Below are 53,452 nucleotides of genomic sequence, written 5' to 3'. Positions count from 1 at the left end.
TGAAACCTATATACACTATTATAACAACATTCGTATTCAAACGAAACTAAACAACCAGCCGCCGGTCACATACCGACAGCTGGCTGCTTAAAGGTGTTTTGATCCCTGTCTCAAAAACGGGGGTCAGTCCCAGAAGAGGAGCTTTTTTATTGATAATTTCTCAGGCCGCGATCATAAATAAAATTACCGAACGGAATAAAGGCCGCGATAAAACCGGCGGCTGACCATTTCACATGCCATTTGACAGTAAACGCCGCATACGCCAGCACCGCCAGATAAATGATAAACAAACCGCCGTGAATGGAACCGGCAATGGTGACGGCGAGCGGATGATGAGCCCAATACTTCAGCGGCATCGCGATAAACAGCAGCACCAAAAGCGACATTCCTTCAATAAACCCCATCGTGCGAAGTCTGCCGATCGGCGTGTGTAACATACAGCTCCCTCCTGTCGGACATCTTTTTTCCTCTATACTATAAGCAAAGGGCAGTCCTAATATGACCATTTCGCGTCAGTTCCTAAAAAACCTTTATTAATTCAGCCTGTTGTTCTTGTCATTTTTCGGATTTCTCTTGATAATATAGCCAAAAGGGTAAGGAAGGACTACAGTCATGAAACTAGATAATGTTGATCTGAGCATCATTAAAGAGCTGCAGCGGGACAGCCGCCTGTCCATGCGGGAACTGGGCAGAAAAATCAAATTGTCAGCTCCGTCCGTCACAGAGCGTGTCAGACAGCTTGAATCCTTCGGCGTCATTAAGCGCTATACATTGGACATTGATCAAAAAAAGATCGGGCTTCCTGTTTCCTGCATTGTCGAAGCGACGGTGAAAAACGGAAAATACGATCAATTTAAAACCTACATTCAATCCATTCCCAACATTGAATTTTGTTTTCGGGTCGCCGGGGCGGCGTGTTATATGCTGAAGATGAACGCGGACAGCCTGGAAACGATCGAACACTTCATTAACCGCACCTCTCCGTATGCCCAAACCGTGACCCATGTCATTTTCTCAGAAATTGACACAAAAAACGTCCTCGATTAGAGAGAGCGTGAGGAAGTCTGTTATAATAACAGGATGATTGTGAAAGAAAGAGAAGTGAAAAGCATGTCAAAAACAGTTGTATTAGCTGAAAAACCTTCAGTCGGCCGGGACTTGGCCCGCGTGCTGAAGTGTCATAAAAAAGGAAACGGATATCTTGAAGGCGACCGCTACATCGTCACATGGGCGCTCGGACATCTGGTAACGCTCGCTGACCCTGAAGGATACGGCAAAGAATTTCAATCATGGCGGCTTGAGGATCTGCCGATTATTCCGGAGCCTTTGAAGCTCGTCGTCATTAAAAAAACAGGAAAACAGTTCAATGCGGTCAAAGCTCAGCTTGTCCGGAAAGACGTCACCCAGATCGTAATCGCTACAGACGCAGGACGGGAAGGGGAGCTTGTGGCCCGCTGGATTATCGAAAAGGCAAACGTCCGCAAACCGATTAAGCGGCTGTGGATTTCCTCTGTGACGGATAAGGCGATTAAAGAAGGATTTCAAAAGCTCCGCAGCGGCAAAGAGTACGAAAACCTGTATCATTCCGCCGTTGCCAGAGCGGAAGCGGATTGGATCGTCGGCATCAACGCGACCCGCGCGCTGACCACAAAATTTAACGCGCAGCTGTCATGCGGACGCGTCCAGACTCCGACATTGGCGATGATCGCCAAGCGTGAAGCGGATATTCAGGCGTTCAAACCCGTTCCTTATTACGGTCTCCGCGCGGCGGCTGATCAGATGACGCTGACATGGCAGGATAAAAAAACAAAGCAGACAAGAACATTCGATCAGACGGTGACCGGCCGTTTGGCAAAAGACCTGCAAGGAAAGCCGGCAGTCATTTCAGAATTGAAAAAAACGGCGAAGAAAAGCTTCGCTCCCGGTCTTTACGACTTGACGGAATTGCAGCGGGACGCTCATAAGCGCTTCGGTTTCTCCGCAAAAGAGACGCTGTCCGTGCTTCAAAAGCTGTATGAACAGCATAAGCTTGTCACTTACCCGCGGACGGATTCCAGATTCCTTTCCGCAGACATCGTGCCGACTTTAAAAGACCGTTTAAACGGCATGGAAGTTAAGCCGTACGCGCAGTACGTCAATCAAATACTGAAGCGGGGCGTCAAAGCGCATAAAGGATTCGTCAATGATGCGAAAGTATCGGATCACCATGCCATTATTCCGACAGAGGAGCCGCTGATCCTTTCAAGCCTCAGCGACAAAGAACGAAAGCTTTACGACCTGATTGCCAAACGTTTTCTCGCCGTGTTAATGCCGGCGTTCGAATACGAAGAAACAAAGGTCACAGCCGATATCGGCGGCGAAACATTTACCGCAAAAGGGAAAACGGTTCAATCGCCTGGCTGGAAAGCCGTGTATGATATGTACGAGGATGACGACGATCATGAGGAAGACAAAGACCAGACGCTCCCGGATCTTCAGCAGGGTCAGCGCCTCACTGTCTCATCATTGAAAGAAACGAGCGGACAGACGAAACCGCCGGCGCGCTTTAATGAAGGCACGCTGTTATCCGCGATGGAGAACCCAAGCGCCTTTATGCAGGGAGAAGAGAAGAACCTTGTGAAAACATTGGGTGAAACCGGCGGACTCGGAACAGTCGCCACCCGCGCTGATATCATTGAAAAACTGTTCAACAGTTTCTTGATCGAGAAAAAAGAAAAAGATATTTTCATTACGTCAAAAGGGAAGCAGCTCTTACAGCTCGTCCCGGAAGATTTAAAATCACCGGCATTAACCGCTGAGTGGGAGCAAAAGCTCTCCGCCATCGCAGCGGGCAAACTGAAATCCGCCGTCTTCATTAAAGACATGAAAACATATGCGGGCAAAACGGTGAAGGAAATAAAAAACAGCAGCCAGACTTTCAGACATGACAACATTTCAGGCACCGCCTGCCCTGATTGCGGCAAAATGATGCTTAAAGTCAACGGCAAACGCGGCACGATGCTCGTATGTCAGGATCGTGAGTGCGGCAGCCGGAAAACGCTGGCAAGAAAAACAAACGCCCGCTGTCCGAACTGTCATAAGAAAATGGAGCTTCGCGGCCAGGGCGAAGGCCAAACCTTCGCATGTGTATGCGGCCACCGGGAGAAACTGTCCGTCTTTGAAAAGCGCAAGGCGAAAGATAAATCCGGACGCGCATCCAAGCGGGACATCAACTCTTATATGAAAAGCCAAAACAAAGAGGAGCCGATGAACAACGCGCTGGCAGAACAGCTGAAAAAACTCGGCCTGGATAAATAGATCAGAGAAAGGCAGCATTTGTAAAGAAATGCTGCCTTTTGTTGTGTTTTTAACTGTAATGGGAATACGATCCAGACGAAGAGGGAAAAGGTGAGCAGACGGCGCTCCCATTTAAAATTTCCCAATGTGAAAAAATGCTAGTATTCTTTTATCGTTTCCTATATAGTAAAAATACTTTGTGAAAAAATAAGATACGGGTCTAAAAAAGGATTTATAAAATAGGAGGATGGACTGTGAAGCAATTCGTTTTTCGTCTGATGATCCTTTTGATTTCGATCGTTCTGACGGCGGGGTGCGCGGAGGCCGGCACTGAAAAACAGGCGGCGGCCGAACCGTCCGGGCCGCTTCAGCCCGCAGAGCATTTTATTTATCATAAATTGATGAACGGGCGGGGGATGATCCGGACGAACATAACCGGTGAGCCGGAATATTTATCAGAGTCTCTCGGACTATGGATGGCATTTTTGCTGAACAGGAAAGATGAACGGCAGTTTCAAGCGCAATATCAGCTTCTCACCGATTCGTTTCTGACGAAAAATGAGCTCGTGTCGTGGAAGATTGACGGGAATAAAGCGAGCGGCACCAATGCCTTAATTGACGATTTCAGAATCATGAACTGTCTGAATGAGGCCGGAACCCTATGGGGAAACAGTGAATACGGGAAAACAGCGGTGCAGATCGGGAAGGCGCTGGAAAAATACAATACGAATGACGGGTATTTTACGGATTATTATGATGCCGCTTCAAATGCCGCGTCAAAGACCGTGACGTTGTCCTATGTCGATCCCGGCGCCTTACAGATGCTCAGAGAAAAGGGGATTATCGAGGAGAAAACGGAAAACCGGAACCTCGATGTTCTCAATCTTGCGCCCCTGAAAAATGGTTTTTTGCCGAAATCGTTCAATACCGAAACTAAGGAATACAAATATGACAGCGAAGTCAATGTCATCGACCAGCTGTACGCCGCCGTGAATCTGAAGCGGGGCGATGGCAAAGCCGCTGTGCTGTCGAAATGGATGATAAAGGAATTTAAGACGCGCGGACAGCTGTACGGACGATACAGCGCAGACACGAAGGAGCCGGCGGTTCAATACGAATCACCGTCCGTTTACGCCCTGGCCGTTCTTTTTTTAGCAGAACAAAAAGCTGATCCGGCTGTCATCAAGCCGCTTTATGAAAGAATGACTTCATTTGAAACACTGGACACGCTGAAACCTGATTACGGCGGCTATATGAGCGGGGGCGATACACATTCTTTCGATAACCTGCTGCCGCTTCTGGCTGAAAGGAAATTGTTTAATGAAAATATCATTCAATGAATCACAAAAACTGTGCAGCTACACAGCAGTTATGCTGGTGCTGCTGTCTTTTTTTATTTACTATGCGTCTCAGCAATCCGCAGGGCTTTTGATAACCTGCATCACATTGCTTGTCACGGGAGCCGGCATATGGTTCGGGGCAATCTACGCGCTCGTCATCACCTTACTCGTCTTATTTGTTCTCGGCAGCCTGCTCCTGTGGTTTCAGACCGGGAGCTTTATGGCGTCTGCCGTTGCCGAAAGTCTGCAGGTGCTGGTCATTTGGGGGATTGCGCTGCTGCTCTTTTCTTACATAGCGGGAAGGATTCACGAGTTGGCGAAGGGGCTTGAGCGCTCAGTGAAACAGCTGCGTGAAGAGATTACGAGCTTTGTCGCCGTCGACAGGGTGACCGGCTTTGACAACCATCTGCGGATGAAGCTGGAGCTTTCTGAGGAGATCAAGCGGGCGGAACGCTACGGCAATTCCTTCGTCTTTTTGCTGCTGCACATGCATTATTTCAAGGAATTCAAATCCCTCTACGGAGAAAAAGAGACCGACCGCCTGCTGGCATTTATCAGCCGCCAAATCCGGTCAAGCGTTCGGGAAACAGACAAAAAATTCAGGCCGTCCGCCGAACGGTTCGGCATCGTGCTGACCCATACGCCAGAAGAACACATGCCGGCCGTTCTGGCGAAGCTGAAAAAGGAATTGGATACGTACCGGCTGCAAAACGGTAAATACGTCTCCATCACCTTCCGTGTATGTTACTTGGCGTACCGAAAGGATTTACAAACGGCCGAGCAATTTTTAAATGAACTGGAAAACGAGATGATGATGAATGAACTCTAAATGGATACGTCTCTTACTCTCGGCGCTCTTCATGATTTCGTCGGTTTATGTTCCCCTTACGGCGGAAGCAAAAGACAAAAAGGACGGCATTCTCATTATTTATACAAGCACGGACGGCAAAGAAACCGCTGAGGTCAAAATGCTTGATCTGACCGCGGGCCATTTCTCATCCGCCGTCACCGTGAAAAGCGACGGAGACATCACAGCCGCGGACCTCAAAAAGAATCAGCGGGTCATCTATTACGGCGTCACGAAAAAAAAGCTCAGCACATCATTCGTGTCTCTGATCAGCAGCATGCCGCAGCAGCTTATCAGCATCGGCTATAACGCCGGACAGTTCCGCCAATTTGCGGGTTTGTCCCTGACAGAGAAAGAAACGGTATACCGCATTTACGGCAAAGAAGAAAAAACAGACATGCCGCTTGAAAAAGGGATGTCCGTGCTCGGCGTATCGGGAGTAAAAGGAAAGTCCCTTTATACATACCGGTCCGGTGACGGCAGCACCCGCCCTTTTATGTGGAAAACGGCGCGCTCTGACTATTATTTCGGTGTGACGAGCCTGTTAAATGATTCGTTTCTGACGGCGAAAGCGCTGCGCAACGCATTCGGAGAATCAGCGGGCGGCACCCTCCTTTATTTACGGCTTGAAGACATCAGTCCGATGTCAGATGAAACATTGCTTTACGAAGCGGGCGCTTACCTGCATAAAAGACACATTCCGTTTATTCTGGCGGTCATTCCGGTCTATCTCAATCCGGAAAACGGAGAAAAAGTATACTTGGCGGACAAGCCGAAAATGGTCAGCGTCCTGAAAAAACTTCAGCAAATGGGCGGCAGCATCATTATTCACGGCTACACGCACGCATACCGATACAGCGAAACGGGAGAAGGCTTTGAATTTTGGGATGCCAAAGCGGATCAGCCGATTACGTCAGAAAATGCGGATGATACTCCGGTCAAGCTTGAAAAGGAACAGGATTTTCCGAATGAAAAAGCGTACCGGGCGTATGTGAAGCCTTTCCGTGAAAAAGAAAACATCTACACGAGAACGAAGCTGGAGCAGGCGATTGACGATCTGACAGAGCTCGGCCTTTACCCGCTGTCATTCGAAGCGCCGCACTATACGATGTCTGAAGAAGGCTACAAAATCGCATCTTCTTATTTCTCCAGCATTTTCGGACAAGTACAGCTCAGCGGCACGACGTGGAAAACCTCGGGCGCCCCTCCGTTCGTCTCAAAGCCGGCTATGCTGGACGGGATGACGCTGTACCCGGAAACAATCGGTTATGCCGATAACTCAAAGGAAAATCCGCTCGGAGATATGGAGAATCATATTTCGCAGATGATTGATTTCGGCGGCGGAGTGGCGGGCGGTTTCTACCATCCGTATCTCGGCATGAAGTACCTCCCCGAGCTCGTCAATCAGATGGAGCGGATTCCCGGCGGCGAGTGGCTCGATCTGAAGAAAACGAAGCAAACGGTAACGTCGGACAGCGTCAGAATCAAAACGGACGGAGACGGAACCATTCATGTGGAAAACAAGATTCATCCGATAACGGCCTTTTTCAATCACCATCAGCAGACGCCTCTGGAAAAAGCGCTTTGGATTCTCTCCGGCGTGGTGTTATTGTTTATCATCATGTTCGCCTGCTACGTTCTTTATTTGCGCGCCACATTAAAAAAACGAATCTTTAAGGAGAGAAGAAGCCTTGAGTAACATTCTGTTTTTTATCTCATTAAGTTTAATATGGGTGATGCTTCTCTATCACATGTTTCTGATGCAGGGCGGATTCAGGCATTATATGACCTACGAACGGAACATTCCGAAATGGCGCGCAAAGATGGGGGAGCTCCCGAAGGTCAGCGTGCTCATTCCCGCGCATAATGAGGAGGTCGTCATCAGGCAGACGCTGAAGGCGATGGTGAACCTGTATTATCCGAAAGACAGGCTTGAGATCATCGTCGTTAATGATAATTCCTCCGACCGGACGGGAGACATCGTCAATGAATTTTCCCGTCAGTATGACTTCATTAAAATGGTCATCACAAAGCCCCCGAACGCCGGAAAAGGAAAATCTTCGGCGCTGAACTCAGGGTTCGCGGAATCGAACGGAGACGTGATCTGCGTGTATGATGCGGACAACACGCCGGAAAAAATGGCGGTGTACTACCTGGTTCTCGGTCTGATGAATGATGAGAAAGCGGGAGCGGTTGTCGGGAAATTCCGTGTCATCAACGCGGCCAAAACGATCCTGACGAAGTTTATCAATATTGAAACCATCTGCTTTCAGTGGATGGCGCAGGGCGGCAGATGGAAATGGTTCAAAATCGCCACCATCCCGGGGACGAACTTCGCGATCAGGCGGAGCATTATCGAACAGCTCGGCGGCTGGGATGATAAGGCGCTGGCGGAGGATACCGAGCTGACCATCCGCGTCTATAATCTCGGCTATCATATCCGCTTTTTCCCGGCGGCTGTGACATGGGAGCAGGAGCCTGAGACATGGAAGGTGTGGTGGCGTCAGCGGACAAGATGGGCGCGCGGCAACCAATACGTTGTTCTCAAGTTTTTATCCCAATTTTTCAAGCTGAAACGCAAGCGGATCATCTTCGATCTGTTTTATTTCTTTTTTACGTATTTTTTGTTTTTCTTCGGTGTGATCATGTCAAACACGATTTTTATCATCAATCTTTTTTACGACCTGCATCTGGCTGTCGGGTTTTTGGCGATGATTTTGTGGATACTGGCCTTTTTCCTGTTTATGACTGAGGTCATGATTACTTTAAGCATTGAAAAAACAGAAATGAACAAACAAAACTTCTTTATCGTATTTCTGATGTACTTTACATACTCCCAGGCTTGGATCGTGCTCGTCATCTGGTCATTATTCACAGAGATCAAGCACCGCTTGTTCAAGCAGGAAGTCAAGTGGTACAAAACGGAGCGATACAATCAAAATAAAAGCGGGTGACCTTTTTGAAAAAAGCGATCATATTGATAACTGGCCTTTTGCTATTGATGTATAACGGGCAGGCGGCCGCGGCCCGGGAACTGAAAACGGACGGTTCCGCCCTCGGAACAAGCGCCGGCGCAAAAGAGCAGCAGGCGCTGACTGGCGATCTGATGACACTGTACGGGGCGAAAGACAGCGCAGAGCTGACCTATCAGATTCCTGCGGGAGCTTCGAATGCCGATCAGTCGCTTCTGATTGATTACGAGGCGTCAAACTTATTAATTGCCCCGTCTTCTTTAACCATCGCCATTGATGATGAACCCATCAAATCCATAAAGCTTGACGGCAGTTCCAAGCGGAAAACGGTGAAGCTCAACCTCAGCAAAAGCCAATCCGCCCAAGGCTATCACAATGTATCATTACGATTTTACGGCGTATTAAAAGAGGGCGTCTGCGTCAGGCAGGATACGTCAGGCAACTGGATAAAAATTTACCCGGACAGCCGCCTTGTGCTTTCAGAAGCAAGCAAGTCAAAGGGAGCGGATCTCGGCCATTTCCCGTATCCGTTTGCCCAATCAGGCAATACGGGTGAAGAAACCGATATTATCCTTCCTGACAAACCGACCTCGGCGGAAGCTGAAGCCGCAGTCAAAACAGAAGCATTTCTGAAAACGGCAGACAGCAGGCTTAAGGTATCCTATGTAAAAGAATCCGACGCCGGCAAAATCAGCAATCCGTCAATTGTCATCGGCGCTGATCAGCATTGGAACGGGAAAATAAAAGAGCTTTTCGAACGCGGGAACATCAAAGCGGAGGACAACAAACTTCTTCTCGCTGAACGGGTTCTGACATCAGGGGACAAACGGCAGCCCGTCCTGTTTGTCACGGCGCACTCAGACAAAACGCTGGCGGATAAAATCCGCGTCATCACAGACAGCGCTTATTCAAGCCAGCTGGGCGGAGATACTTTGACAATCGGCCGCCTTCAGCCTGCTGCGGAAAAGACAGGCAATAAACTGACACTAGAGGACTTCGGCGCGGGAAATGTAACGGTCGGATCAAACAAAACGGCGTCAGAGCACTTCTTTTACCCTGCGGCGGCCGCTGTTGATAAAGACGGTAAGGTCAAGCTTTCACTTACATTAAAAACGTCGGAATCGATCCGGACGAAGGCGGATTCAGCAAATGACGCCGAGAGAGCGGAGCTGAACGTCATGGTCAACGGACAGCCGAATGCGGTGCGTCTTGATGATCTCGGTAATAAAGATAAAGACGGCTTTTACCACGTCTCAATCCCGATTGATCCGAAGCTTTTGCGAAGCAGCAGGTACATTGACCTGCAATTTGTCACATCAGGTTTGAAACATAACAATCCGTGTATCGACCGTGACGAAAACAAATGGGTCTATATTGATAAAAGCAGCACGCTGACGTATCCGGTAAGCGATGCGGCGCAGAAAGCTGATTTCGGGCAATGGCCGCTCCCGTTTGCGGGCGGCGGGAAAGAGAAAACAGTGATCGTCATCCCGGATGGCGTAAACATACAGACACTGAAAGAACTTTCTCTGGTGGCGGATTCATTCGGAAACGGCTTTACCGTAAAGACGGCATCAGACATGAAGGAAGCGGATGCCAAAGGCCGGAATGTTGTGTTTATCGGAGGCCTGCCGCAAATTCCGCTTTTGAAATCAAACGCCTCTAAGCTTCTCGTGCCGTCAGACCGCAGCGGAGCTTACGATGTTTCTTCGTTTCAGATGCTGAATGAGACGACGAAACAAGTCGCGTTTACCCAGGAATCACCTTGGGACGCCGGCCGGAGCATCGCTGTTTTTGCTCCGTTATCAGGAAGCGGCGCGTCTGTCACAAAAGAGCTGATCAGCTTTTTAGACAGCACAAGCGATGCCGCAACCGTCATTAACGAAACAGCCGGCCGGCAGCTGTTTTCGAATCATCAGCAAATCAAGTCCGATGACAGCAGTCCGGCGGCTGATACGAAGAGCCGGTCCGCAGCACTGAACGTTACGTATATTGCTGTTTTCGCGGCGCTTATGATCATTGCAGCCGGTCTGATCTGGCTGACGGCAAGAAGGAAAAAAAGAAAAACGGATCATGAAAAAAGCGAAGAGTAATGAAGGAAAAAGAGGCCGTTAACAGGCCTCTTTTTTTGTATTTTTATTTCCATTTTTGGCGGTGATTTTTTTATTTTTGAAACAGCATAAAAGCCCCTTTACAACTGAACGGGACGGGAGTATGATCTCTTTTATAATCTATATCGCTTAATCTGTAATCAGAGCGGGGGAACCAATTTGCGGCGCGTGATGCCGCTTGGGGTGAATCCTTTTTCAGGTAGGGCCAACTCTCATCAGCCCGAATCCGACAGCTAACCTCGTAAGCGTTCATGAGAGGAGATGAATGAAACCTGTGCACGATTATGGCGCAGGGGCATCCGTTTGCCTCTGTGTCTTTTTGCTGTGCTGAAATAAGGCATGCAATCAGCATTCGGAGACATCATAGCAGTAAGGGTTTGTAAATCAAACGGAAAATGAAAAAAAGGGGAAGACAACAAATGTACCATTCAATCAAAAGATTTTTGATTGGGAAACCGCTGAAATCACAGGCGGCCGGAGAGCAAAAACTCACGAAACTCAAGGCGCTCGCCATGCTTTCTTCAGACGCGCTGTCATCAGTTGCTTACGGAACGGAACAGATTCTGATCATTTTGGCTGCGGTAAGCGCGGCCGCGTTTTGGTATTCCATTCCGATCGCAGCGGGTGTTCTCATTTTGCTGCTTGCTTTGATTCTGTCCTACAGACAGATTATTTACGCTTATCCGCAAGGCGGAGGCGCTTATATGGTTTCTAAAGAAAATCTTGGTGAGAAGCCCGGCCTGATTGCGGGCGGCTCATTGCTTGTTGATTATATTCTGACGGTGGCGGTAAGCATTTCTGCCGGAACTGACGCGATTACATCGGCATTTCCGGCTTTGCACCCGCATCATTTGCTCATTGCTGTTTTGCTTGTGATTCTGATTATGATTTTAAATTTGAGAGGGCTGTCAGAGTCGGCGTCCATTTTGGCGTATCCCGTCTATCTGTTTGTGGCGGCGCTTGTCCTTTTGATCGTCGTCGGGCTGTTTAAGCTCATGACGGGCCAGGTTCATCCGGCCGAGCATACACCAATCGGCACGCCCGTGGCGGGCATCACGCTGTTTTTGCTGCTGAAGGCCTTTTCTTCAGGGTGTTCGGCGCTGACCGGTGTGGAAGCCATTTCAAACGCGATCCCGGCCTTTAAAAATCCTCCGGCAAAAAACGCGGCCCGCACTTTGGCCATGATGGGGATTCTGCTGGCGATCTTATTTACGGGGATTACGGTGCTGGCGTACGGCTACGGCACGGGTCCGAAGCCTAACGAGACCGTTATTTCACAAATCGCCGCGGAAACCTTCGGACGGCATACGGTGTATTATTTCATTCAAGGCGTTACATCATTGATTCTCGTGCTTGCGGCGAATACGGGCTTTTCTGCATTTCCGCAGCTGGCGTTTAATTTAGCGCGCGATCAGTATATGCCGAGAATGTTTACGGTCCGAGGCGACCGATTAGGCTTTTCAAACGGAATCATCTTTCTCGGTATCGCGTCCATCTTGCTCATTCTTTTATTCGGCGGCCGCACGGAACATTTAATTCCGCTTTATGCCGTCGGCGTGTTCATCCCGTTTACGCTGTCGCAGACGGGAATGTGCATCAAGTGGATCAGGCAGAAGCCGAAGGGCTGGGCGGTAAAAATGCTGATTAACTCATGCGGCGCCGCCATTTCATTTATGGTGCTGTGTATTTTATTCGCGACGAAGTTCAATCTTGTCTGGCCGGTGCTGTTATTCATGCCTGCTGTCGTCATGCTGTTTTTCGTCATTAAAAATCACTACACCGCGGTCAGCGAACAGCTGCGGGTCGTTGATCAGCAGCCTGAGGAAATCAAGGGAACCGTCGTCATCGTGCCTGTCGCCGGTGTCACCACCGTCGTCCAAAAATCGATTCAGTATGCGAAATCATTATCAGATCAGGTCATTGCGGTTCATGTTTCCTTTGACAGAGAAAACGAAAAAAAGGTGGAAAAGCGCTGGGAAGAACTTCATAACGGCGTCCGCCTCGTCACCCTGCATTCCTCATACCGCAGTCTGGTTCATCCGTTTGATAAGTTTTTAGAAACGGTCGAACAGAAAGCGAAAAAAGAACAGTTCTCCGTGATGGTGCTGTTTCCGCAATTTATTACGAAAAAACGCTGGCAGACCATCCTTCACAACCAATCAGCCTTCTTGCTCCGCGTCCGGCTGTTTTGGAAGAAGGACATCATCGTCGCCACCCTGCCGTATCATTTTAAAAAGTAACGGAAAGACCGCAGGCTAAAATGCCGCGGTCTTTTTTGTAAAGGAGGACGATATGGCACAAGGCGCTTTTGTCATCATACAAAATGACGGGCGGGAGGTATTGCTCGTAAAACGAAAAGACATTCCCTTATGGGATTTGCCCGGGGGCAGGATCGCTGAAGATGAAACACCTGAAGCCGCAGCCGTCAGAGAGGCCTTCGAAGAAACCGGTTATAACGTGACCATCCTGCAAAAAGCCGGTGAGTATGAAAGGCCGGCATTTGAAGATACACAGCATGTATTCATCGGAGCCATTACCGGAGGAACACCGCTGATGAACGGCCCGGAAACCGCCGCTTTACGCTGGTTTTCCCCAAACCGGCTGCCGCTGTTCATGGTGCCGAACAGAAAACGGCAAATAAAAGACGGACTCAATGGGGCGGCAAATCATAAGGCAGTCCTTAAAGACCGGAATCTGTTATCCATCCTTGATCTGCTAAGAAAAAAGCTGAGAGTATAGCCCGTGTTTCAACCCGTTTGAAAAAGGGCATGAATACAGGTAAAAGGAGGATGCAGTATGCCAAGTAAAACAGCAGGACACGTAATGACGGAGCTGCTTGAACAATGGGGAGTCGGTCATATATACGGCATTCCCGGAGACAGCATTAATGAATTTATCGAAGAACTGAGACATGAACGGAATAACCTGACATTCATCCAAACCCGGCACGAAGAAGTCGCAGCCCTGGCTGCCGCGGCTGAGGCAAAACTGACCGGGCAGATCGGTGTCTGCCTTTCAATCGCAGGACCGGGGGCCGTTCATCTGCTGAACGGTTTATATGACGCCAAAGCGGACGGCGTTCCGGTGCTGGCGATTGCGGGACAGGTGGCTTCCGATGAAATCGGCCGTGACAGCTTTCAGGAAATCAAATTAGAGCAAATGTTTGAGGACGTGGCGGTATTCAACCAGCAAGTACATACGGCAGAAGCGCTGCCCGATCTTCTGAATCAGGCGATCCGCACAGCTTACAGCAAAAAAGGCGTTGCCGTTTTAACTGTTTCTGATGATTTATTCGCGCAAAAAATCAAACGGGAGCCGGTTTACACATCGCCGATATACCTCAAAGCTGATATAGAGCCGAAAAAAGAACATCTCGTGACATGCGCGCAATATATTAACAACGCAAAAAAACCGGTCATTCTCGCCGGCCAAGGGTTAAAATCAGCAAAAGAGGAGCTGCTCGCATTCGCCGATAAAGCGGCCGCTCCGATTGTCATTACCCTTCCGGCAAAAGGCGTCGTGCCTGACAGCCATCCCCACTTTCTCGGGAATCTCGGGCAAATCGGCACAAAGCCCGCCTACGAAGCAATGGAGGAATGCGATCTGCTGATCATGCTCGGCACATCGTTCCCATACAGGGATTATCTCCCGGATGATACGCCCGCCATTCAGCTTGATTCGGATCCGGCGAAAATCGGGAAGCGCTATCCCGTCAATGCGGGAATCGTCAGTGATGCGGCTCTGGGGCTGAAAGAGCTGACGGAATACATTGAATATAAAGAAGACAGAAGATTTTTAGACGCCTGCACCGAGCACATGAAGCATTGGTGGAAGGAAATCGAAAAGGATGAAACCGAAGCGACTCATCCGCTCAAGCCGCAGCAGGTCATTGCCCGGCTTCAGGATGCGGCCGCAGAGGACGCCGTCCTGTCAGTGGATGTCGGAACGGTTACGGTGTGGATGGCCCGCCATTTTAAAATGAAAAAGCAGGACTTTATCGTCTCAAGCTGGCTCGCCACGATGGGATGCGGGCTTCCCGGAGCGATTGCTGCAAGCCTTGCCGAACCTGAGCGGCAGTCCATCGCCATTTGCGGAGACGGCGGATTTTCAATGGTGATGCAGGACCTGCCGACGGCTGTTAAATATAAACTGCCGATTACGGTTGTCATATTAAATAACGAAAATTTAGGCATGATTGAATATGAACAGCGGGTCAAAGGCAACATTGACTACGTCACCCAGCTGCAAAATATGGATTACGCCGCTTTTGCAGAAAGCTGCGGAGCAAAAGGGATCAAAGTGACGAAACACGAGGAATTGGCTCCCGCTTTTCATGAAGCGCTCAACTCAAATGAGCCGGTCGTCATCGACGCCGTTATCGGCGACGAGCCGCCGCTTCCGGGAAAAATCACTTACGGCCAAGCGAAGGGCTTCAGCAAATACATGCTGAAAAACTTCTTTGAAAACCAAAAAATCGAAATGCCGTCACTCAAGAAAAGCTTAAAACGGCTGTTTTAAAAAATAAAAATAAACAGGCAGTATGCCTGTTTATTTTTTAGTTATTTACCCAGATAAGCCATAGTAAAAGCCCGGCTTTTTATTTTAGTTTTTACTTCAATAAGGTCATCCCGGGTTATATGGAATAGGTCAGCCAATTTCCAAGGGAGCCACCCATCTTTTCATAGAATTTTTGTGCATGGTAATTATCAGATGCAATTATCCACGACATATGCGCATACCCGTTTTCTTTTGTAAATGTTTCGCATCTTTTAAACAGTTCTTTGGCTGCTTCTGTACCTCTTGCTTTTTCTATCACGAATAAATCATTCATTACTGTTATTTTATCTGCTTTCGTCGTACTAAAACTAAAATATAATGTTGCAAAGCCAATAAGTTTCCCATCTTGTTCAGCAACGAATTGAATACCCCTGTTCTTCTCAAATAACATTTCAATCAAATGATGTATCTTTTCAATCGGTGGCTTAGGTCTTTTATAAAAATCCACGATATATAAATACATTAAATCGGTCAATTGTTTTACATCATAGGGTTCCGCGCTTCTGATTATCATATGTTTCCCTCCTCACTCTTTTTAAATTTTTGTTATACAAAACTTACGCAAACACTCCAAATAATGCAATTTTTTAAAATGGTTGAGCCGGTTTGTTTTTTAAGAAAAATCAAGAAGGCGGAATCATTCTCATGAAGCGCTTAACTCAAATGAGCCGGCCGTCTATCGGCGACGAGCCGCCGCTTCCGGCATTCAGCATGAGGCTATGTATTTAATGCCCGCTCTATTACTTTAAGGAGGAAACAGAATGCAAGCAGTCAAACAATTTTCATTCATTCCGGAAGTATCGGGCTGTTTTTTATCCGTTAAATTAAATTCATCTTTTAGAGTCTCAGCTGTGCGAGAAGGCTTTTTTCACTGGTGTACTTATTTGTCGCACGATAAAATTGCAATAACTGAAAGGAGGGGTGCAAGTGATAAAGAGAAAAAGGACTCAGAGGAGTTTAGATAATGGATGAAAAAAAGAAAGAAGTTCAAAGAAAATATAGAGAAGAGATTAAGAGAAAGAAACAGCAAAAAGAAGATGATAAAAACTTCACAAGAGAGGCCTTTATTGTTGTGACGATAATCGTGCTGTTTATTTTTTTGAATTTCATGTTCAAAAGTTTTTAACAAAAAATCCCTGATCAAACAGTAAAACGGCTGGCCCGAGATTTTCAGATTCCCACTGGGTCCATCGTAAAAAACAGCATATACTTAAATCATTGGTTTTTAAAGACGATACCAGCCTTCATGACATGATATTAAAGGCATTGAAGCAAACAAAAAAAACAGACCGGTCATAATTATCAGTTATATGCTTCAAAGGGTAAGCTTTGTCTCAGGGCTTGGCCTGACCCGTCGGAAGTTTGGGTATTAGAGACGGGCGTAAACATCACAGGATTTCAGTATAGCACCTCAATTAATGAGACAGCTACGAAGGTCAAACTCCGGCGCCAGAAAGACAATAAGACGTACACTGCCACTGCAAAAGATAATTCAGGAATTAATAAATACGGGGTTCTGCAGTATGTGGAAACTGTCTCGGATAATATTAATCAGGCGCAGCTTCAGCAGCGAGCGAACGTACTCCAATCACAGAAAGAAGGTGTGAAAAAGGAATTAAAGAGTATTCAAGCAATTGGTATTCCTGATTTGCAGAGCGGGCTTCCGGTGTATATTTCTATTCCGGAAGTGGGCGTAAAGAAAACATATTGGATTGATTCCGACAAGCACGAATTCAAAGGCAGCTCCACACGATGACAATTGATGTGGTTGAGAAAAACACAATTCCGGACGGGGCTTCATCATGAGGTTAAGCGAAGCAATTAAACATCTGGCTGTCGGTGCTGTTGGCTCTGAGTCGCCGGTGGATATTATGCCGGCTGAAGTGGTTTCCGTTTCACCTATTGAAATAAGGTTTAATGAAAAAGACAAATTAATAATACCCTCTGATTTGATTATTGTTCCAAAGCGTCTGCGGGTCGGTGAAGAAGAAGCGTTGAATACTGGTGAACGTGTGATGGTTGTCTCCTTAAAAGGCGGGCAATCATTTTTTATTCTCGATAAAATTTAATGATAGTAATCCTGAAAAAATAAATAATTGTAAAGGCCTAATCTATGCCTTAAAATAACTATAATATTTTGAAAATTTTATCCGAGGTGGGTTATGAAAACTATTGGTCTTATTGGCGGAATGAGTTGGGAATCTTCAGCTGAGTATTATCGAATTATCAATGAAGAAATAAAAAAGAAGTTAGGAGGGCTTCACTCGGCAAAATGCCTTTTATACAGTGTTGATTTTAAGGAAATTGAACATTATCAATCCATAGGAGCTTGGGATAAAGCAGGTGAAGCTTTAGGTCAAGTTGCAAGATCATTAGAAAAAGCAGGTGCAGATTTTATTGTAATATGTACAAATACTATGCATAAAGTTCTTGGATATATCCAAGAAATGATCACTATACCTATTTTGCATATTGCCGATGCAACTGCAGAACAAATTATTAGACAAGACATTCGCTCAGTAGGATTGCTAGGTACTAAATATACGATGGAACAAGATTTTTATAAATCACGTATTGCGTCTCATGATATTAATGTCATTGTTCCTGATGATGATGAAAGAGAATTGATAAATAATATTATTTATCAAGAACTGTGTCTGGGTGAAATTAAACAGTCTTCCAAAAACATTTATAAGAAGATCATAAATAATTTGGTGGATAGAGGAGCAGAAGGAATCATTCTTGGATGCACTGAAATTGGACTATTAGTAAAGGCAGAGGATTCAAAAGTGCCATTATTTGATACGACTTTAATCCATGCTCAAAAAGCAGTAAATAAATCCCTTTCGATTTCTTCTTAGAATGATTATTTCTTATATTTTAAAACCGCTCTTTAGGAGCGGTTTTTATTATGGTTCATTCAATCAATAAATGGAGGAACGTTATAAGAGTGATTTTTTCTTGAACCTTTCCCCAGAAATTGAATTTGATGATATTGAAGATGACAGTGAAGTAATAGAGACATCGCGCACATATAGAATTGACTTTGAAAATGGGCGAATTACTAACGAGCTGATCGCAGGGCTTGAGGAATTAAGCAATTTGTTTATATGGCCCTGTATACAGAGCGGTATTCCTATTCTATTTTCAGTCATGACATTGGAAATGAGCTTCAAGAGGTTTTTTCTGACAACGAGACAACAGACGCATATAAAAAAATGGAGATCCCGAGACTGATCGAAGAAGCTTTAATTTATGATGATCGAATTTCTTCAGTCACTGATTTTGAGATTGATAAATCAGGTAATAGGTTCATAGTTTCTTTTATCGTAGAGACAGACGAGGGCACTGTGGAGATCAAGGAGATGCTTGGCGAGGATGTTTGAAGATCAAACGTTTGAGGAGATTATGGATCGTATGCTGTCCCGTATTTCTGCGGATATTGATACAAGAGAAGGCAGCGTCATTTACAATGCGCTCGCGCCTGCGGCCGCTGAGCTCGCAAAGTCATATATTTGGCTTGATACAGTGCTGGAGCTCGTGTGATCCGGAATCATTTCAAAACGAAAGAGAAGCCCGAGGATTATTAAAAAACAGTCCCTAATTTGTCCGCTTATTTTTGAACATTTGATCCAAGATGAACATAAAGAGGGTGAATAAGAAGGACACCGTAATCATATCTATCAGAAATATATTAGAGGTTCTTTTTATTAATAGCAGCCATACCACCTGCAAAACTAAAGAAATAGAAAAATAGGATATATATGTCATTATTCTCATATTTGTTACCCCCTTAGCCTAATTTCTCTTTTGTGATCTTATCCAAATTAGTGAAAAGGATATCCAATCCCGAAAATAAGAAAGTGATGAACAATGAAAGAAGAATTTCTCCACCTTGAAATATAGATATGTTCTCAATGATATGATTGGAAACGTATTGGATTGAGAAGTAAACAGCAGCCCATGCAAAAATGAATTCAAGGATATAGGCTGACCAAGCAGGCAATGTCAAAACATGAGTCATTCCTTTTACAATTGCTGTAAGGATAAGCATATAAACTAAAGCTAAGATACTTACGACGACAGAAAATATGTATAAGTCTGAAAGTGAACCATAGATGATATATTCTCCGAAAAAATGATTTACAGTTATAGCTGCAAAATACATAACTAGGCTGGGTACAGTTATAGCCAAGAACAGGGAGAATCCAATAAGTACGATGAATGCTGCATGAGCTAAGCGGTTGGGCGGTGTATCCACGATCTCTTTTTTTAATAGAATCATAAAAATAAGAGATGAAATCACAAGGCAGCATAAGAAAGTGAGCAGAACAGTAAAAAAGACAGTCATGTGACATCTCCAATGAAAAAGTGCTATTAGAGTGAATCTAACAGCACTTTGCATTACTTCATACGTATTTTCCTGACGATCATTTATGAATGATTTTAAAATGCTTTCATTGCTAAAGTTGTCAATTGAGCGAGGTTTTTAGCCTGGCTGTCAGAAAGTCCGGACTTTTTAAGTGAAAGATAAAGATTCTTTTCCACGTCAGCCCAGCTTAAGGCGACATACTCGTTCAGCATTTTCTTTAAAACCGGTTCGATGTGTTCATTGAAAACGGATTCGAGTTCATTTCTTATTTTCTTTCCTGCTAATTTTTCAACAAGATTGAATAATTTTGTTTTATTTTTCAGCACTTCTCTGATTACATCTTTGACTGGTTTTGACACAGATGCATCGCTTTGTGCTTTAAGTCCGTAGGAAAATTGCGTATCAGTCTGATAAAAAAATGATTTGGTCGTTCCAGTGGCATTGGCAGTATTATTATGATTTTCTTTAGCTAAGGATGCGGGGACAAAAGCAGTAGTTACAAGGGCTAAAGATGCGGCAAACAGAATGCCTTTAGCTGCGTGTCTAATGGGAAATCCTCCTTTAGAAATGTAGTGTAGAGAGAAATGAAAGACTATGTATTTAGGCGGGACCGATATGATCCGCTTTGAACATTTTCCCCTCTCAGATACCATTCTATCAATAGGTATTTTTGGGGTAAATAGGATTTTAATACAGTATTTTTCTTATAATTCAAAATCTTCTTTAGTAGGATTCATTTTGGCTGCAGTTTCGATGAGATGGGACATGGGCTGGAGCCTATATAACACATGTACAGGCTGATTGAGGCGGAATCACATTATCGGAGCGGTTTATAATTTAGGGTTAATGAATAAAAATAAACAGGCGGCATGCCTGTTTATTTTCGTTTGCGTGAAAGAGCGAAGAAAAACGGGAAGGCGGAGCCGGCCAATAACGTACCGAATAAAAACATGCCCCCGATGAACACATGATAGTTCACCCCGCCGATCCAAAGCCCCGTGATTAAGGAAACGATGCTTAATGCGATCATCAAAAAGCCGGGAATCAGACGTTTCTTACCCGTTGTCCGATAAGCGATAAGAGAACAGAAGATGCCGATGACAATCGGCACAATCCACAGATAAAAAAGGATAAATACTGACATAAGCAAAACTCCGATTTTTCTTCTATCATACCAAAAACGCCCGGAAAAAGATACGAACGGCACCCGGCGTCAAAAGAAAAACCGGCCGCAATGGCCGGTTTTTTTCTAACGGAATGAATCGTAGATCACAAACAGATTAAGCGCGATCACCAAAACCGCAATCAGCCAGGCGAGAGCCGTCACCCATTTTCGGTTCGTCAGGGCGCCCATCAGGCGTTTGTTGCTTGTAAACATAATCAGCGGCACGAGCGCAAAGGAGATGCCGAATGAAAGAACGACCTGGCTCCATACGAGCGCTTCTGTGGCGTTGACCCCCGAGATAATGATGATCATCGGCGGAATGATGGTAATGAAACGCCGCAAATAAAGCGGGATACGGTAACGGATGAAGCCCTGCATGATAATATCGCCTGACAATGTGCCGACAGAAGAGCTTGAAAGCCCTGCGGCCAGCAGCCCGATCCCGAAGAGAATGGCTGAAGCCGGTCCGATATAGTGGCCGAATTGCTGATAAGCCACGTCTAAATCTTCTACATACAGCCCGTTCTTGAAGAAAAGCGCGGCAGCGACGATGAGCATGCTTGCGTTAATCGCCCCGGCGATCACCATCGCGATGAGAATGTCAATCGTCTCGAATCTAAAAATCTTTTTCCGCTCACTATCCGTTTTTCCGACGACACGGCGCTGTGTCAGTGCGGAATGTAAGTAAATGGCATGCGGCATCACGGTTGCGCCGAGTATCCCGGTTGCCAAGAGCACACTGTCCATTCCGTCAATTTTCGGGATAAACAGCCCCTCGAGAACGGAGGCGGCGTCAGGTTTGGCAAAGAAGGTTTGCAGAGCGAAGGCGATCACCACGACGAACAGAAGTCCGGCAATGCCCGCTTCCAGCGCCCGGTAACCCCGGCGCTGCAACTCTAAAATCGCGAATGATCCGATCGCCGCGATAATGGCCGCTTCAACCATCGGTATGCCGAACAGCAGGTTGAGTCCGAGCGCCGCCCCGATAAATTCTGCCAGATCAGTTGCCATAATCACCAGTTCACCCTGTATCCACAGCCCGGCTGATACCCATTTCGGATACCGGTCTCTGGCGATTTCCGGAAGGTTTTTACCCGTGGCAATGCCGAGCTTCGCGGAAAGAACTTGAATTAAAAAAGCCATCAAGTTTGAAAAGAGGATGACCCACAGCAGCATATACCCATACTTCGAACCAGCTGAGATATTCGTAGCGAAGTTTCCCGGATCAATGTAGGCAATCGCCGCGATAAAGGCGGGGCCTAAAAAAGGCAGAAGCCGCTTGAATCCCTTGCTTTTGCCGTCAAGTGCATCCTGCACGGCTTTTGCTTGCAGTGATTGTGCTGAGATGTCTTTGCTCATTATGTCTCACCTAAATTCCGATAGATTTTTAGCTAAATAACAAAAAGTTTCCTAGATGCAAATTATTTTATCTACATCATAAATCCGCTATTATAAGATGTCAAGTTCTTTATGTTCAATAAACCGGCACATTGATGCCCTGTTTTATCTATGATATGTATCCCGCCGAAGAAAGGTCCGAAAATGAAAACGGCATCGTTCCGGGAAAGAAGCGATGCCGTTCGCAAAGCGTGTTTCCGCGTCGGATCATGCGCGGATGCGTGGAGCGTTCTTTTAAAAAGGTGAAAAGAGGACACTTGCCTATATAACTTCACAACTTTCTGTCCGCCCAACTGATTTGAGAAAAAGACGCTGTATTTCCTCCGTTTTCCCGGGTAAATAGAATAATAATGTTTCTTTCCATTGGAAGATAAAACCTTTCTGTACCATTCAAATGACCTCCGGAAAAACTCCGGCCGCTCTGAATAAACGTTTGAATCAACGATATTTCAGTGATTCCAGTCTAATAAACCGCTGTTATCTATCAAAAAAAGAATCGGCATGGTCACTTGCGAAGAAAAGAAGTTGGAGCATTAGACTTATTTCAGTCTCCCGGGCGAAAAAGTATAATAACGTCAGGAAAGCTTTCCGGCCATATGATAAAAGAGGGGGAATTTTCTTGGTACGTCGTTTGTCGATCATTTCTTTAGCCATGATTTTTGCTGTTTCTTTATTCGCTTTTGGCGGCTCTGCATCAGCAGCAGCTTTCAAACCTAAAGCTGAACCGGACGTTTCCATTTTAGCCAGCGGGGGCACAGTCGGTATTTACGGTGCTAATATGCGCTCATGCTCTAAGGTCAGCTGTTCAACGATCACAACATTCTCAAGCGGTAAAAAAATTACTGGTTCTTGGGTAACCGGAGAATATGTTCAAGGCCACTACACCAATTCTAATAAATGGCTGAAAGTCACGTATGCAGGAGCGACAGGCTACGTTTCAGTCACCACGCTATCTTATTATTACGGTTTATAATCAGAAAAACCTCGTTCTCTTGAGAGCGGGGTTTTTCCTTTATTCCGATTCAATTTCCGCGTTTCGTTTCATCATCGTGTTTCATCAGCTGATCGATTTCTTCCTTAGAAGCGTTTTTTTTCCACTCTTTCGCCTGACTTGTCGCAATGGGAATGGCCCGTCCTTCTTCATAACCCTCATCTACCATCGCATTCGCGATTTCGATCGCTTTTTTCTTCACAGGTTCCTCGAGATTCTTCAATGATTGCGGATAATCCTTCATAGACCAAGGCATCTCTATCACTCCTTTATGAAAAGTGTTTCCCGCCTGAAGAAAAAGAAAACCGCCTCATCAAAAAGAATGACAGCTAGTTTTACGAGAGACCAGCAATTTCTGAATAAAATATAAAGGATAAAGAAGCAAGTACAGATTGAATGCCCACCACATAAGATCAAAATCACCGATAAATACCCAAAAGGCTATCGCTTGCAGGCCTGAACAAAAGGTCAGCACAAGTGATATTAATGCGAAAGAGCGCCATAACGCATGTTTCCGTTTATAAAGAAACAAGCTGTACAGCCCGGTTATCGAAATGAACATATCTAAGGGAAAGAATGACCAGTTCCAGGCCATGATCATGGCGTTATCATAATCTTTAAACACCATGTTTTTTGGAATCCACTCAAAAAAAGTAACAATCCAATAAACGATAAATCCAATATCTGTAATGAGGAAGAGAACCTTTAACCCTTTCATCATCTGTTTCTGTCCGTATGAACGCTGATGCCGTTTGATGACGTTTCACTTTCAGAAATAAAGTTTAAGGAAACGACACCGATGATGATCAGAAGAACAGAGACGGCTTTTATGACAGAGAACTGTTCATGAAAGAAAAAAATTCCGATCACGGAAATCAGCACGATCCCCATCCCCGACCAGACCGCATACGCGATGGAGACACTTATATATTTCAAAGTCAAAGTAAGAAAACAAAGGCTGCCGATATAAAACAATAATAATAAAATACTTGGGACAAGTTTTGTAAATCCATTTGATAATTTCATGCTGACCGTACCCAATACTTCAAAAATGATCGCTAAACTTAAATAAATCCATTGCATTCAACATTCTCCTTCAATCGTATTATTCAAAATTATACAATATACAGAATTTGAAGGAAATTAAACAATGGGATGTTTTCCGGATAAAAAATCCGTCCGGGTGTAAAAAGAAAACGCCATAAAGGTATACTATGAAGAAAGAAATCAGAAAGGACGTGCAGGACGGGTGACAGAAGAGCGGACAGACCTGGAAAGACAACTGAGAGACATTCAAAAATGGGAAAAGGCGCAGCAGAGGGTGATGTTCTGGCAAACATTCACCCGCTTGCCGTTTCAGCTTTTGGACAAGCTGACACCGCAATTTATTCAGAGGAAAATCGGACTCATTCTCGATGAAACGGGAACGTTTATTCAGTCAGGCGGACAGTACCTGACATCTGAAAAGGGCATCATGAAAAAGTTTCAAAAACGGCTGCCGCACGGTACATGTCAAACGCTTCACGACATCCGCAATGCGCCGCTTGCCGTCATGGACGAAATCGCAGAAGCCATAGCGCGTACAAGCGTAAAGGCCGCGACGGTGCAGGGAGCCGCAACGGGAGTCGGCGGCGTATTCACGCTGGCGGCAGACATTCCGGCGATGCTCGGCCTGTCCTTAAAGACGCTGCAGGATATCGCGGTTGCTTACGGCTTTGATCCGAAAGACAAAAAAGAACGCGTGTTTATCGTCAAATTGCTCCAGCTTGCATCCAGTGACGTCATCGGAAAAAAAGCGATCCTGCAAGATTTACGGCAATATGATCAAAACGACCGCGCCTATCAGCGCGTCGCCTCGCAAATCCAAGGCTGGCGGGAAGTCGTTTACAGCTACCGCGATACGTTCGCCGCGAAAAAACTGCTGCAAATGGTTCCGGCCGCAGGTATCATCTTCGGCGCGTCCGCCAACCGTTCAGCTTTAGAAAGCATCGCGGAAACAGGCATCATGCTCTATAAAAAACGCCGGATTCTAAAACGCATGAAGGATACAGAATGATAAAAAACCACCCGAAAACACATTCAATGTGTTTTCTTTGTTTAGCAGTTCTGAAATCGGGAAACCAACAACCAACACCAATTAAAGGAGGAATTCAAAAATGGCACAAGATAATAACAAAATGAGCAGAGAAGAAGCAGGTAAAAAAGGCGGAGAAGCGACAAGCAATAACCATGACAAAGAATTCTATCAGGAAATTGGTCAAAAAGGCGGAGAAGCAACAAGCAAAAATCACGACAAAGAATTCTATCAGGAGATCGGTGAAAAAGGCGGAGAAGCCACAAGCAAAAATCACGACAAAGAATTCTATCAGGAAATCGGTGAAAAAGGCGGAGAAGCCACTAGCAATAACCATGACAAGGAATTCTATCAAGAAATCGGCCAAAAAGGCGGAGAAGCCACAAGTAAAAATCATGACAAAGATTTTTATAAGGAAATCGGCCAAAAAGGCGGAAACAGACGAAGCAGCTAATAAAAGCATAAAAGGCAGACAACCTGCAGATCAAAAGCGATCCGGCGCATCAGCTGGATCGCTTTTTATTTTGGGAAAATCTTGATCTGAGCCGCCGTTGCGATACAATAAAATGAAAAAGGGGTTTTTCACTCGTGTCTGACATGCTGAATTTGCTCGCTATCGCCAATAAAGTCAAAGAAAAACACGACAATTTTTCAATCGCGGAGATCAATGACCACTGTGTGCGCCTCGCAGTGTTTACGGGAGAATATGACTGGCACCATCACCCTGACTCAGATGAATGGTTCATCGTTCTGGAAGGTGAGCTGCTGATCGATTTTAAGGACAAAGAAACCGCAGTGCTCAAAGCAAATGACAGCCTGCTCATCCCGAAAGGCACGATTCACCGCACCCGCTCTTACGTCAGAACCGTGAATCTGTGTGTTGAGCATACGCGTGCGAAAACAGTCATCACAGAGGAACGTCATGCTGATCAAAAAGATTGTATGTGAAACAGACGCTGCAAACGCTGAAGCATTTGCGCAAGCACAGTCAAGGTGGGGAGCATTATCATGTGTAAATGGCTTCGTCAAACAGGCCGGCGGGTGGCGGAAAAACGCAGACGGCCTGTTCATCGCAGAGATCATCAGCGTTTGGGAGAACAGACAGGCCTATGATGATTTTATGGAGAACGAACATGACCGAATATACGAAGAAAACGAGCAGAAGGCTGCGATTCTTTCAATAGAAGTGATGCTGTATGAAGAGGATGAACATGTCATTCACGAGCTGTTACATCACCCTGACATCCGATATGAACCGGACTGGACGGTTCTGAAGGCATAATGAAAGCCCAAAACAGTTTGTTTTGGGCTTGTGTCTTTACTCGCGTCCGGGAAGCGTGTTGTGGACATACGGCGGGACGGGATCCAGCTTAGCTATTTCGCCGTGCGCTTTCGGTTCCTTTTCGTATTCGAATGGTTCTCCGTCCGGCGCTGTTTCCTTCAGCCAATTTTGTTCAGCGCTTTCTCCGCCATCTGAGAAATGAATAAGCTTATGGGAGAATGACTGTTTTTCCAGCGCCTTCGGGAATGTGGAAGGAACGATCGGACCTTCCTGTTCTTCTAATTCTTTAATGGCCGCAAGCCATTGGTTTTGATGCATGGTATCACGGGCCAATAAAAAGCTGAGCATATCTTTCACGCCTTTATCATCGGTCATTTCATACAGGCGTGCGACTTGAAGCCTTCCTTGTGATTCGGCGTTCAGATTGGCGCGGAAGTCTGCCAGAAGGTTTCCGCTTGCGACGATATAGCCTGCGCTCCACGGAACGCCCGTGCTGCTCTCCGGCATTGCGCCGAGTCCTGAGACGATCGCATGATGCGGATTCATGCCGCCTAAAATGGACCCGATGACCGGATCATCAGCCGCTTTTTCCTGCTCTGCCAGCGGGGCGTCTTCTAACAGTCTCGCAATCATCGTCGCGATCATTTCGACATGGCCGATTTCTTCCGTCGCGGTATCCATCAGAAGATCCTTATATTTTTCATTGCCCCGTGTATTCCATCCTTGGAACAAATATTGCATGGCGACGGATATTTCCCCGTATTGTCCCCCTAAAATTTCCTGCATCTTTTTGGCGAACAGCGGGTCAGGACGATCCGGTTTAGCCGGATGCTGCAGTTTTTTCGTATGTGTAAACATGTCTCCATCTCCTTTTTTTTGCTCTGTCCCTATTTACTTCCCCGGCGGGAAAAGGGATGAAACGGAGATGGGCGTATTGGTCCTGCTAAGGCTCGCGGCGCAAGGATAACAAATCCTGCACAAGCCCGCGGCCGATTACCTGTTCATATTGTCCGTAAATCGGGTCGAGGCGTTTCATCCATGTGTTCTTTTCCGCTTTGCTCAGCACATGAATATGAATGGATGAATTCTTCTTTATCTCTTCAAGCTGGTCTTTATTCATTTTCTCAGCGGAGGCTTCGTTCCATTCCGTCGTTTCTCTCATCGCCTCCGTTAAGATGGCTCTCGTTTTTTCTGTCTGCGAATTCCAGAAATGCTCGTCGGTCATCACGGCATAACCGAGGTACCCGTGATTGCTGATTGTCAAATAATCTTGAACATTATAAAATTTTTTAGAATAGATATTTGAAATCGTATTTTCTTCTCCGTCTACGAGATTGCTTTCCAATAGCTGAAACGTGGAATTAAAGGAATCCTGCCGCGGGCGCGCGCCGAGCAGACGGTACTGGTCTTCGATCACGCTGCTCGGCATGATCCTGAGCGCCTGTCCTTTCAAATCGTCCGGAGTGAAGATCGGTCCTTTATTTGACGTAAGCTGCTTAAACCCGTTCGTCCAGTACGCCAGACCTTTCAAATGATGCTTTTCTAAAGAAGCGAACAGGCGTGTGCCGATTTTGCCGTTGAGGCCTTCTTGCACGGCTTTATAGTTTGTAAACGCGTACGGCAGATCCAAAACACCCCATTCGGGAGACAGTGATCCGAGCTTTGAGGTGGAGGGAGCGATGAATTGTACGTCCCCGTTTTGGAGGGCGTTTATTTCTTCATTATCTGAATAGAGGCTCCCGTTTGGAAACACCTCTACTTTAATGGTGCCGCCGGATTTTTGATAGACAAGTTCGGCAAACTTATTCGCCGCCCGCCCTTTTGGCGTGTTTTCAGCAACGACATGGCTGAATTTGAAAACGATTTGATCTTTCAGGCCTTCCTGTTCGTCATCATAATACGGTTCTTCCGTTGAGAAACGATCATGAAAGCCGATGAATAAAGCGGTTCCGATACCGAGTACCATCAGGCTGAGACAAGTCAGCAAGCTTTTCATCGAAAACCCCCTCCGCCATTTTCTATAACAAGCATAATCGGGCGGGCCGTTTTCGTAAAGAGACGGAAAGGAAGAGGCCAATGACGAAAAAAAAGCTCACCATCCGCTGGAAAATCACCATACTTTCGTATATCGTCGTGCTTTTTACCTTTTTGATCGTCGGCATCGTGCTGATCGGAAATATTCAGCATACAGAGGAGCGCGAGCTGAAAAAACGGCTGATGAATACCGCGCGGACGGTATCTGAGATGACCGATGTCAAACGCGCCCTGGAGCAGAAAAAACAAAGGGAAGACGTGCGCCATGCGGTCGAAGAAATAAGGATCATCAATGAAGCGGATTACATCGTCGTCATGGATATGGATCATATCCGCTATTCACATCCCGTCAGCACAATGATCGGAAAGCGTTCAAGGGGTGAGGACGAAGCCGCGGCGTTCGCCGAGCACATTTATTTTTCCGAAGCAAAGGGAGAAATCGGCACCGCCGTCCGCGCTTTTTATCCCATCAAAGACCGGGATTTGAATCAGATCGGCGTCGTTCTGGCCGGTAAAACGCTGCCCGGATTCGGTGAAATTCTTCTTCAGCTGAAACATGAAATACTGTTTATCGTTCTGCTGGCGCTCGGGTTCGGACTGGCCGGCTCCTTTTTGCTGGCCCGCCACATCAAAAAACAAATGTTTTGGCTGGAGCCCCATGAGATCGTGAGAATGTATGAGGAACGGACCGCTACGTTTCATTCAATGAATGAGGGCGTCATCGCGATTGATAATCAGCATCACATCACCATTTTTAATGAAAAAGCGAAGCAGATATTCAATGTCAGACAAGAAACAGACGGCAGGCTGATCTGGGACGTGTTAAAAGATTCGCGCCTCCCTGAAATCGTCGAGCGGAACCGAGCCGTATATAATGAAGAAATCCAAGTCAGCGGAAAGGTGATCATGAGCAGCAGAATTCCGATCGTCATGAAAAAGAAGGTCATCGGAGCCGTCGCCATTTTTCAGGACAGGACGGAAGCGGCGAAAATGGCGGAAGAACTGACAGGTGTGAAAAATTTTGTCGATGCGCTCAGAGTTCAAAATCATGAACATATGAACAAGCTTCACACCATCGCGGGACTGATTCAGCTCGGAAAATCAGAAAAAGCGCTCCAGCTTGCTTTTAAGGAATCATCAGAACAAGAAAGCGTCACCGATTTTCTTCATCAGGCCATTCAGAATGACGCTGCGGCGGGACTGCTGTTAAGCAAAATCAAAAGAGGAAAAGAGCTTGGCATTTCTGTGAAAATTGATGAAAACAGCAGTTTCTCGGCATTTCCGGAGCATGTCGACCAGCATGACATTGTCGTCCTGCTTGGCAATTTAATCGAGAATGCGTTCGGCGCATTCGAAACAGCGGACACGGAGGACAAACATATTGACATCAGTATCGAGCAAAATGATGAAGTGCTTGCTATATTAATAGAAGACAACGGAAGCGGGATTTCCGATCAGCACATCCCGCACCTTTATGACAAAGGGTTTACCGTCAATAAAACGGGAGGAACGGGATACGGCTTGTACCTCGTCAAACAAATCGTCGACAAAGGGATGGGCATTATTGAAGTCGACACACGGCAGGGACAGGGAACGGCATTTTCTATTTTATTTCCGATGAAGGGGGAGGAATCATTCGATGGACATCAAGGTGCTGCTTATTGAAGATGATCCGATGGTGCAGGAGGTGAATAAAGAATTTATCACCGGTGTTTCGGGGTTCAGCGTCATCGCCACAGCAGCTGACGGAGACGAGGGAATCAGGCTTATAAAAGATCTGAGGCCCGGGCTCGTGGTATTAGACGTATACATGCCGAAAAAAGACGGAATTAAAACACTCCAGGAAATCAGAAAACAAAAGCTCGAAGTGGACGTCATCATCGTCTCGGCCGCAAAAGACAAAGAAACAATCCAGCTTATGCTGCAAAACGGTGCGGCCGACTATATTTTGAAGCCGTTTAAGCTGGAGCGGATGAGACAGGCGCTCGAAAACTATAAACAATATAAACGGAAAATTGAAGAGCATGACACCATGTCGCAAGAGCAGCTTGACATGCTGCTTAAAATTCCGCAAAATCCGTCCCGGGATCTGCCGAAGGGGTTAAATCATTTTACGATGAATGAAATTTTGACCTATATGAAACAGCAGACGGAGCCGCTTTCAGCTGAAGAAGCCGCCAAAGCGCTCGGAATCGCCAGGGTGACAGCGCGGCGTTATCTTGATTTTCTTGAAAAAGACGGCCAGATTAAGCTCGACATTCAATACGGGGGAGTGGGCCGGCCGGTTAACCGCTACAAATTCGTCCGCTAGCCGAGACCAAAAAGACCAAAATGTCCGTTATGATCATAAGCTTCCCCTCTTTGTTTGAAAACGCTATCATTTTTGTATAGACGCAGCGAGAGGCAAGGGGGAGTAGGGATGAAAATTTTCAAAAATCTTACGGTGCAGGTCATCACGGCGGTGATCATCGGCGTCATTGTCGGACTCGTATGGCCTGAGGCCGGGAAGCAGATGAAGCCGCTCGGCGATACATTTATCAATGCGGTAAAAATGATTATCGCACCGATCATATTCCTGACGATCGTGCTTGGCATCGCCAAGATGGGAGACATGAAAAAAGTCGGCAAAGTCGGGGGAAAAGCATTTATTTATTTTGAAGTCGTGACCACCATCGCCCTTATTATCGGACTTCTGGTCGTCAATATCATGAAACCCGGTGAGGGGCTTGATTACAGCAAGCTTGAAAAAGGGGATGTCTCTCAGTACACGCAAAATGGTGGACAGGGGATTGACTGGATTGAATTTATCACTCACATCGTTCCGTCAAATATGGTTGACGCTTTCGCAAAAGGCGACATTCTTCAGGTCTTATTCTTTTCTGTTTTATTCGGTGTCGGCCTGGCGGCGCTCGGTGAAAGAGGCAAAAGCATTATTGATTTCTTCGATAAACTGTCGCACGTTTTTTTCAAAATCATCGGCTACATCATGCGCGCGGCGCCGATCGGCGCATTCGGGGCCATGGCCTATACGATCGGGCACTTCGGCCTTGATTCCATCAAGCCGCTGGCGAGTCTGATGCTGTCTGTATACGTTACGATGTTCCTGTTTGTATTTGTCGCTTTGAATATCATTTGCAAACTATTCGGTTTCAGCTTGTGGAACTATCTCCGTTTTATTAAAGATGAACTGCTCATCGTTCTCGGCACAAGCTCTTCTGAGTCCGTCCTTCCGCGGATGATGGATAAAATGGAGCGCTACGGCTGTTCCAAATCGGTTGTCGGCCTTGTCATTCCGACGGGATATTCTTTTAACCTGGACGGCACCTCGATTTATCTGTCCATGGCGACGGTTTTTCTGGCGCAGGTGTTCGGCGTTGACCTTACCATCGGCCAGCAGGTTACGATCATTCTCGTGCTGATGCTGACATCAAAAGGCGCGGCGGGCGTAACCGGAAGCGGATTTATCGTGCTCGCCTCCACTTTATCGGCGCTTCAGGTTATTCCGCTGGAGGGGCTGGCGCTGCTCCTCGGCGTCGACCGCTTTATGAGTGAAGGAAGGGCGATCGTCAACCTGATCGGAAACGGAATCGCCACCATCATCGTAGCCAAGAGCGAAAATGAGTTTGACGAAGCGAAAAGCACACAGGCCGTAAAAGAAATGAAAACGGCGGTATAAAAGGAAAGGAACGGTATGCATCGGGCATGCCGTTCTTTTTTTCGGCCGCCATGAGTAAAAAAGATAAATTTGTTTAAATTTATTAGGAGGTGGACAAAGACCTTAGCGTCATTTTGTTATATAATTTACAATTAGAGAGTGAAAGATGAAATCTAAGGGCTTTTTGTCCTAGCAGGAGTGTATAAATGGCGGCTATTTTTAAATTTTTTCAGCATCCGGGTGTCAGACGTTTTTCCGTTTTTCTTGTTTTGACTGGGGTGTTAGTTGTATTCCGAAGTATGATTAATTTGATTTTGCTTACGTTTATTTTTACTTTTCTGATGGATCGGCTGGAGACTGTCATCCGGCACGTGTTGAACCATTTTTTCCGGATCAGCCAGAGGGTGGTCATCACCGTTTTATATATTGCGCTGGCTGTCGGGGCGACTGTCGGAGGCTTTGTCTTTTACCCGATTGTTGCCAAGCAGATTGAACAGCTGATTAAGCAGATCAAGCACATCGCGTATCATCCCGATGTCATTCCGTTTTATGATGAGATATCGAGCGTGTTCGGCGATATCAATATCGGTTCCTATGTAAAAGAAGGTTTTAATGTACTGTATACATACTTGGCCGATATCAGCACTTTCGGTTTGCAGGTCGTGATGTCACTGATTCTCAGCATGTTTTTCCTGTTCGAGAAAAAGCGGCTCACGGAGTTTATGAAAAAATTTCAGCACAGCAAGCTGTCTGTTTTTTACTACGAACTTGCTTATTTCGGCAGCAAGTTTGCGAGAACATTCGGCAAAGTGCTTGAAGCCCAATTTATTATCGCGCTGGTGAACTGTATCCTCACCTTGATCGCATTGGCGATTCTGCATTTTCCGCAGCTGTTCGGCCTGTCCATCATGGTCTTTTTCCTCGGGCTCATTCCCGTTGCGGGTGTGGTGATTTCGCTCATTCCGCTCAGCATCATCGCGTATACGACGGGCGGCGCAGCGTATGTCATCTACATCGTGCTGGTCATTTTCGTCATCCATGCGATTGAGACGTACTTCCTTAATCCGAAACTGATGTCAGCGAAAACGGAACTGCCGATCTTTTTTACCTTTACAGTTCTGATTTTCTCGGAACATTTCTTCGGCATTTGGGGCTTGATTATCGGAATTCCGATTTTTGTGTTCCTGCTCGATATTCTGGATGTCGTCAATAATGAAGAGAAGGAAAAAAACGGACCGGTCCCGGATAAGACATAACGTCGGCTCCGGCTCTTCACGAATATATGACTAATGTTATAATGCAGACAGTGCCTATGTACGGGCACTGTTTATTTTTTGTGAAAAAGGAGGAAGGCTGTATGACTGAGCCGATTTTACATATTGAAGGCCTTGACAAAACAATAGGCAAAAAGCACATTTTAAAAAACATCAGCATGGATGTCAGGCAGGGCGAGATCATCGGTTTGCTCGGTCCGAACGGGTCGGGAAAAACCACACTTATCCGAATCATCGTCGGTCTTTTAAAGAAAAACAGCGGCACGATTACAATTAACGGCTTTCAGCACGATGCTGATTTCGAAAAAGCGCTTGAATCCGTCGGAGCGATCGTGGAAAATCCTGAATTCTACCCGTACCTGACGGGGTGGGAGAATCTGAAGCACTTTGCCAACATGCACAAAAACATCAAAGAGGACAGGCTTCAGGAAGTCATCGAACGGGTCGGGCTCACCAATGCCGTTCATGACAAAGTTAAAACGTATTCCCTTGGTATGCGTCAGCGTCTCGGGATTGCTCAGGCCATTCTTCACCGTCCGAATCTGCTCATTTTAGATGAACCGACAAACGGGCTTGATCCCGGCGGAATGAAGGATTTCCGCGATCACTTAAAGGAACTCGCGGAGCTTGAAGGGACGAGCATCCTTTTTGCGACGCATTTATTGCGTGAAGTGGAGGACCTTTGCGACCGTGTCATCATCATTCAAAAAGGTGAGATCAAAACAGAGGTTGTTCTGCGCGGCGCTGAGGAAAAAGAAGAAAAAGCCGTCCTCGACATTCAGCCGGCTGACGAAGCCTTCGAATGGCTGTCCCAACAGCAATTTGCTCCGGAGAAAAACGGCGGGGGCATTACCGTCACCGTAGCGAAGAAGGACATCCCGGCATTAAACCGTGCGCTCGTCGGACAAGACTTTCTTGTGTATTCCATCATGCCGTATGCGGAATCGCTGGAGGATGAATTCATGAAAGTGACGACGGCGCTTCAAGAGGAGGGGGAGACGAATGTTTAAATTGACAGCGAATGAGCATATGAAACTCTTTAACCGAAAAGTCTCATTAGTGGCGCTGATTCTGATGGCCGTTCTCCAATTTATTATGGCGCTTGTCATTAAACGGCTTGTCATCAGTTCCGGAACGGATGAGAATTTCATCGGCTATATGGCGTACGCGCCCGGGCTGAATATTCTGCTTGAGGCATTAACGATCGTGATCGCGGCAACGATCATTTCCGCTGAATTTGATAAGAAAACGATCAAATTTTTGTTAATCCGCCCGGTAAAGCGGGAGCGGATTTTTGTATCTAAACTCATTACCGTATTTTTGGTCAGCTTGTACCTGTATGCGGCGTACTATATTCTGTCTCTGCTGTTCGGCATGGCTTTCTTCGGCGTGTCGGTGACATCTGAATCAGGGACGCTTCTTATGAACACCCTGAAAGTAATCGGCACGAACTGGGTCGAGGCGTTTGCGATGGCATGCTTTGGCTTGTTGTGTTCTTCTGTATTCCGAAACAGCGCAACGGCCGTCATTTTGTCATTTATCGTGCTGTATGGCGCAAAATCACTTGTGACGATTATGTCGCTCTTCCAAAACAAATGGGGAAGTTTTCTGCTGTTCGCAAATACTGACCTGACGCAATATATGAGCGGGGCGAAACCGCTGTTTGCGGGAATGACGCCGTTATTTTCCGCAGGCATTATCATTATCCATATCGTATTCTTCTTAGCCGTCGCTTGGTGGAGCTTTTGCAAACGCGATGTTCGGGTATAAAGTAAAGGAATGACATTTTTGTGAAAAAGATCACGATAAATCAATAATTTATGCTATTTTGATTTATAATAAAGGTAATGACGGAGGTGCTCACTTGAGAAATTTTATTACCGCATTACCGATTGTGTTATTGCTTGGTTTTTCCTTTGTGTCATTCATGTTCCAATTCGAACATCTTGTTTATTTCAGGCTTGCGCTGGGTTTGTTTTCTACAGTGGGGCTGTTTCTCTTATATAAAATGAAGTCGGGATTCCGTTATTTCATCATCTACCTGTATGCAAGCTGGATCGTGCTTGCGGCAGTTACCGCGTTTGAAGAGCCGATTTTTTCTAGCTTTTTCTTTGGCGGGCTTGTGATGACGATGGGTTATCTCACATATATGCTGATTTATCTCGGGCTTAAGCAGGACCGCGGCCCGGAAGCAGTCTGAACGCGCTATTCCATGGAATAGCGTGTTTTTTTTGTACAGCCTCACAGTTGCGAAACGAGACTTGAATCTCTATAATACTTATTAACTTTATCGGAATTATAATGGGGGGATTCCAGTGTCTTTATGGATACAGAATGAACGGCAGAGGGAATGGATGGAAAAAATCGGCCTGCTTGCAGACGAATTTCAAAAAACAGCCGCGCTTGATGATGAGGCGGGCCGTTTTCCTGCGGAGAAAATTCAAAGACTGCGCGACGCGGGATATACGGCGTTAACGGTACCTGAGGTATTCGGCGGTGCAGGCATTTCCGTTTATGATATGGTGCTGTTTCAGGAACGGCTGGCGCGGGGAGACGCGGCCGTTGCTCTCGGAATCGGCTGGCATTTATCCGTCATGGGTGAGCTCGGAGAAGGAAACAGCTGGGATGAAGATGTCTTTTCATTTATCACAGAAGAGGTGAAAAAGGGAGCTGTCCTGAACAGGGCAGCGACGGAACGGCAGACCGGCAGTCCGACGAGGGGAGGAAGACCCGGCACCTCCGCTGTCAAAAAAGACGGAAAATGGGTGCTGAACGGCCGAAAAACCTTTACAACCCTTTCACTGACTTTGGATTATATGCTTGTGACGGCATGGATTGAAGAAAAACAAACGACCGGTGTTTTTCTCATTCATAAAGATCAGTCAGGCGTTTCAGTCGAAGAAACATGGGATATGATTGCCATGAAGGCGACCGGAAGCCATGATCTCCTTTTAGATCATGTCACGGTCAGTGACGAGCGGCTTGTGGAGCTTATCAGCGGGCCGAGAGCGGCGAAAGTGAATGGCTGGCTGCTTCACATTCCCGCTGCTTATCTGGGCATCGCTCAAGCGGCAAGGGACTATGCCGTCCGGTTTGCATCCGAATATTCGCCGAACAGCCTGAACGGACCGATTAAAGACGTGCCGGCCGTTCAGCAGCGTGTCGGGGAAATGGAGCTTGAATTGTTAAAAGCGAGACAGTTTCTCTTCACGGCGGCGCAAATGTATGATGACCCGAAACGCCGCCCTTTCATCAAAAGCGAGCTCGGCATCGCAAAACATATTGTGACAAATGCCGTCCTTTCTGTTGTTGATAAAGCAATGAGAATCACCGGCGCAAAAAGCCTGGAGCGAAATAATCCGCTTCAGCGGTATTATCGGGATGCCCGGGCCGGCCTTCACAATCCGCCGATGGACGATGCGGTCATCGGCAAATTAGCGGCGGAAGCCTTTGAGCAATAAAAAAAAGAGCCTGAAAAAGGCTCTTTTTATGTATGGCTGTTGTGCCGGAGCAGTTTTTGATGCTTACGGTCAATTCTGTCATAGATCACATTCATCAGCTTTTGATTATTCATAATGGCCGCCTTGTTTTCTTTTATCAGCTGTTCGTATGTTTTTATTTTACGTTTCGCCATGAGCCCGCACCTTCCTTACATATTTGTATTCGCTTTCTAATTCTCCTAGCGATAATTCATATAAATGCCGTTCCGACTTTTTGTATATTCCGTTATTGATCAGCAAATGGATCAGATGTTTTTTTCGTCCTTCAACTGATGATCTGAGCTGAGGAGAAGACCTCATGATTACCCTCCTAATCAAATGATATTGAGAATCATTATCAGTTAATGAAAGTATACAATGGGCATATTCATATGTAAAGGGAAAATACCGCCAATTTTTCGACAAAAAGTTTCCCGGGGAATAATGCTGTCGAATATTGCATTTGCTCAGATCAAAGCTGCTATTTTTCCGCTTTTCCATCCATACTATGAATGAGAATGGAGGAGTCCTTACATGAATGATCAAACGGCAAACTTAAAACGGGGCGAAAAAGGCGCGATTCTTAATATCGCCGCGTACCTCATCCTTGCCGCCGTCAAACTGGTGATCGGTCTTATTTATCATTCCGAAGCGCTCAGAGCGGACGGGTTAAATAATGCCACGGATATTGTCGCATCACTGGCTGTGCTGATCGGGCTCCGGATTTCCCAGCGCCCCGCGGACAGTGATCATGCCTACGGACATTATCGGGCTGAAACAATTTCTTCATTAATTGCGTCTTTTATTATGATGGCGGTCGGTATTGAAGTGCTGATCGGGGGAGCAAAGGCGATTGTCAGCGGAACGGAGGCCGAGCCGAGCTTCATTGCGGCATGGACGGCGCTCGGAAGCGCGATTGTAATGTACGGCATGTATGTATATAACAGCCGTCTTGCAGATCGGGTTAAAAGTGCTGCGCTTCATGCGGCGGCGAAAGACAGCCGTTCTGACGCCTATGTCAGTATTGGGGCGTTTATAGGCGTCTTAACCGCCCGGCTTCATCTGCCGTGGATTGATCCGGTCATTGCTTTTCTGATCGGAATCATCATCTGTAAGACGGCATGGGACATCTTCAAAGATGCTTCCCACTCATTGACGGACGGGTTTGATCTGAAAGATTTGGAGCCGTATAAACACACGGTGAAAGAAATAAAAGAGGTCAGCAGGCTGAAGGATGTGAAAGCAAGGTATTTAGGGAGCACGGTTCATGTGGAAATGGTCATTACGGTAGATCCGGGACTGTCTGTGAAAGAAGGCCATGAAGTAGCCGATGAGGTCGAATATGCAATAAAACATGAACATGATGTGACTCATGTCCATGTTCATGTAGAGCCTGAAGTCATAAACAAAGATCGTGAAACGAATTAAATATGCTGTGATAAAAACTCTGTGACTTCTTCGGGCGTTTTCGCGTTTGCGCTGTGAAGATGCGCTTTCTTTTCGCCGTTTTTAAAGATCAGAAGGCTCGGTATGCCCATTACCTGATATTTGTCGGCAAGCTCAGGGAGCTCGTCTCTGTTCAGTTCATACCAATCATTTTGATTATATTCTTCCAAAATATCGCCGATGAACATATTCATGCGCGTGCAGTCAGGGCACCAGTCAGCGAAAAATTTCACGATGATTTCCTTGTCGGATTGAATAAGTTCATTAAATTGTTCTGTTGTACTGATTTTTTTCATATGACACATCTCCTTTTCCATGCCATTTTAATATAAAATAAAAAGGAATTACATACAAATGCTTTCATATTCAGAATGCCCAAAAATAATTAGATCATTTTCTGAGGAAAGTGATAAGATAGTAAAGATGAATTGTTGTGGGGGGAATATCCATTGAAAACAAGTCTAGGATTGGTGTACGGCGGAAAGTCAGCCGAACACAATGTATCGCTGCAGACAGCATTAGCTGTAACAAAAGCGCTTAATACTGAGAAGTTTGATATACATCCGATTTACATCACTGAAAAAGGAGAATGGCAAAGAGGCCCGCTGCTGACTGAGCCGGTTTCCAACGTGAAAATGCTTCAGCTGGAACAAAACGGTGAAAGTTTCGCTCTATCAGCATTGAACCGGGAAATGTTTCCTGAAGCGTCGCCTGACGAAAAGGCGCCGATCGATGTCGTATTTCCGCTTCTCCACGGACCGAACGGTGAAGACGGCACCATTCAGGGTCTGCTGGAATTGCTGAACGTTCCTTATGTCGGCAACGGGGTGCTTGCATCATCAGCCGGCATGGATAAAGTCATCATGAAGCATTTGTTCGCTCAAGCGGGGCTTCCGCAGGCGAAGTACGCCGCTTTCTTAAAAAAGGACTGGAAACAGACGCCGGACAGCTGCTTACAGCAGGTTGAAAAGGAGCTGGGATATCCGTGCTTCGTCAAACCGGCGAACCTCGGATCAAGCGTCGGAATCAGCAAATGCCGAAACCGTGAAGAGCTTGAAAAAGCCTTCGAACTGGCTTTTGAGTATGACCGGAAAATTGTGGTGGAAGAAGGAATCGCCGGCAGAGAAATCGAAATCGGCGTACTCGGAAATGACGAACCGAAATGCTCCGCCGTCGGTGAAATCGCGCCGAAAACCGACTTTTACGATTACAAAGCGAAATATGAAGACGGCGACACGGATTTAATGATTCCCGCGCAAGTGACGGATGAACAATATGCGGAAATCAGCGAGATGGCGATTAAAGCCTTCAAAGCGATTGACGGATCAGGCCTTGTCCGCGCCGATTTCTTCCTGACCAATGACGGTCAAGTGCTCATTAACGAAGTGAACACAATGCCGGGCTTTACGCCATTCAGCATGTTCCCGCTGCTTTGGAAAGAAGCAGGCGTAGATTACAGTGATCTGATCGAACAGCTGGTTGAGCTGGCAAAAGAACGCCATGCCGAAAAACAGCTGATTAAACATACATTTTAATGAAGACGGACACTGCCTGAAGGGGCAGTGTCTTTTCCCGTAACAGACAACATTTTCAGAAAGCGAGGTGCCACCTTTGATAAAGCGAACTGTAAAACGAATCGCAGACATGGTCAAAGGCACACTGACAAATCCCGAATTTGAACAAAGAATGATTGAGGGCGCCGCAACCGATACGCGGACTTTGGAAAAAAATCAGCTGTTCATTCCTTTAAAAGGCGAGCATTTTAACGGCCACACCTTTGTGCCGCAAGCATTCGAAAAAGGCGTTTCCGCGGTATTGTGGGACCGCTCTGAACCGAATCCGCCGGAAGAGCGTGCTGTCATCCTGGTCGATGACACGCTGGAGGCGCTGCAAACATTGGCAAAAGCTTGTTTGAAAGAGCTCGGCACAAGGGTTATCGGGGTGACCGGGAGCAATGGAAAAACGACAACGAAAGACATGCTTCACGCCGTTCTCGGCACTCAGTACCGCGTTCACAAAACCGCCGGCAATTTCAACAATCATATCGGCCTGCCGCTGACTGTGCTTGCCATGCCTGAAGATACAGAAATCGCCGTTTTAGAAATGGGAATGAGCGCGAGGGGCGAAATTGATTTTCTGAGCCGTCTTGCTGAACCGGAAGCGGCCGTCATTACCAATATCGGCGAATCCCACATGCAGGATTTAGGCTCAAGAGAAGGAATTGCGGAGGCGAAACTTGAAATTATAAACGGACTTCGGGAAGACGGCGTTCTGTTTTATTTCGGGGATGAGCCGCTGCTCCGCCAAAAGACGTACACTTGCCGGACAACGACATACGGCGCAGGCGCGGACAATGATCTCCGCCTGAAAGAAATAAAACAAGCGGAAGAAGGCACGTACTTCAATATCGACGGGATCGACCGTTCTTTCTTTATTCCGGTTCTCGGCAGACATAATGTGATGAATGCCATGGCTGCATACGCCGCCGGCATCTATTTCGGCATTACGCCGGAAAATGCCGCTCTGGGACTGAGCCGCCTGAAGGTGACGGGGATGAGATTGGAACTGGTCAAAACGGAAAACGGCATCTCGATCGTAAACGACGCGTATAATGCGAGCCCGACGTCAATGAAAGCGGCGGTCGAATTAATCGAAACGATGAAAGGCTATCGGAAGAAAATGCTCGTTCTCGGTGATATGCTTGAACTTGGTGATGAAGAAAAAGCATTCCACGAAGAATGCGGAGCTGCGGTCAATCCGGCGGAAATCGACCATGTATTTACTTACGGCACACTCGGCGCATTCATCGCTGACGGAGCGCGTCGGCATTTTGAAGAAGGGCGCGTCAGCCATTATCTTGACAAAAAAGAACTGCTTCACGCCATACAGGAAATGGCCGCTTCCGGCGATCTCCTTCTGTTTAAAGCATCGAGAGGTATGAAGCTCGAAGAAATCGTTAAAGATTTATTAGAGAAGAACTGAAAAAATACTGATCAGCATTATAAAAATATACAAAAATGAAGAAACTAATTCAGGGTGAAATAATTCTGTCCGTATGAAAAAGAAAGACCGCCGGCTGGGAAATCCCGTCCGGCGCGGGGTCCGGCCTCGTTCGCGGGAAGAATCCGGTCAGGCCGCTTCCGGCCGCCTGACCATCTCGCCTTATTGAAAAACACATAGTGTAATGGTAAGATTAAACGTAAAGTAATTCGGGCTTTGTATACGTATGATCCTGTCCTTTGGATGAAAGGGCGGTTTTTAGTGGTAAATCACGACATTACTGAAACAGCAATCAGAAGGAGTTTGAATAATTTGACTATAACGTTTCAAGATTTCCAATTAAGTTCTGATCTCATGAAATCAATCAATCGTATGGGATTTGAAGAAGCAACACCGATCCAGGCACAAACGATTCCGCTCGGACTTTTAAATAAAGATGTCATCGGACAAGCGCAAACAGGTACAGGTAAAACAGCTGCGTTCGGTATACCCCTTGTTGAAAAAATGAACCCCGAGTCTCCTAATATTCAAGCAATCGTAATCGCGCCAACCCGTGAATTAGCCATTCAAGTATCTGAAGAGTTATATAAAATCGGACAAGATAAGCGTGCGAAAGTACTGCCTATTTACGGCGGCCAGGATATCGGACGTCAGATCCGCGCATTGAAGAAAAACCCGCATATCATCGTAGGTACGCCGGGGCGTCTTCTTGACCATATCAACCGCCGCACGATCCGTTTAAACAACGTGAATACGGTTGTCATGGATGAGGCTGATGAAATGCTGAATATGGGATTCATTGATGACATTGAATCCATTCTCTCAAACGTGCCGAGCGACCACCAAACGCTCTTATTCTCAGCAACAATGCCTGCGCCGATCAAACGGATCGCAGAGCGTTTCATGACTGAGCCGGAACACGTAAAAGTAAAAGCGAAAGAAATGACTGTGTCCAACATTCAGCAGTTCTACTTGGAAGTGCAGGAGCGCAAAAAATTCGATACGCTGACTCGTCTTCTTGACATTCAGTCTCCGGAACTTGCGATCGTATTCGGACGTACGAAACGCCGTGTCGATGAGCTTGCTGAAGCCCTGAACCTTCGCGGATATGCGGCTGAAGGAATTCACGGCGACTTAACGCAGGCGAAACGTATGGTTGCGCTTCGTAAATTTAAAGAAGGTGCGATCGAAGTGCTTGTAGCGACTGACGTTGCCGCCCGCGGACTTGATATCTCAGGCGTTACCCACGTTTACAACTTTGACGTGCCTCAAGATCCTGAAAGCTACGTTCACCGTATCGGAAGAACGGGCCGTGCAGGAAAAACGGGTATGGCGATGACGTTTATCACACCGCGTGAGAAAAGCATGCTTCGCGCGATTGAACAAACGACAAAACGCAAAATGGACCGTATGAAAGAGCCGACGCTTGACGAAGCATTAGAAGGACAGCAGCAGGTGACGGTTGACCGTCTGCGCACGGCGATCAGCGAAAACAACCTGAACTTCTACATGACGGCAGCTGCGGAATTGTTAGAAGATCATGATGCAGTGACAGTTGTGGCTGCAGCCATTAAAATGGCGACAAAAGAGCCGGACAGCACGCCTGTACGCCTCACTGATGAAGCGCCGATGGTCAGCAAACGCTATAAAAACCAGCGTACTTCTAAGCGCAGAGACGGCCAAGGCGGCGGCTACCGCGGCGGCAAAGGGAAAACCAACAATCGTTCTTCCTACGATAAAAAACGCTCAAGCGACCGCCGTTCTTCAGGTGACAGACGCCAGAAAAAATCATACTAAAACACAGGAAGCGGACCCTTTTACGGGGTCCGCTTTTTTTTGATATGCCGGAAAGTGAATCTTTTTTGCAAATCAGCCGTATTTGTATGTATGATAAAAAATGGGAGGTAGGTATGTTGAGAGCACAGCCAAAAAATCGAATCAGTCCAAGCGGCTTAAAAGTCTGGCGTCTTCAGGAAATCATCCTGTCCGCCTTCTGTCTTCTGGCCGTTATAGCAGCAGCTGTTTTAAGCCATTTCTTCCATTGGCCGTATTGGATCACCGGAGTCCTCGGCATTATTTGGGTCATCGGTTCAGTGATATCCGTCTATGCCATACCGAAAATCAGGCACAGGATCTGGCGCTATGAAGTCCATGAAAATGAAATTGATATTCAATCCGGCATTTTTATTGTCAAACGGGTCATTGTGCCGATGGTGAGGGTGCAGCACGTAGATACTTCACAAGGCCCGCTCCTCAGAAGGTATCGTCTGGCCTCAGTCAAAATCTCCACGGCGGCAACCGTTCATTCCATTCCGGCGCTTGATATGGAGGAAGCTGACCGGCTGAGGGATTCCATTTCCCGTCTGGCAAGGGTGACGGAAGATGATGTCTGAGCCGAAACGTCTGCACCCGGCGGCCGTGATTTTGAACTTATTCCATATTATTATCGAAACCATTAAAAACATTATTCTGCCATTTTTTCTCGTCTATATTGTAAACTCCAACCACTTCATCCGCTTTTACGGAGGCATTGCGCTCGCCGTCCTGCTTATCTGGCTGATTACAGCTAGTGTGATCGAATGGAGAAAATTTACATACCGGATTGAGGACGGAGAATTCAGAATTGAAGAAGGCTTGTTTTTTACGAAAAAGAGATACATCTCCATTGACCGGATTCAATCAATGAATACGAGTGCCGGCATCATTCAGCAGCTTTTTAAGCTTGTTAAGCTTCAAATCGAAACGGCCGGTGACGGGAAAAACGCCGAGGCCGTCTTATCCGCCATTACTGTGGAAGAGGCGGAACGGATCAGAGCGGCTGTTTTTCAGCAAAAAGCGGAGCAAGAAGAACGAGGGGAGACCGCAGCGGAGCAGGAGCCGATGCGCGGGGAAGATGTGCAATCCGTTTACCGACTGTCTGTAGGTGAGCTGCTTATGGCCGCCTCAACATCCGGGGGAGTCGGTGTCATCATCTCAGCGGTATTCGCCCTCTTTTCTCAGATTGATGAAGTACTTCCGATGGACTGGCTCTATGACAGGTTTTCTTTTCTCAAGCATGCGAGCATCGGTATATACGCCGTGATCATTTTCATAGGATTGTTCATCGCCTGGCTGTTAAGCATCGCCGGTATGATGATCAAGCATGCCAACTTTAAGATAGAAAAAAAGGAACACGACTTGGTCATTACCAGAGGAATTATTGAAAAACATCAAGTGACAATCCCGCTCCGTAAAATCCAAGCCATTAAAATGAAAGAAAATGTGATCAGGCAATTATTCGGATACGCGACGGTTGCGATTGTCAGCGCCGGCAGTGCGGGGAATGAGAAAGAAGGAGCACAGACGATTCTGTTTCCGATCATCCGCAAATCAAAGCTCGGAGTGATGCTGAACGGTTTCACACCGGATTACGTGCTGGAAGAAAACCGGAATCATTTGCCGAAAAGGGCGCTGCGCCGGTATTTATTCCGATCCATAATCTTCTCGGTTTTCGTGATCATCCCGCTTTGTATTCTGTTTAAACCGTGGGGATATGCATCGCTCCTTGTGCTTCCCGTCGAAATGGTGCTTGGATATGCCTCGTTTAGGACAGCGTCATGGTGCATAAACGGCGGCAGGCTTCAGATCACCACGAGGCTGGTCGGGAAGACGACCACGATTATGCTGAGAAGAAGAATGCAAATGTTTGAAGTCAGCCGCTCCTTTCTGCAAAAAAGAAGGCGACTCGCATCTGTGGCTACCGCAGTGAAATCAGCTCACCACATGGAACATGTCATGCTGAAGGATGTCAGCGAGGAAGATGCCGAACGCATCGGGCGCTGGTATTCATATGAAAAAGCGGACGGTTAATACCGCCGCTTTTTTTGCTGCACGCATAAAAAGGAAAGCAAAAATCCGCCTGCCAGTCCGAACAAATGCGCCATAATGTTAATATTAGAGTTGATAAACGTCGACAGCACCGCGATGATAAGCAGGGTCATAATCATTTTCGACTGATCCCGGCCGATCAGCTCCTTGCGGAAAACAGTCAAAAACACATACACGCCGAAAAGTCCGAAGATCGCGCCGGATGCGCCGACATGCACATAATCAAGCGGTTCGGCAAGATACGTGCCGATATTGCCGATGATGCCCGATGCGATGTACACAATCAGAAAACGGACTTTTCCGAGCATCTGCTCAAGCGGGGGCGCGAATAAAAAGAGAGACATGGAGTTAAACAAAAGGTGAGTGAAATTCGCGTGTAAAAACATCGGTGTCACCAGCCGCCACCATTCTCCCGAGGAAACGCCGTAATTATAGCCGGTCACAGCATCTGACCACATCATGACGGAATGAAGCGGCATACTGAAAAACAGCCACAAGAACGCCTGCAGCGCCAAGATACAGCTGACGGCCGGATAACGTCTGATAAAAGTCTGGAAATTTTCCGTTCGTATAAACATCGCAAGCCCCTTTGCATCTGATTTGTTACATATATAGTAACACGTTTATGACATAAACCGTTTTTTAGTACGGACTTTTAGGAGGAATTCACATGATTTTCGGAATCGGAATCGACATCGTTGAACTGCACAGAATTGAAAACATGCTCAGCCGGCAGGCGAGGTTTCCGCAAAGAATATTGACGGAAGCTGAATATGCCCGTTTTACATTGCTGTCGGACAAAAGGAAAATTGAATTTCTCGCGGGAAGATTTGCGGCAAAAGAAGCCTTTTCGAAAGCATACGGCACAGGTATCGGCAAAGAGCTCAGCTTTCAGGATATTGAAACCGGAAACGACAAAGCGGGAAAGCCTGTGCTGGCCTGCGCCAAGCTTGACGGCGCGGCGGTTCACGTCTCCATTACCCATACAAAAGAATACGCCGCGGCACAGGTCGTGATTGAAAGGTTGTCACGCTAGTCTGCATATTAGCCGGAACCCCTTCATATATTTGATAGTGCATTAAGGGAGACAAGTTGTTTGAGGCTTTTATGGTACGCGTCCGTCCGTTCAGGGCGTACCGTTAAAGTCAAACAAGCGATTTCTTCCCTTTACATCAATTGAGAAGAAGGGGTTGAAAAAAGGTGAGAAAAAGCTTTGTTTTGCTTTTAACGGGACTGCTTGCCGTCCTTATTCTTTCGGCCTGCGGCCAAAAATCACAGGAAGATATCGTGAACGGTTTAGATAAGAAGGCGAAAGAATACACCTCGTACAAAGCGAAAGCCAAAATGACCATTGAAACGGGGAGTGATCCGCAAGTATACAATGTGGAAATCTGGCATAAAAAACCTTCCCTGTACCGGGTCTATCTGGAAAATCCGAAAAAAGACCAAAACCAAGTCATTTTACGGAACGCCAACGGAGTCTTTGTCCTCACGCCGTCTCTAAATAAGAGCTTCAGATTCCAAAGCGACTGGCCGAATAACAGCAGCCAAGTATATTTGTTTGAGTCACTTGTAAAGGACGTGCAGCATGACAAAGACGCCGTCTATTCCGCCAAAGATAAAAAGTACACGTTTGAAACAAAAACAAACTATCAGCACAACAAAATGCTGCCGACTCAGGAAATCACTTTCAACAAAAAGGACATGAGCCCGTCGCTCGTCAAAGTCATGGATACAGACCGGAAAGTGATGGTAAAAGTCGAATTCAAAAGCTTTGAATTCAACAAGCCGTTTGATAAAGACTCTTTTGACGAGAAGAAAAATATGACGCTTTCCCAGATGGACGTCGCCACAAGCGCCAAGCCGTCTGATTCATTTGCGGTCAAAACACCGCTTCAAGTGCCGGCCGGCGTCAAAAAGCTTGAAGAGAAAGATATTTCAACGGCGGACGGCAAACGGATCGTCATGACTTACGGCGGAGAAAAATCATTCACCCTTATTCAAGAAAAAGCCCATATCGCAAAAGCCGCCTCTGCCGTCACGCTGAAAGGCGAACCGGTTAATCTCGGCTTCACGGTTGCGGCATTATCTGATACGTCTTTAACGTGGACATATGACGGAGTGGATTATCTTCTGTCATCACAGGATCTTACAAAAGATGAAATGGTGGCCGCCGCCAAAAGCATGCAGGGACAGTCGTCAAAATAACGTCAAAAAAGAGGCCGCCGCTGTCGGTCTCTTTTTTGATTCCATTTCACTTTGCAGAATAATTTTAGTATGATAATAACAATATGAATTGAAAATAATGCTAGGAAGTGTATCGAATGAACACAGCATCCTTTTACAGAGAAACGTGGGCGGAAATCAACCTGTCCGCGATTAAAGAAAATGTCACGCATATGAAAAAACACATCGGGCAAAACGTCCATCTCATGGCGGTTGTAAAGGCGAACGCTTACGGCCACGGAGATTTGGAAGTTGGGAAAGCCGCGCTTGAAGCGGGTGCCTCTTGTCTTGCCGTAGCCATACTGGATGAAGCGATTTCATTGAGAAAACGGGGCATTACAGCGCCGATTCTCGTGCTTGGCGCCGTGCCGCCCGAATATGTACAAGCAGCTGCCGAGTATGACGTAACACTCACGGGGTATTCTGTTGAATGGCTTCAGGAAGCTGCGCGCCACCTCGGAAGTGCGACAGTGCCGTTTCATCTGAAAGTCGACACCGGCATGAACAGACTCGGAGTCAAAACGGAGGAAGAAATCCAAAGCGTGTTAAAAATCCTCAGCCAAAATCCCGGTTTAGTCTGTAAAGGCGTATTCACCCACTTTGCTACCGCGGATGAGAAAAACAGAGATTATTTCCTCTTCCAGTTTGACCGCTTTAAAACATTGATCGCTCCGCTTCCTTTAAAAGAATTGATGGTGCACTGCGCGAACAGCGCTGCCGGACTTCGTCTTAAAAAAGGCTTCTTTAACGCGGTTCGTTTCGGCATCAGTATGTACGGGCTTCGTCCTTCTGCTGACATCCAAAGCGAAATTCCGTTTCAATTAAAGCCGGCTTTTGCGCTGCACTCTGTTTTATCCCATGTGAAAAAGATCCGCAAAGGGGAAAGCGTCAGCTACGGCGCAACATATACGGCAGAGAAGGATCAATGGATCGGAACGGTTCCCATCGGCTATGCGGACGGGTGGCTCCGCAAGCTGAGCGGCACGTCTGTGCTGATCGGCGGCAAACGGATGAACATCGCGGGAAGAATCTGCATGGATCAATTGATGGTCGAATTAGATCAATCTTATCCGCCGGGCACCAAAGTCACCCTGATCGGCAGCCAGAAGGGAGAAACGATCACGATGGATGAAATCGCAGGGCGGCTTGAGACGATTAATTACGAGGTCCCTTGTACCATTAGTTCCCGCGTTCCCCGTATGTTTTTGGAAAATGAGAGTATAATGGAAGTAAGAAATCCTTTACTGCAAGATAATACAAACAAGTAGCCGTCATCCGGAAAAAGAGAATTTATAAAACAGCTTTGCTTGACGTTTGAATAATGGTATCATTATGTCTGGATGGATGTATTGGTCGTATCCGTAAGTTTGGTGGAGGTGTATGTTTTTTGTCTGAATCCAGCGCAAGAACCGAAATGAAAATCAGCTTGCCTGAAAACTTAGTAGCTGAATTGGATGGTGTAGCGATGCGGGAGAAACGAAGCAGAAACGAACTGATATCACAAGCAGTGAGAGCGTATGTCAGCGAACGGACAACTCGCCATAACCGTGATTTGATGAGACGCGGGTATATGGAAATGGCGAAAATCAACTTGAATATCTCTTCTGAGGCTCACTATGCTGAGTGCGAAGCAGAAACGACCGTTGAGCGCTTAGTCAGCGGAGGATAATCATTTTGATTGTAAAGCGCGGCGATGTTTATTTTGCTGATTTATCTCCTGTTGTTGGCTCAGAGCAAGGCGGCGTACGCCCGGTTTTAGTGATCCAAAATGATATCGGAAATCGCTTTAGCCCGACTGCTATTGTTGCAGCCATAACAGCCCAAATACAGAAAGCGAAATTACCAACCCACGTCGAAATTGATGCAAAACGCTACGGTTTTGAAAGAGATTCCGTTATTTTGCTGGAGCAAATTCGGACGATTGACAAGCAAAGATTAACGGATAAAATAACTCATCTGGATGATGAAATGATGGATAAGGTTGATGAAGCCCTGCAAATCAGTTTGGCACTCATTGATTTTTAGTCATATTTTGGTTGCTCATATAGAGCAACTTTTTTTGTTTTCGAAAAACATAAGCGCTATAATAAAGAGATAATCAAACAAAATTTGTTGTTTTGTGTCGGGAGGTCAGTGAAACCCATGTCGAATCAGAAAGTGTATCAGTTCATCATTGATCAGCATGATGAACTGCTTGATACTTGGACAGCCAAACTAAAAGAAGTAGGCAATCAGGAAGACTATCAGCTTACGAATCACATATGTGAAAATATTTGTAAAGACTATATAGACATTCTTTTATTATCGACTAAAAATGACGAGGCCACGGAAGAGCAGATCAGTGAACTCGCACTGCGCGCCGTTCAGCTCGGCCTGTCACTGAAACTTCTTTCAGCCACCCTGTCAGAGTTTTGGAAACTGCTTTACGAAACGATGGTCGACCTTAATATGGCCGATCAGGACAGAGCAGATTTGATTTTGGAAATAGACAGCTTTTTCAATCCGATCAACACGGAAATCTTAAATCAGTATTCTATCTCCTGGGAAAAAACGGTTACTTTGCAAAAAATCGCGCTTCAGGAATTGTCGGCTCCGCTGATCCCGGTATTTGAGCATGTAACGGTCATGCCGCTTGTCGGGACGATTGATACGGAGCGTGCAAAGCACATTATGGAAAATCTGTTAAACGGCGTCGTGAAGCACCGTTCACAGGTTGTATTAATTGATATCACGGGCGTGCCGGTCGTTGATACGATGGTGGCGCACCATATTATTCAGGCATCAGAAGCGGTGCGGCTTGTCGGCGCGAAATGCCTGCTCGTCGGAATCCGTCCGGAAATCGCGCAGACGATCGTTAATCTGGGAATTGATTTGTCGCAGGTTATTACGAAGAATACCCTTCAAAAAGGAATTCAAACAGCGCTTGAAATGACAAATCGAAAAATCGTTTCATTGGGGGAATAACATTGTGAGACATCCAAAAATCCCGATCCTGAAACTGTATAACTGCTTATTGGTATCCATCCAATGGGAACTTGACGATCAGACAGCTTTGCATTTTCAAGAAGATCTGCTGAACAAAATCTATGAAACCGGCGCAAACGGGGTCGTCATTGACCTGACATCCGTTGACATGATCGATTCATTTATCGCGAAAGTGCTCGGCGATGTCATCACCATGTCTAAATTGATGGGCGCAAAGGTCGTATTGACGGGAATTCAGCCGGCTGTGGCGGTCACATTGATTGAACTCGGAATCTCACTTGAGGAAATTGAAACGGCGCTCGATTTAGAGCAAGGGCTTGAGACATTGAAGCGGGAATTGGGGGAATAGCGATGAACGACCAATCCTGTGTGAAAATCATGACAGAATGGGATATCGTAGCCGCCAGACAGCTTGGCCGCAACGTTGCGAAGGAATTAGGCTTCGGTACGGTGGACCAGGCCAGAATCACGACGGCTATCTCAGAATTGGCCAGAAACATTTACTTATATGCAGGCAAAGGCCAGGTCAGCATAGAACAAGTAAACGACAGAGGGAAAAAAGGCCTTAAAATTATAGCAGAAGACAAAGGACCCGGAATCCCCGACATCCGTAAAGTGATGGAAGACGGCTTTTCAACGTCAGGCGGACTGGGAGCGGGACTTCCGGGCGTCAAAAGGCTGATGGACGAATTCAGCCTGCAATCTGTTGCAGAGGAAGGAACAGAGATTCAAGCCGTAAAATGGCTTCGGTAGGAGGTTAGAACGTGGATTTCAGGGAGGTTATAGAGCAGCGGTATCATCAGCTGCTTAGCCGATATATAGCCGAATTAACAGAAACATCTTTATATCAAGCCCAAAAATTCAGCCGAAAAACGATTGAACATCAGGTTCCTCCGGAGGAGATTATCAGTATCCACCGAAAAGTAGTAAAGGAACTGTATCCGGATCTGCCGGAAGATGTTTTTCATTCGCTGGATTTTTTAATAGAAGTCATGATTGGCTACGGGATGGCTTATCAGGAACATCAAAGTCTGAGAGATATCCAGCAGGAGCTTCGTTCAGAAATTGAAATTGCCGCAAATGTTCAGCAGACGCTGCTTGGCACAAAAATTCCTGAAGAAGAAGATCTGGATATCGGGGCGATCAGCGTCCCCGCCAAACAGATGAGCGGGGATTATTATCACTTTGTCAAAGACAAGGAATCGATTAACATCGCGATAGCCGATGTCATCGGAAAAGGAATCCCCGCCGCATTGTGCATGTCGATGATCAAGTATGCCATGGACTCTCTTCCGGAGATCGGCATTCACCCCTCCCAAGTGCTGAAAAATCTTAACCGCGTTGTAGAACAGAACGTGGATTCAAGCATGTTTATCACTATGTTTTACGCAAACTACAATACGAAAAATCACCAATTTACATATGCCTCTGCGGGGCATGAACCGGGCTTCTACTACTCTGAAAAAGAAAAAAAGTTTTATGATCTGGAGGCAAAAGGATTGGTGCTGGGAATTTCTCAGGATTTTGATTACAGCCAATATGAACAGCACATGGACGAAGGAGACATGATCGTTCTTTTTTCTGACGGCGTCACCGAATGCCGTACCGAAAACGGTTTCTTAGAACGCAGCGACATTCAGCGCATGCTGGAAGAACATATGGACTGCTCCTCGCAGGATATGGTCAAAAACATTTACGACAGCCTGCTGAGACTCCAGGACTTTCAGCTTCACGACGATTTTACGTTAATTGTTTTGAAAAGAAAGGTTTAAAAAAACAGCAGCACGGGTAAAAAGCCATTAGCACGAGTAAGGATAACTTTCAGAGGTGATACGATGAATTTAACGGTAGATATGAAGGAGAATCTTTCAGATATACAAATCAATATCGCTGGAGAAATCGATGTATACTCAGCTCCGGTGGTTCGTGAAAAGCTGATGCCCCTGGCAAACGAGGGGAAGGACATGAGAATCTGCTTAAAAGATGTAAATTATATGGACAGTACGGGTTTAGGCGTTTTTGTAGGCGTGTTTAAAACGGTGAGCAAGGAAGGCGGCTCTCTCAAGCTTGAGAATCTTTCCGACCGGCTCGTCCGTCTGTTTGAAATTACGGGGCTTAAGGACATCATCGACATTTCGGCAAAGTCAGAAGGTGGCGTGCAATGAGTACATCAGTTGATTATATAGAGATGAAAATTCCGGCCGAACCGGAATATGTAGGAATCGTCAGGCTTACGTTATCAGGGGTCGCAAGCAGAATGGGCTATACCTATGATGACATTGAAGATTTAAAAATCGCTGTCAGCGAAGCTTGTACAAACGCTGTCCAGCATGCATACAAAGATGAAAATAAGGGAGAAGTATCCGTGCGGTTCGGTGTATTTGAGGATCGGCTGGAGGTCATTGTCGCCGATCAGGGAGACAGCTTTGATTTTGATCAGAAGCAGCAGGATCTCGGGCCGTACACCCCTTCGCACACAGTCGATCAATTGTCAGAAGGAGGGCTCGGTCTGTATTTAATGGAAACGCTCATGGATGAAGTCAAAGTTCAAAGCAACTCTGGCGTAACCGTGGCGATGACAAAGTATTTAAATGGGGAGCGAGTTGATCATGGCACAACCATCAAAAACTACGAAACTAACTAAAGATGAAGTTGATCGGCTCATACGCGACTTTCAAACACATGATAATAAAGAAGCCCAGGAAACACTCGTCGAGGTGTATACCAATCTCGTCGAAATGCTGGCAAAGAAATATTCAAAAGGAAAAAGCTTTCATGAAGACCTCCGCCAGGTCGGGATGATCGGACTTCTCGGAGCCATTAAACGGTATGATCCCGAGGTCGGCAAATCCTTTGAAGCATTTGCGATTCCGACCATCATCGGCGAGATCAAACGCTTCCTCAGAGATAAAACATGGAGCGTACACGTCCCGAGACGGATTAAAGAACTCGGGCCGCGCATTAAAATGGCGGTGGATCAGCTGACGACAGAGACGCAGCGGTCGCCGAAAGTCGAAGAAATCGCAGCCTTTCTCGATGTGTCAGAAGAGGAAGTGCTTGAAACGATGGAGATGGGAAAAAGCTATCAGGCGCTGTCTGTC

Annotated in this window: 60 protein-coding genes, 4 pseudogenes and 1 riboswitch (1 of these 65 cut by a window edge); of the genes and pseudogenes, 49 read left to right on the top strand and 15 right to left on the bottom strand. The window is 46.4% G+C overall.

Annotated elements, in window-relative coordinates; all coding sequences use genetic code 11:
- The coding region (locus tag NQS30_RS16260; protein ID WP_350322308.1) for an IS3 family transposase at positions 1–91 on the top strand (91 nt) is incomplete at its 5' end.
- A gap of 55 nt (positions 92–146) precedes the next feature.
- Here the strand turns inward: NQS30_RS16260 and NQS30_RS16255 are convergent.
- The gene (locus NQS30_RS16255; protein ID WP_003156265.1) at positions 147–437 is read right to left on the bottom strand and encodes a DUF3817 domain-containing protein; all 291 of its coding nucleotides are present in this window, start codon (positions 435–437) and stop codon (positions 147–149) included.
- Positions 438–612: 175 nt separating this feature from the next.
- Here NQS30_RS16255 and lrpC point away from each other — a divergent pair, with 175 nt between their 5' ends.
- The 10 genes from lrpC to NQS30_RS16205 all read left to right on the top strand — a co-directional run bounded on the left by lrpC (position 613) and on the right by NQS30_RS16205 (position 15,064).
- Positions 613–1,047: a transcriptional regulator LrpC gene (gene lrpC / locus NQS30_RS16250; protein ID WP_007410180.1), complete on the top strand. Its 435-nt coding sequence runs from the start codon at positions 613–615 to the stop codon at positions 1,045–1,047.
- Between the two features lie 63 nt (positions 1,048–1,110).
- Positions 1,111–3,297, top strand: a complete 2,187-nt coding sequence (locus tag NQS30_RS16245; protein ID WP_012116832.1) for a DNA topoisomerase III — start codon at positions 1,111–1,113, stop codon at positions 3,295–3,297.
- Between the two features lie 233 nt (positions 3,298–3,530).
- Positions 3,531–4,616 (top strand): lipoprotein YdaJ, encoded by a 1,086-nt coding sequence (locus NQS30_RS16240; RefSeq protein WP_072588801.1) that lies wholly within the window; start codon positions 3,531–3,533, stop codon positions 4,614–4,616.
- The gene (locus NQS30_RS16235) at positions 4,597–5,445 is read left to right on the top strand and encodes a diguanylate cyclase domain-containing protein (protein WP_012116834.1); all 849 of its coding nucleotides are present in this window, start codon (positions 4,597–4,599) and stop codon (positions 5,443–5,445) included. The genes NQS30_RS16240 and NQS30_RS16235 overlap by 20 nt, the downstream gene beginning before the upstream one ends.
- Positions 5,435–7,162, top strand: coding sequence for a DUF2334 domain-containing protein (locus NQS30_RS16230; protein ID WP_069007216.1), 1,728 nt, complete (start codon positions 5,435–5,437; stop codon positions 7,160–7,162). The genes NQS30_RS16235 and NQS30_RS16230 overlap by 11 nt, the downstream gene beginning before the upstream one ends.
- The gene (locus NQS30_RS16225; protein WP_015239174.1) at positions 7,155–8,417 is read left to right on the top strand and encodes a glycosyltransferase family 2 protein; all 1,263 of its coding nucleotides are present in this window, start codon (positions 7,155–7,157) and stop codon (positions 8,415–8,417) included. Before NQS30_RS16230 ends, NQS30_RS16225 begins: the two co-directional genes overlap by 8 nt.
- Before the next feature lie 5 nt (positions 8,418–8,422).
- Positions 8,423–10,528, top strand: coding sequence for a cellulose biosynthesis cyclic di-GMP-binding regulatory protein BcsB (locus tag NQS30_RS16220; protein WP_069007215.1), 2,106 nt, complete (start codon positions 8,423–8,425; stop codon positions 10,526–10,528).
- Positions 10,529–10,662: 134 nt separating this feature from the next.
- Positions 10,663–10,809, top strand: a riboswitch (cyclic di-AMP (ydaO/yuaA leader).
- Between the two features lie 156 nt (positions 10,810–10,965).
- The gene (locus tag NQS30_RS16215; RefSeq protein WP_012116837.1) at positions 10,966–12,786 is read left to right on the top strand and encodes an APC family permease; all 1,821 of its coding nucleotides are present in this window, start codon (positions 10,966–10,968) and stop codon (positions 12,784–12,786) included.
- A 52-nt stretch (positions 12,787–12,838) separates the two neighbouring features.
- On the top strand, positions 12,839–13,285 hold the full coding sequence (locus tag NQS30_RS16210) for an NUDIX hydrolase (protein WP_043021421.1): 447 nt from the start codon (positions 12,839–12,841) through the stop codon (positions 13,283–13,285).
- A gap of 57 nt (positions 13,286–13,342) precedes the next feature.
- Entirely contained in the window at positions 13,343–15,064 is a 1,722-nt protein-coding gene (locus tag NQS30_RS16205) for a pyruvate oxidase (RefSeq protein ID WP_014416943.1), read from the top strand.
- A gap of 115 nt (positions 15,065–15,179) precedes the next feature.
- Here NQS30_RS16205 and NQS30_RS16200 read toward each other — a convergent pair whose 3' ends face one another.
- Positions 15,180–15,617 (bottom strand): GNAT family N-acetyltransferase, encoded by a 438-nt coding sequence (locus NQS30_RS16200; RefSeq protein ID WP_218791494.1) that lies wholly within the window; start codon positions 15,615–15,617, stop codon positions 15,180–15,182.
- 247 nt (positions 15,618–15,864) lie between these two features.
- Here NQS30_RS16200 and NQS30_RS16195 point away from each other — a divergent pair, with 247 nt between their 5' ends.
- From NQS30_RS16195 to NQS30_RS16165, 7 genes and pseudogenes are all read left to right on the top strand, one after another.
- A complete protein-coding gene (locus NQS30_RS16195; RefSeq protein ID WP_218791495.1) occupies positions 15,865–16,068 on the top strand; it encodes a hypothetical protein in 204 nt (67 codons plus the stop codon).
- A complete protein-coding gene (locus tag NQS30_RS16190; RefSeq protein WP_007410191.1) occupies positions 16,068–16,229 on the top strand; it encodes a hypothetical protein in 162 nt (53 codons plus the stop codon). Before NQS30_RS16195 ends, NQS30_RS16190 begins: the two co-directional genes overlap by 1 nt.
- A 12-nt stretch (positions 16,230–16,241) precedes the next feature.
- A pseudogene (locus NQS30_RS16185) lies at positions 16,242–16,909 on the top strand (XkdQ/YqbQ family protein); the annotation flags it as partial.
- A complete protein-coding gene (locus tag NQS30_RS16180; protein WP_053104570.1) occupies positions 16,906–17,172 on the top strand; it encodes a DUF2577 family protein in 267 nt (88 codons plus the stop codon). The pseudogene NQS30_RS16185 and the gene NQS30_RS16180, both read left to right, overlap by 4 nt.
- A 93-nt stretch (positions 17,173–17,265) precedes the next feature.
- Positions 17,266–17,964 carry an aspartate/glutamate racemase family protein gene (locus NQS30_RS16175; protein ID WP_053573176.1) on the top strand — a complete coding sequence of 233 codons (699 nt, stop codon included), beginning with the start codon at positions 17,266–17,268 and terminating at the stop codon, positions 17,962–17,964.
- A gap of 100 nt (positions 17,965–18,064) precedes the next feature.
- A pseudogene (locus tag NQS30_RS16170) lies at positions 18,065–18,489 on the top strand (DUF2634 domain-containing protein).
- Positions 18,482–18,646 (top strand): annotated as a pseudogene (locus tag NQS30_RS16165) (baseplate J/gp47 family protein); the annotation flags it as partial. The pseudogenes NQS30_RS16170 and NQS30_RS16165, both read left to right, overlap by 8 nt.
- A 250-nt stretch (positions 18,647–18,896) precedes the next feature.
- Here the strand turns inward: NQS30_RS16165 and NQS30_RS16155 are convergent.
- The 4 genes from NQS30_RS16155 to NQS30_RS16140 all read right to left on the bottom strand — a co-directional run bounded on the left by NQS30_RS16155 (position 18,897) and on the right by NQS30_RS16140 (position 22,002).
- Positions 18,897–19,454, bottom strand: a complete 558-nt coding sequence (locus NQS30_RS16155; RefSeq protein ID WP_007410197.1) for a hypothetical protein — start codon at positions 19,452–19,454, stop codon at positions 18,897–18,899.
- 95 nt (positions 19,455–19,549) lie between these two features.
- Positions 19,550–20,128 (bottom strand): hypothetical protein, encoded by a 579-nt coding sequence (locus NQS30_RS16150; protein ID WP_020953893.1) that lies wholly within the window; start codon positions 20,126–20,128, stop codon positions 19,550–19,552.
- A 224-nt stretch (positions 20,129–20,352) separates the two neighbouring features.
- On the bottom strand, positions 20,353–20,619 hold the full coding sequence (locus tag NQS30_RS16145) for a hypothetical protein (RefSeq protein ID WP_012116848.1): 267 nt from the start codon (positions 20,617–20,619) through the stop codon (positions 20,353–20,355).
- A 105-nt stretch (positions 20,620–20,724) separates the two neighbouring features.
- A complete protein-coding gene (locus NQS30_RS16140; protein ID WP_094032124.1) occupies positions 20,725–22,002 on the bottom strand; it encodes an Nramp family divalent metal transporter in 1,278 nt (425 codons plus the stop codon).
- Positions 22,003–22,657: 655 nt separating this feature from the next.
- Between NQS30_RS16140 and NQS30_RS16135 the strand changes: the two genes are divergently transcribed.
- Entirely contained in the window at positions 22,658–23,011 is a 354-nt protein-coding gene (locus NQS30_RS16135) for a hypothetical protein (RefSeq protein ID WP_007410203.1), read from the top strand.
- Positions 23,012–23,069: 58 nt separating this feature from the next.
- On the opposite strand, the pseudogene NQS30_RS16130 reads toward NQS30_RS16135, so the two are convergent.
- From NQS30_RS16130 to NQS30_RS16120, 3 genes and pseudogenes are all read right to left on the bottom strand, one after another.
- Positions 23,070–23,285 (bottom strand): annotated as a pseudogene (locus tag NQS30_RS16130) (DUF2188 domain-containing protein); the annotation flags it as partial.
- Positions 23,286–23,342: 57 nt separating this feature from the next.
- Positions 23,343–23,750, bottom strand: coding sequence for a DUF5360 family protein (locus NQS30_RS16125; protein WP_218791496.1), 408 nt, complete (start codon positions 23,748–23,750; stop codon positions 23,343–23,345).
- A complete protein-coding gene (locus tag NQS30_RS16120; protein ID WP_007410206.1) occupies positions 23,747–24,112 on the bottom strand; it encodes a DMT family transporter in 366 nt (121 codons plus the stop codon). Before NQS30_RS16120 ends, NQS30_RS16125 begins: the two co-directional genes overlap by 4 nt.
- A gap of 166 nt (positions 24,113–24,278) precedes the next feature.
- Here NQS30_RS16120 and NQS30_RS16115 point away from each other — a divergent pair, with 166 nt between their 5' ends.
- The 4 genes from NQS30_RS16115 to NQS30_RS16100 all read left to right on the top strand — a co-directional run bounded on the left by NQS30_RS16115 (position 24,279) and on the right by NQS30_RS16100 (position 26,385).
- On the top strand, positions 24,279–25,085 hold the full coding sequence (locus tag NQS30_RS16115; protein WP_218791497.1) for an EcsC family protein: 807 nt from the start codon (positions 24,279–24,281) through the stop codon (positions 25,083–25,085).
- 100 nt (positions 25,086–25,185) lie between these two features.
- Complete coding sequence (gene gsiB / locus NQS30_RS16110) at positions 25,186–25,557, top strand: glucose starvation-inducible protein GsiB (RefSeq protein WP_012116853.1); 372 nt, start codon at positions 25,186–25,188, stop codon at positions 25,555–25,557.
- A 134-nt stretch (positions 25,558–25,691) separates the two neighbouring features.
- On the top strand, positions 25,692–26,051 hold the full coding sequence (locus NQS30_RS16105) for a cupin domain-containing protein (RefSeq protein ID WP_015416860.1): 360 nt from the start codon (positions 25,692–25,694) through the stop codon (positions 26,049–26,051).
- Entirely contained in the window at positions 26,026–26,385 is a 360-nt protein-coding gene (locus NQS30_RS16100) for a DUF4937 domain-containing protein (protein ID WP_015416861.1), read from the top strand. The genes NQS30_RS16105 and NQS30_RS16100 overlap by 26 nt, the downstream gene beginning before the upstream one ends.
- A 36-nt stretch (positions 26,386–26,421) precedes the next feature.
- Here the strand turns inward: NQS30_RS16100 and NQS30_RS16095 are convergent, their stop codons facing one another.
- Together NQS30_RS16095 and NQS30_RS16090 are read right to left on the bottom strand one after the other, a co-directional pair.
- Positions 26,422–27,243, bottom strand: a complete 822-nt coding sequence (locus tag NQS30_RS16095; RefSeq protein ID WP_012116856.1) for a manganese catalase — start codon at positions 27,241–27,243, stop codon at positions 26,422–26,424.
- A gap of 85 nt (positions 27,244–27,328) precedes the next feature.
- Complete coding sequence (locus NQS30_RS16090; protein WP_033575053.1) at positions 27,329–28,381, bottom strand: TRAP transporter substrate-binding protein; 1,053 nt, start codon at positions 28,379–28,381, stop codon at positions 27,329–27,331.
- An 80-nt stretch (positions 28,382–28,461) separates the two neighbouring features.
- On the opposite strand from NQS30_RS16090, the gene NQS30_RS16085 reads away from it, so the two are divergent.
- From NQS30_RS16085 to NQS30_RS16050, 8 genes are all read left to right on the top strand, one after another.
- On the top strand, positions 28,462–30,084 hold the full coding sequence (locus tag NQS30_RS16085; protein WP_015416863.1) for a two-component system sensor histidine kinase DctS: 1,623 nt from the start codon (positions 28,462–28,464) through the stop codon (positions 30,082–30,084).
- Complete coding sequence (locus NQS30_RS16080) at positions 30,059–30,730, top strand: two-component system response regulator DctR (protein WP_003156219.1); 672 nt, start codon at positions 30,059–30,061, stop codon at positions 30,728–30,730. Before NQS30_RS16085 ends, NQS30_RS16080 begins: the two co-directional genes overlap by 26 nt.
- A gap of 108 nt (positions 30,731–30,838) precedes the next feature.
- Entirely contained in the window at positions 30,839–32,095 is a 1,257-nt protein-coding gene (dctP, locus tag NQS30_RS16075) for a C4-dicarboxylate transporter DctP (RefSeq protein WP_012116859.1), read from the top strand.
- 185 nt (positions 32,096–32,280) lie between these two features.
- Positions 32,281–33,330: an AI-2E family transporter gene (locus NQS30_RS16070; protein ID WP_007410215.1), complete on the top strand. Its 1,050-nt coding sequence runs from the start codon at positions 32,281–32,283 to the stop codon at positions 33,328–33,330.
- 101 nt (positions 33,331–33,431) lie between these two features.
- Complete coding sequence (locus NQS30_RS16065; RefSeq protein ID WP_012116860.1) at positions 33,432–34,358, top strand: ABC transporter ATP-binding protein; 927 nt, start codon at positions 33,432–33,434, stop codon at positions 34,356–34,358.
- A complete protein-coding gene (locus tag NQS30_RS16060) occupies positions 34,351–35,118 on the top strand; it encodes an ABC transporter permease (RefSeq protein WP_007410217.1) in 768 nt (255 codons plus the stop codon). The genes NQS30_RS16065 and NQS30_RS16060 overlap by 8 nt, the downstream gene beginning before the upstream one ends.
- Before the next feature lie 94 nt (positions 35,119–35,212).
- Complete coding sequence (locus NQS30_RS16055) at positions 35,213–35,548, top strand: hypothetical protein (protein ID WP_007410218.1); 336 nt, start codon at positions 35,213–35,215, stop codon at positions 35,546–35,548.
- A 115-nt stretch (positions 35,549–35,663) separates the two neighbouring features.
- Positions 35,664–36,809 (top strand): acyl-CoA dehydrogenase family protein, encoded by a 1,146-nt coding sequence (locus tag NQS30_RS16050; RefSeq protein ID WP_052827071.1) that lies wholly within the window; start codon positions 35,664–35,666, stop codon positions 36,807–36,809.
- A 26-nt stretch (positions 36,810–36,835) separates the two neighbouring features.
- On the opposite strand, the gene fbpB is transcribed toward NQS30_RS16050, so the two are convergent.
- Positions 36,836–36,982 carry a Fur-regulated basic protein FbpB gene (gene fbpB / locus NQS30_RS16045; RefSeq protein ID WP_003156206.1) on the bottom strand — a complete coding sequence of 49 codons (147 nt, stop codon included), beginning with the start codon at positions 36,980–36,982 and terminating at the stop codon, positions 36,836–36,838.
- Complete coding sequence (locus NQS30_RS16040) at positions 36,969–37,148, bottom strand: Fur-regulated basic protein FbpA (RefSeq protein ID WP_003156203.1); 180 nt, start codon at positions 37,146–37,148, stop codon at positions 36,969–36,971. Before NQS30_RS16040 ends, fbpB begins: the two co-directional genes overlap by 14 nt.
- Positions 37,149–37,361: 213 nt before the next feature.
- Between NQS30_RS16040 and NQS30_RS16035 the strand changes: the two genes are divergently transcribed.
- Positions 37,362–38,255 (top strand): cation diffusion facilitator family transporter, encoded by an 894-nt coding sequence (locus NQS30_RS16035; protein WP_039062645.1) that lies wholly within the window; start codon positions 37,362–37,364, stop codon positions 38,253–38,255.
- Here the strand turns inward: NQS30_RS16035 and NQS30_RS16030 are convergent.
- On the bottom strand, positions 38,252–38,569 hold the full coding sequence (locus tag NQS30_RS16030) for a thioredoxin family protein (protein ID WP_003156200.1): 318 nt from the start codon (positions 38,567–38,569) through the stop codon (positions 38,252–38,254). The two genes, NQS30_RS16035 and NQS30_RS16030, sit on opposite strands and share 4 nt — an antisense overlap.
- A 153-nt stretch (positions 38,570–38,722) precedes the next feature.
- Here NQS30_RS16030 and NQS30_RS16025 point away from each other — a divergent pair, with 153 nt between their 5' ends.
- The 5 genes from NQS30_RS16025 to NQS30_RS16005 all read left to right on the top strand — a co-directional run bounded on the left by NQS30_RS16025 (position 38,723) and on the right by NQS30_RS16005 (position 45,122).
- Entirely contained in the window at positions 38,723–39,808 is a 1,086-nt protein-coding gene (locus NQS30_RS16025; protein WP_023356724.1) for a D-alanine--D-alanine ligase, read from the top strand.
- A gap of 76 nt (positions 39,809–39,884) precedes the next feature.
- Complete coding sequence (locus NQS30_RS16020) at positions 39,885–41,255, top strand: UDP-N-acetylmuramoyl-tripeptide--D-alanyl-D-alanine ligase (protein ID WP_218791498.1); 1,371 nt, start codon at positions 39,885–39,887, stop codon at positions 41,253–41,255.
- A gap of 330 nt (positions 41,256–41,585) precedes the next feature.
- Entirely contained in the window at positions 41,586–43,070 is a 1,485-nt protein-coding gene (gene cshA, locus NQS30_RS16015) for a degradosome RNA helicase CshA (RefSeq protein ID WP_015239193.1), read from the top strand.
- A 116-nt stretch (positions 43,071–43,186) separates the two neighbouring features.
- Entirely contained in the window at positions 43,187–43,666 is a 480-nt protein-coding gene (locus tag NQS30_RS16010) for a PH domain-containing protein (RefSeq protein WP_003156195.1), read from the top strand.
- A complete protein-coding gene (locus tag NQS30_RS16005) occupies positions 43,656–45,122 on the top strand; it encodes a PH domain-containing protein (protein ID WP_218791499.1) in 1,467 nt (488 codons plus the stop codon). The genes NQS30_RS16010 and NQS30_RS16005 overlap by 11 nt, the downstream gene beginning before the upstream one ends.
- On the opposite strand, the gene NQS30_RS16000 is transcribed toward NQS30_RS16005, so the two are convergent.
- Positions 45,119–45,718 (bottom strand): rhomboid family intramembrane serine protease, encoded by a 600-nt coding sequence (locus NQS30_RS16000; RefSeq protein ID WP_003156193.1) that lies wholly within the window; start codon positions 45,716–45,718, stop codon positions 45,119–45,121. The two genes, NQS30_RS16005 and NQS30_RS16000, sit on opposite strands and share 4 nt — an antisense overlap.
- 92 nt (positions 45,719–45,810) lie before the next feature.
- Between NQS30_RS16000 and acpS the strand changes: the two genes are divergently transcribed.
- From acpS to sigB, 12 genes are all read left to right on the top strand, one after another.
- A complete protein-coding gene (acpS, locus tag NQS30_RS15995; protein WP_007410229.1) occupies positions 45,811–46,176 on the top strand; it encodes a holo-ACP synthase in 366 nt (121 codons plus the stop codon).
- Between the two features lie 164 nt (positions 46,177–46,340).
- The gene (locus tag NQS30_RS15990; RefSeq protein ID WP_007410230.1) at positions 46,341–47,348 is read left to right on the top strand and encodes a LolA family protein; all 1,008 of its coding nucleotides are present in this window, start codon (positions 46,341–46,343) and stop codon (positions 47,346–47,348) included.
- Between the two features lie 116 nt (positions 47,349–47,464).
- On the top strand, positions 47,465–48,634 hold the full coding sequence (gene alr / locus NQS30_RS15985; protein WP_025284272.1) for an alanine racemase: 1,170 nt from the start codon (positions 47,465–47,467) through the stop codon (positions 48,632–48,634).
- A 119-nt stretch (positions 48,635–48,753) separates the two neighbouring features.
- Positions 48,754–49,035: a type II toxin-antitoxin system antitoxin EndoAI gene (endB, locus tag NQS30_RS15980; protein WP_003156188.1), complete on the top strand. Its 282-nt coding sequence runs from the start codon at positions 48,754–48,756 to the stop codon at positions 49,033–49,035.
- A gap of 5 nt (positions 49,036–49,040) precedes the next feature.
- The gene (gene ndoA / locus NQS30_RS15975) at positions 49,041–49,391 is read left to right on the top strand and encodes a type II toxin-antitoxin system endoribonuclease NdoA (protein ID WP_003156187.1); all 351 of its coding nucleotides are present in this window, start codon (positions 49,041–49,043) and stop codon (positions 49,389–49,391) included.
- 117 nt (positions 49,392–49,508) lie between these two features.
- Positions 49,509–50,330: an STAS domain-containing protein gene (locus NQS30_RS15970; RefSeq protein WP_003156182.1), complete on the top strand. Its 822-nt coding sequence runs from the start codon at positions 49,509–49,511 to the stop codon at positions 50,328–50,330.
- A 4-nt stretch (positions 50,331–50,334) separates the two neighbouring features.
- A complete protein-coding gene (rsbS, locus tag NQS30_RS15965; protein ID WP_003156180.1) occupies positions 50,335–50,700 on the top strand; it encodes an RsbT antagonist protein RsbS in 366 nt (121 codons plus the stop codon).
- 2 nt (positions 50,701–50,702) lie between these two features.
- Positions 50,703–51,104, top strand: coding sequence for an anti-sigma regulatory factor (locus NQS30_RS15960; protein ID WP_003156178.1), 402 nt, complete (start codon positions 50,703–50,705; stop codon positions 51,102–51,104).
- A gap of 11 nt (positions 51,105–51,115) precedes the next feature.
- Positions 51,116–52,123: a PP2C family protein-serine/threonine phosphatase gene (locus NQS30_RS15955; protein WP_052827076.1), complete on the top strand. Its 1,008-nt coding sequence runs from the start codon at positions 51,116–51,118 to the stop codon at positions 52,121–52,123.
- Positions 52,124–52,186: 63 nt separating this feature from the next.
- Complete coding sequence (gene rsbV / locus NQS30_RS15950; RefSeq protein ID WP_003156176.1) at positions 52,187–52,516, top strand: anti-sigma factor antagonist RsbV; 330 nt, start codon at positions 52,187–52,189, stop codon at positions 52,514–52,516.
- Positions 52,513–52,995: an anti-sigma B factor RsbW gene (gene rsbW / locus NQS30_RS15945; protein ID WP_003156173.1), complete on the top strand. Its 483-nt coding sequence runs from the start codon at positions 52,513–52,515 to the stop codon at positions 52,993–52,995. The genes rsbV and rsbW overlap by 4 nt, the downstream gene beginning before the upstream one ends.
- A protein-coding gene (gene sigB / locus NQS30_RS15940; RefSeq protein WP_003156171.1) for an RNA polymerase sigma factor SigB crosses the window boundary here: on the top strand, positions 52,961–53,452 show its 5' portion. The gene runs 297 nt beyond the window's last position; only the first 492 of its 789 coding nucleotides appear in the window; its start codon is at positions 52,961–52,963; the stop codon falls past the right edge of the window. The genes rsbW and sigB overlap by 35 nt, the downstream gene beginning before the upstream one ends.

The organism is Bacillus sp. B1(2022), assembly GCF_040259625.1.
Classification (GTDB): domain Bacteria; phylum Bacillota; class Bacilli; order Bacillales; family Bacillaceae; genus Bacillus; species Bacillus velezensis.
Note: the sequence above shows the minus strand (reverse complement) of the source record. Positions and strands in the feature narration are given on the sequence as shown.

What these genes read in the sequence shown, in the direction of transcription:
- NQS30_RS16255 (WP_003156265.1), bottom strand. Translation starts at nt 437, where the DNA reads ATGTTACACACGCCGATCGGCAGACTTCGCACGATGGGGTTTATTGAA.
- lrpC (WP_007410180.1), top strand. Translation starts at nt 613, where the DNA reads ATGAAACTAGATAATGTTGATCTGAGCATCATTAAAGAGCTGCAGCGG.
- NQS30_RS16245 (WP_012116832.1), top strand. Translation starts at nt 1,111, where the DNA reads ATGTCAAAAACAGTTGTATTAGCTGAAAAACCTTCAGTCGGCCGGGAC.
- NQS30_RS16235 (WP_012116834.1), top strand. Translation starts at nt 4,597, where the DNA reads ATGAAAATATCATTCAATGAATCACAAAAACTGTGCAGCTACACAGCA.
- NQS30_RS16230 (WP_069007216.1), top strand. Translation starts at nt 5,435, where the DNA reads ATGAACTCTAAATGGATACGTCTCTTACTCTCGGCGCTCTTCATGATT.
- NQS30_RS16215 (WP_012116837.1), top strand. Translation starts at nt 10,966, where the DNA reads ATGTACCATTCAATCAAAAGATTTTTGATTGGGAAACCGCTGAAATCA.
- NQS30_RS16210 (WP_043021421.1), top strand. Translation starts at nt 12,839, where the DNA reads ATGGCACAAGGCGCTTTTGTCATCATACAAAATGACGGGCGGGAGGTA.
- NQS30_RS16205 (WP_014416943.1), top strand. Translation starts at nt 13,343, where the DNA reads ATGCCAAGTAAAACAGCAGGACACGTAATGACGGAGCTGCTTGAACAA.
- NQS30_RS16200 (WP_218791494.1), bottom strand. Translation starts at nt 15,617, where the DNA reads ATGATAATCAGAAGCGCGGAACCCTATGATGTAAAACAATTGACCGAT.
- NQS30_RS16195 (WP_218791495.1), top strand. Translation starts at nt 15,865, where the DNA reads ATGCAAGCAGTCAAACAATTTTCATTCATTCCGGAAGTATCGGGCTGT.
- NQS30_RS16190 (WP_007410191.1), top strand. Translation starts at nt 16,068, where the DNA reads ATGGATGAAAAAAAGAAAGAAGTTCAAAGAAAATATAGAGAAGAGATT.
- NQS30_RS16180 (WP_053104570.1), top strand. Translation starts at nt 16,906, where the DNA reads ATGAGGTTAAGCGAAGCAATTAAACATCTGGCTGTCGGTGCTGTTGGC.
- NQS30_RS16175 (WP_053573176.1), top strand. Translation starts at nt 17,266, where the DNA reads ATGAAAACTATTGGTCTTATTGGCGGAATGAGTTGGGAATCTTCAGCT.
- NQS30_RS16155 (WP_007410197.1), bottom strand. Translation starts at nt 19,454, where the DNA reads ATGACTGTCTTTTTTACTGTTCTGCTCACTTTCTTATGCTGCCTTGTG.
- NQS30_RS16150 (WP_020953893.1), bottom strand. Translation starts at nt 20,128, where the DNA reads ATGGTATCTGAGAGGGGAAAATGTTCAAAGCGGATCATATCGGTCCCG.
- NQS30_RS16145 (WP_012116848.1), bottom strand. Translation starts at nt 20,619, where the DNA reads ATGTCAGTATTTATCCTTTTTTATCTGTGGATTGTGCCGATTGTCATC.
- NQS30_RS16125 (WP_218791496.1), bottom strand. Translation starts at nt 23,750, where the DNA reads ATGATGAAAGGGTTAAAGGTTCTCTTCCTCATTACAGATATTGGATTT.
- NQS30_RS16120 (WP_007410206.1), bottom strand. Translation starts at nt 24,112, where the DNA reads ATGCAATGGATTTATTTAAGTTTAGCGATCATTTTTGAAGTATTGGGT.
- gsiB (WP_012116853.1), top strand. Translation starts at nt 25,186, where the DNA reads ATGGCACAAGATAATAACAAAATGAGCAGAGAAGAAGCAGGTAAAAAA.
- NQS30_RS16100 (WP_015416861.1), top strand. Translation starts at nt 26,026, where the DNA reads ATGCTGATCAAAAAGATTGTATGTGAAACAGACGCTGCAAACGCTGAA.
- NQS30_RS16095 (WP_012116856.1), bottom strand. Translation starts at nt 27,243, where the DNA reads ATGTTTACACATACGAAAAAACTGCAGCATCCGGCTAAACCGGATCGT.
- NQS30_RS16090 (WP_033575053.1), bottom strand. Translation starts at nt 28,381, where the DNA reads ATGAAAAGCTTGCTGACTTGTCTCAGCCTGATGGTACTCGGTATCGGA.
- NQS30_RS16085 (WP_015416863.1), top strand. Translation starts at nt 28,462, where the DNA reads ATGACGAAAAAAAAGCTCACCATCCGCTGGAAAATCACCATACTTTCG.
- NQS30_RS16080 (WP_003156219.1), top strand. Translation starts at nt 30,059, where the DNA reads ATGGACATCAAGGTGCTGCTTATTGAAGATGATCCGATGGTGCAGGAG.
- dctP (WP_012116859.1), top strand. Translation starts at nt 30,839, where the DNA reads ATGAAAATTTTCAAAAATCTTACGGTGCAGGTCATCACGGCGGTGATC.
- NQS30_RS16070 (WP_007410215.1), top strand. Translation starts at nt 32,281, where the DNA reads ATGGCGGCTATTTTTAAATTTTTTCAGCATCCGGGTGTCAGACGTTTT.
- NQS30_RS16065 (WP_012116860.1), top strand. Translation starts at nt 33,432, where the DNA reads ATGACTGAGCCGATTTTACATATTGAAGGCCTTGACAAAACAATAGGC.
- NQS30_RS16060 (WP_007410217.1), top strand. Translation starts at nt 34,351, where the DNA reads ATGTTTAAATTGACAGCGAATGAGCATATGAAACTCTTTAACCGAAAA.
- fbpB (WP_003156206.1), bottom strand. Translation starts at nt 36,982, where the DNA reads ATGGCGAAACGTAAAATAAAAACATACGAACAGCTGATAAAAGAAAAC.
- NQS30_RS16040 (WP_003156203.1), bottom strand. Translation starts at nt 37,148, where the DNA reads ATGAGGTCTTCTCCTCAGCTCAGATCATCAGTTGAAGGACGAAAAAAA.
- NQS30_RS16035 (WP_039062645.1), top strand. Translation starts at nt 37,362, where the DNA reads ATGAATGATCAAACGGCAAACTTAAAACGGGGCGAAAAAGGCGCGATT.
- NQS30_RS16030 (WP_003156200.1), bottom strand. Translation starts at nt 38,569, where the DNA reads ATGAAAAAAATCAGTACAACAGAACAATTTAATGAACTTATTCAATCC.
- NQS30_RS16005 (WP_218791499.1), top strand. Translation starts at nt 43,656, where the DNA reads ATGATGTCTGAGCCGAAACGTCTGCACCCGGCGGCCGTGATTTTGAAC.
- NQS30_RS16000 (WP_003156193.1), bottom strand. Translation starts at nt 45,718, where the DNA reads ATGTTTATACGAACGGAAAATTTCCAGACTTTTATCAGACGTTATCCG.
- acpS (WP_007410229.1), top strand. Translation starts at nt 45,811, where the DNA reads ATGATTTTCGGAATCGGAATCGACATCGTTGAACTGCACAGAATTGAA.
- alr (WP_025284272.1), top strand. Translation starts at nt 47,465, where the DNA reads ATGAACACAGCATCCTTTTACAGAGAAACGTGGGCGGAAATCAACCTG.
- NQS30_RS15970 (WP_003156182.1), top strand. Translation starts at nt 49,509, where the DNA reads ATGTCGAATCAGAAAGTGTATCAGTTCATCATTGATCAGCATGATGAA.
- NQS30_RS15960 (WP_003156178.1), top strand. Translation starts at nt 50,703, where the DNA reads ATGAACGACCAATCCTGTGTGAAAATCATGACAGAATGGGATATCGTA.
- rsbV (WP_003156176.1), top strand. Translation starts at nt 52,187, where the DNA reads ATGAATTTAACGGTAGATATGAAGGAGAATCTTTCAGATATACAAATC.
- rsbW (WP_003156173.1), top strand. Translation starts at nt 52,513, where the DNA reads ATGAGTACATCAGTTGATTATATAGAGATGAAAATTCCGGCCGAACCG.